51 protein-coding genes and 1 pseudogene are annotated in these 57,671 nt (G+C 62.8%); 25 read left to right on the top strand and 27 right to left on the bottom strand.

Annotated features, from left to right (window positions below; translation table 11 throughout):
- Positions 1-639: pseudogene (locus tag ACYP01_RS09790) on the bottom strand (hypothetical protein); the annotation flags it as partial.
- A gap of 181 nt (positions 640-820) precedes the next feature.
- Complete coding sequence (locus ACYP01_RS09795) at positions 821-1,717, bottom strand: GTPase domain-containing protein (protein WP_007734494.1); 897 nt, start codon at positions 1,715-1,717, stop codon at positions 821-823.
- 199 nt (positions 1,718-1,916) lie between these two features.
- Here ACYP01_RS09795 and trmB point away from each other — a divergent pair, with 199 nt between their 5' ends.
- From trmB to ACYP01_RS09810, 3 genes are read left to right on the top strand one after another with little or no spacing between them, the layout of a single operon-like run.
- Complete coding sequence (gene trmB, locus ACYP01_RS09800) at positions 1,917-2,675, top strand: tRNA (guanosine(46)-N7)-methyltransferase TrmB (RefSeq protein WP_270008403.1); 759 nt, start codon at positions 1,917-1,919, stop codon at positions 2,673-2,675.
- The gene (locus tag ACYP01_RS09805) at positions 2,672-3,379 is read left to right on the top strand and encodes an NYN domain-containing protein (RefSeq protein ID WP_003945733.1); all 708 of its coding nucleotides are present in this window, start codon (positions 2,672-2,674) and stop codon (positions 3,377-3,379) included. Before trmB ends, ACYP01_RS09805 begins: the two co-directional genes overlap by 4 nt.
- A gap of 10 nt (positions 3,380-3,389) precedes the next feature.
- Positions 3,390-6,329, top strand: a complete 2,940-nt coding sequence (locus tag ACYP01_RS09810; RefSeq protein WP_007734492.1) for an MMPL family transporter — start codon at positions 3,390-3,392, stop codon at positions 6,327-6,329.
- A 1-nt stretch (position 6,330) separates the two neighbouring features.
- Here ACYP01_RS09810 and ACYP01_RS09815 read toward each other — a convergent pair whose 3' ends face one another.
- The gene (locus ACYP01_RS09815; protein WP_459679695.1) at positions 6,331-8,190 is read right to left on the bottom strand and encodes a DUF2339 domain-containing protein; all 1,860 of its coding nucleotides are present in this window, start codon (positions 8,188-8,190) and stop codon (positions 6,331-6,333) included.
- A 137-nt stretch (positions 8,191-8,327) separates the two neighbouring features.
- Complete coding sequence (locus ACYP01_RS09820; protein WP_042920278.1) at positions 8,328-8,900, bottom strand: TetR/AcrR family transcriptional regulator; 573 nt, start codon at positions 8,898-8,900, stop codon at positions 8,328-8,330.
- A gap of 152 nt (positions 8,901-9,052) precedes the next feature.
- Between ACYP01_RS09820 and ACYP01_RS09825 the strand changes: the two genes are divergently transcribed.
- Positions 9,053-9,580 (top strand): cupin domain-containing protein, encoded by a 528-nt coding sequence (locus tag ACYP01_RS09825; protein WP_459679697.1) that lies wholly within the window; start codon positions 9,053-9,055, stop codon positions 9,578-9,580.
- A 35-nt stretch (positions 9,581-9,615) separates the two neighbouring features.
- Entirely contained in the window at positions 9,616-10,068 is a 453-nt protein-coding gene (locus tag ACYP01_RS09830; RefSeq protein WP_003945664.1) for a MaoC family dehydratase, read from the top strand.
- Between the two features lie 4 nt (positions 10,069-10,072).
- Here ACYP01_RS09830 and ACYP01_RS09835 read toward each other — a convergent pair whose 3' ends face one another.
- From ACYP01_RS09835 to ACYP01_RS09850, 4 genes are read right to left on the bottom strand one after another with little or no spacing between them, the layout of a single operon-like run.
- Entirely contained in the window at positions 10,073-10,792 is a 720-nt protein-coding gene (locus ACYP01_RS09835) for a DUF1707 SHOCT-like domain-containing protein (RefSeq protein ID WP_007734485.1), read from the bottom strand.
- A 17-nt stretch (positions 10,793-10,809) separates the two neighbouring features.
- The gene (locus ACYP01_RS09840; RefSeq protein ID WP_047269712.1) at positions 10,810-11,442 is read right to left on the bottom strand and encodes a response regulator; all 633 of its coding nucleotides are present in this window, start codon (positions 11,440-11,442) and stop codon (positions 10,810-10,812) included.
- Between the two features lie 28 nt (positions 11,443-11,470).
- Positions 11,471-12,694 carry a MacS family sensor histidine kinase gene (gene macS, locus ACYP01_RS09845; RefSeq protein WP_007734482.1) on the bottom strand — a complete coding sequence of 408 codons (1,224 nt, stop codon included), beginning with the start codon at positions 12,692-12,694 and terminating at the stop codon, positions 11,471-11,473.
- Positions 12,687-13,865, bottom strand: coding sequence for an AI-2E family transporter (locus ACYP01_RS09850; protein ID WP_007734480.1), 1,179 nt, complete (start codon positions 13,863-13,865; stop codon positions 12,687-12,689). The genes macS and ACYP01_RS09850 overlap by 8 nt, the downstream gene beginning before the upstream one ends.
- A 192-nt stretch (positions 13,866-14,057) precedes the next feature.
- On the opposite strand from ACYP01_RS09850, the gene ACYP01_RS09855 reads away from it, so the two are divergent.
- Positions 14,058-15,536 (top strand): adenylate/guanylate cyclase domain-containing protein, encoded by a 1,479-nt coding sequence (locus ACYP01_RS09855; protein WP_003945952.1) that lies wholly within the window; start codon positions 14,058-14,060, stop codon positions 15,534-15,536.
- A 9-nt stretch (positions 15,537-15,545) separates the two neighbouring features.
- Positions 15,546-16,652, top strand: coding sequence for a lysylphosphatidylglycerol synthase transmembrane domain-containing protein (locus tag ACYP01_RS09860; protein WP_459679701.1), 1,107 nt, complete (start codon positions 15,546-15,548; stop codon positions 16,650-16,652).
- Here the strand turns inward: ACYP01_RS09860 and ACYP01_RS09865 are convergent.
- A complete protein-coding gene (locus ACYP01_RS09865; RefSeq protein WP_007734477.1) occupies positions 16,649-17,329 on the bottom strand; it encodes a FadR/GntR family transcriptional regulator in 681 nt (226 codons plus the stop codon). The two genes, ACYP01_RS09860 and ACYP01_RS09865, sit on opposite strands and share 4 nt — an antisense overlap.
- A 163-nt stretch (positions 17,330-17,492) precedes the next feature.
- On the opposite strand from ACYP01_RS09865, the gene ACYP01_RS09870 reads away from it, so the two are divergent.
- The 4 genes from ACYP01_RS09870 (at position 17,493) to ACYP01_RS09885 (ending at position 21,828) form a co-directional block, all read left to right on the top strand.
- On the top strand, positions 17,493-19,229 hold the full coding sequence (locus ACYP01_RS09870) for a 2-isopropylmalate synthase (protein WP_459679705.1): 1,737 nt from the start codon (positions 17,493-17,495) through the stop codon (positions 19,227-19,229).
- Between the two features lie 78 nt (positions 19,230-19,307).
- A complete protein-coding gene (locus ACYP01_RS09875) occupies positions 19,308-19,856 on the top strand; it encodes a YceI family protein (protein WP_003945643.1) in 549 nt (182 codons plus the stop codon).
- A gap of 64 nt (positions 19,857-19,920) precedes the next feature.
- A complete protein-coding gene (locus ACYP01_RS09880) occupies positions 19,921-20,298 on the top strand; it encodes a DUF3054 domain-containing protein (protein WP_314673962.1) in 378 nt (125 codons plus the stop codon).
- 57 nt (positions 20,299-20,355) lie between these two features.
- Positions 20,356-21,828, top strand: a complete 1,473-nt coding sequence (locus tag ACYP01_RS09885; RefSeq protein ID WP_003945468.1) for a peptide MFS transporter — start codon at positions 20,356-20,358, stop codon at positions 21,826-21,828.
- Positions 21,829-21,834: 6 nt separating this feature from the next.
- Here ACYP01_RS09885 and ACYP01_RS09890 read toward each other — a convergent pair whose 3' ends face one another.
- From ACYP01_RS09890 to ACYP01_RS09900, 3 genes are all read right to left on the bottom strand, one after another.
- Positions 21,835-22,572 carry a sulfite exporter TauE/SafE family protein gene (locus ACYP01_RS09890; protein WP_459679708.1) on the bottom strand — a complete coding sequence of 246 codons (738 nt, stop codon included), beginning with the start codon at positions 22,570-22,572 and terminating at the stop codon, positions 21,835-21,837.
- Between the two features lie 30 nt (positions 22,573-22,602).
- A complete protein-coding gene (locus ACYP01_RS09895; RefSeq protein ID WP_007734469.1) occupies positions 22,603-24,282 on the bottom strand; it encodes an NTF2-like N-terminal transpeptidase domain-containing protein in 1,680 nt (559 codons plus the stop codon).
- Positions 24,283-24,389: 107 nt separating this feature from the next.
- On the bottom strand, positions 24,390-26,207 hold the full coding sequence (locus ACYP01_RS09900) for a penicillin-binding transpeptidase domain-containing protein (RefSeq protein WP_192711986.1): 1,818 nt from the start codon (positions 26,205-26,207) through the stop codon (positions 24,390-24,392).
- A gap of 96 nt (positions 26,208-26,303) precedes the next feature.
- Between ACYP01_RS09900 and ACYP01_RS09905 the strand changes: the two genes are divergently transcribed.
- The 4 genes from ACYP01_RS09905 to ACYP01_RS09920 all read left to right on the top strand — a co-directional run bounded on the left by ACYP01_RS09905 (position 26,304) and on the right by ACYP01_RS09920 (position 30,194).
- Entirely contained in the window at positions 26,304-26,858 is a 555-nt protein-coding gene (locus ACYP01_RS09905) for a hypothetical protein (protein WP_003945732.1), read from the top strand.
- Positions 26,859-27,092: 234 nt separating this feature from the next.
- Positions 27,093-28,691 carry an ABC-F family ATP-binding cassette domain-containing protein gene (locus tag ACYP01_RS09910; protein ID WP_459679711.1) on the top strand — a complete coding sequence of 533 codons (1,599 nt, stop codon included), beginning with the start codon at positions 27,093-27,095 and terminating at the stop codon, positions 28,689-28,691.
- 50 nt (positions 28,692-28,741) lie between these two features.
- Positions 28,742-29,281: a hypothetical protein gene (locus ACYP01_RS09915; protein ID WP_459679713.1), complete on the top strand. Its 540-nt coding sequence runs from the start codon at positions 28,742-28,744 to the stop codon at positions 29,279-29,281.
- 142 nt (positions 29,282-29,423) lie between these two features.
- On the top strand, positions 29,424-30,194 hold the full coding sequence (locus ACYP01_RS09920; protein ID WP_003945805.1) for an alpha/beta fold hydrolase: 771 nt from the start codon (positions 29,424-29,426) through the stop codon (positions 30,192-30,194).
- An 18-nt stretch (positions 30,195-30,212) separates the two neighbouring features.
- Here ACYP01_RS09920 and ACYP01_RS09925 read toward each other — a convergent pair whose 3' ends face one another.
- Positions 30,213-32,261 (bottom strand): heavy metal translocating P-type ATPase, encoded by a 2,049-nt coding sequence (locus ACYP01_RS09925; protein ID WP_459679715.1) that lies wholly within the window; start codon positions 32,259-32,261, stop codon positions 30,213-30,215.
- A gap of 112 nt (positions 32,262-32,373) precedes the next feature.
- On the bottom strand, positions 32,374-33,024 hold the full coding sequence (locus tag ACYP01_RS09930) for a DUF305 domain-containing protein (protein ID WP_054188009.1): 651 nt from the start codon (positions 33,022-33,024) through the stop codon (positions 32,374-32,376).
- A gap of 216 nt (positions 33,025-33,240) precedes the next feature.
- On the opposite strand from ACYP01_RS09930, the gene ACYP01_RS09935 reads away from it, so the two are divergent.
- Both ACYP01_RS09935 and ACYP01_RS09940 read left to right on the top strand, forming a co-directional pair.
- Positions 33,241-33,954: a response regulator transcription factor gene (locus ACYP01_RS09935; RefSeq protein WP_459679717.1), complete on the top strand. Its 714-nt coding sequence runs from the start codon at positions 33,241-33,243 to the stop codon at positions 33,952-33,954.
- A gap of 11 nt (positions 33,955-33,965) precedes the next feature.
- Complete coding sequence (locus ACYP01_RS09940; RefSeq protein ID WP_054781006.1) at positions 33,966-35,057, top strand: sensor histidine kinase; 1,092 nt, start codon at positions 33,966-33,968, stop codon at positions 35,055-35,057.
- On the opposite strand, the gene ACYP01_RS09945 is transcribed toward ACYP01_RS09940, so the two are convergent.
- Complete coding sequence (locus ACYP01_RS09945; RefSeq protein WP_003945505.1) at positions 35,041-35,331, bottom strand: YiaA/YiaB family inner membrane protein; 291 nt, start codon at positions 35,329-35,331, stop codon at positions 35,041-35,043. The genes ACYP01_RS09940 and ACYP01_RS09945 overlap by 17 nt on opposite strands.
- 163 nt (positions 35,332-35,494) lie before the next feature.
- Here ACYP01_RS09945 and ACYP01_RS09950 point away from each other — a divergent pair, with 163 nt between their 5' ends.
- Positions 35,495-36,703 carry a macrolide family glycosyltransferase gene (locus ACYP01_RS09950; protein WP_459679720.1) on the top strand — a complete coding sequence of 403 codons (1,209 nt, stop codon included), beginning with the start codon at positions 35,495-35,497 and terminating at the stop codon, positions 36,701-36,703.
- A 6-nt stretch (positions 36,704-36,709) separates the two neighbouring features.
- Here ACYP01_RS09950 and ACYP01_RS09955 read toward each other — a convergent pair whose 3' ends face one another.
- Both ACYP01_RS09955 and ACYP01_RS09960 read right to left on the bottom strand, forming a co-directional pair.
- Positions 36,710-37,156, bottom strand: a complete 447-nt coding sequence (locus tag ACYP01_RS09955) for a MarR family winged helix-turn-helix transcriptional regulator (RefSeq protein WP_037132303.1) — start codon at positions 37,154-37,156, stop codon at positions 36,710-36,712.
- A gap of 57 nt (positions 37,157-37,213) precedes the next feature.
- Complete coding sequence (locus ACYP01_RS09960) at positions 37,214-38,620, bottom strand: aminotransferase-like domain-containing protein (RefSeq protein ID WP_042452643.1); 1,407 nt, start codon at positions 38,618-38,620, stop codon at positions 37,214-37,216.
- Between the two features lie 138 nt (positions 38,621-38,758).
- On the opposite strand from ACYP01_RS09960, the gene ACYP01_RS09965 reads away from it, so the two are divergent.
- On the top strand, positions 38,759-39,979 hold the full coding sequence (locus ACYP01_RS09965; RefSeq protein WP_003945423.1) for a pyridoxal phosphate-dependent aminotransferase: 1,221 nt from the start codon (positions 38,759-38,761) through the stop codon (positions 39,977-39,979).
- A gap of 79 nt (positions 39,980-40,058) precedes the next feature.
- Here ACYP01_RS09965 and purQ read toward each other — a convergent pair whose 3' ends face one another.
- Both purQ and purS read right to left on the bottom strand, forming a co-directional pair.
- A complete protein-coding gene (purQ, locus tag ACYP01_RS09970; protein WP_003945887.1) occupies positions 40,059-40,736 on the bottom strand; it encodes a phosphoribosylformylglycinamidine synthase subunit PurQ in 678 nt (225 codons plus the stop codon).
- Positions 40,733-40,972 (bottom strand): phosphoribosylformylglycinamidine synthase subunit PurS, encoded by a 240-nt coding sequence (gene purS, locus ACYP01_RS09975; RefSeq protein ID WP_003945817.1) that lies wholly within the window; start codon positions 40,970-40,972, stop codon positions 40,733-40,735. The genes purQ and purS overlap by 4 nt, the downstream gene beginning before the upstream one ends.
- Before the next feature lie 165 nt (positions 40,973-41,137).
- Here purS and ACYP01_RS09980 point away from each other — a divergent pair, with 165 nt between their 5' ends.
- Positions 41,138-41,785 carry an MBL fold metallo-hydrolase gene (locus tag ACYP01_RS09980; RefSeq protein ID WP_054781003.1) on the top strand — a complete coding sequence of 216 codons (648 nt, stop codon included), beginning with the start codon at positions 41,138-41,140 and terminating at the stop codon, positions 41,783-41,785.
- Between the two features lie 8 nt (positions 41,786-41,793).
- On the opposite strand, the gene ACYP01_RS09985 is transcribed toward ACYP01_RS09980, so the two are convergent.
- The 4 genes from ACYP01_RS09985 to ACYP01_RS10000 all read right to left on the bottom strand — a co-directional run bounded on the left by ACYP01_RS09985 (position 41,794) and on the right by ACYP01_RS10000 (position 45,680).
- Positions 41,794-43,173: an Ig-like domain-containing protein gene (locus tag ACYP01_RS09985; protein ID WP_459679725.1), complete on the bottom strand. Its 1,380-nt coding sequence runs from the start codon at positions 43,171-43,173 to the stop codon at positions 41,794-41,796.
- Positions 43,174-43,400: 227 nt separating this feature from the next.
- On the bottom strand, positions 43,401-44,105 hold the full coding sequence (locus ACYP01_RS09990; protein ID WP_007734443.1) for a DUF2334 domain-containing protein: 705 nt from the start codon (positions 44,103-44,105) through the stop codon (positions 43,401-43,403).
- A gap of 94 nt (positions 44,106-44,199) precedes the next feature.
- Positions 44,200-44,697, bottom strand: a complete 498-nt coding sequence (locus tag ACYP01_RS09995; RefSeq protein ID WP_459679727.1) for a glutathione peroxidase — start codon at positions 44,695-44,697, stop codon at positions 44,200-44,202.
- A gap of 47 nt (positions 44,698-44,744) precedes the next feature.
- Complete coding sequence (locus tag ACYP01_RS10000) at positions 44,745-45,680, bottom strand: ABC transporter substrate-binding protein (RefSeq protein WP_459679729.1); 936 nt, start codon at positions 45,678-45,680, stop codon at positions 44,745-44,747.
- Positions 45,681-45,957: 277 nt separating this feature from the next.
- On the opposite strand from ACYP01_RS10000, the gene ACYP01_RS10005 reads away from it, so the two are divergent.
- The 3 genes from ACYP01_RS10005 (at position 45,958) to ACYP01_RS10015 (ending at position 49,405) form a co-directional block, all read left to right on the top strand.
- Positions 45,958-46,782 carry a sucrase ferredoxin gene (locus ACYP01_RS10005; protein WP_459679731.1) on the top strand — a complete coding sequence of 275 codons (825 nt, stop codon included), beginning with the start codon at positions 45,958-45,960 and terminating at the stop codon, positions 46,780-46,782.
- Between the two features lie 125 nt (positions 46,783-46,907).
- Positions 46,908-48,185 (top strand): acyl-CoA dehydrogenase family protein, encoded by a 1,278-nt coding sequence (locus ACYP01_RS10010; protein WP_459679733.1) that lies wholly within the window; start codon positions 46,908-46,910, stop codon positions 48,183-48,185.
- Entirely contained in the window at positions 48,182-49,405 is a 1,224-nt protein-coding gene (locus tag ACYP01_RS10015; RefSeq protein ID WP_459679735.1) for an acyl-CoA dehydrogenase family protein, read from the top strand. The genes ACYP01_RS10010 and ACYP01_RS10015 overlap by 4 nt, the downstream gene beginning before the upstream one ends.
- 131 nt (positions 49,406-49,536) lie before the next feature.
- Here ACYP01_RS10015 and ACYP01_RS10020 read toward each other — a convergent pair whose 3' ends face one another.
- A complete protein-coding gene (locus ACYP01_RS10020; RefSeq protein ID WP_007734438.1) occupies positions 49,537-50,949 on the bottom strand; it encodes a C4-dicarboxylate transporter DctA in 1,413 nt (470 codons plus the stop codon).
- Positions 50,950-51,068: 119 nt separating this feature from the next.
- Here ACYP01_RS10020 and ACYP01_RS10025 point away from each other — a divergent pair, with 119 nt between their 5' ends.
- Positions 51,069-52,655, top strand: coding sequence for a sensor histidine kinase (locus ACYP01_RS10025; protein WP_003945507.1), 1,587 nt, complete (start codon positions 51,069-51,071; stop codon positions 52,653-52,655).
- Complete coding sequence (locus ACYP01_RS10030; RefSeq protein ID WP_003945570.1) at positions 52,652-53,341, top strand: response regulator; 690 nt, start codon at positions 52,652-52,654, stop codon at positions 53,339-53,341. Before ACYP01_RS10025 ends, ACYP01_RS10030 begins: the two co-directional genes overlap by 4 nt.
- Before the next feature lie 44 nt (positions 53,342-53,385).
- On the opposite strand, the gene ACYP01_RS10035 is transcribed toward ACYP01_RS10030, so the two are convergent.
- The 3 genes from ACYP01_RS10035 to ACYP01_RS10045 form a co-directional block, all read right to left on the bottom strand.
- Positions 53,386-55,500: a S9 family peptidase gene (locus ACYP01_RS10035; RefSeq protein ID WP_065351976.1), complete on the bottom strand. Its 2,115-nt coding sequence runs from the start codon at positions 55,498-55,500 to the stop codon at positions 53,386-53,388.
- Positions 55,497-56,390: a phosphoribosylaminoimidazolesuccinocarboxamide synthase gene (locus ACYP01_RS10040; protein WP_003945463.1), complete on the bottom strand. Its 894-nt coding sequence runs from the start codon at positions 56,388-56,390 to the stop codon at positions 55,497-55,499. The genes ACYP01_RS10035 and ACYP01_RS10040 overlap by 4 nt, the downstream gene beginning before the upstream one ends.
- 155 nt (positions 56,391-56,545) lie before the next feature.
- Positions 56,546-57,580: an ABC transporter substrate-binding protein gene (locus ACYP01_RS10045; RefSeq protein ID WP_082845674.1), complete on the bottom strand. Its 1,035-nt coding sequence runs from the start codon at positions 57,578-57,580 to the stop codon at positions 56,546-56,548.
- Positions 57,581-57,671: the final 91 nt, after the last annotated feature.

Raw genomic sequence — 57,671 nt, forward strand, 5'->3', positions numbered from 1 at the left:
TGCCGCCATCGCGGCGTCGAACACCCGGGTGTGGTGGTCGACCTCGTGCTGCAGTCGCGTCGGCACGCTGCCCAATTCGGCTCGCGAGGCCGTGTCGACCCATGCACGTGCCCCGGCGACCGTCGCCCGGGTTGCCTCGGCGATTTGTTGTGACAGATCCCCGCGCGCTCGTTGCAGTCGGCTTCGCACCTGCACCAGGCGTTCGCCTCGCCGGCCGTCACGGTCTGCGAGCAGCTGCGATCGCTCTGCCCGCAGTTCGGCACCAGGAACACCGTCACGTAGATTCCGGATCTCCATCTCGATCATCCGGCGCGTCTGTGCGATGACTCCGGAATCCGAACCACCTGCTTCCCTCTCCCGTGCCGCCCGGCTCACGACCGCAACGAGCGACTGCTCCTGACCAGGCGCAATCGGGACCACGGGAGCCTGCGCAAAAGCGGTGCAGTGCGAAGCGAGAATCTCGGCATCACGCCGGCGCACCGCCTGCCAGTCTCGATAGACGTCGACGCGGGTCAGCGCCACCACCACCGGGGTTCCGCTCGCCGCAGCGTCGCCGAGGAGAAGGAGATCCTCGCGTCCGATCACACTGGCGGCATCGACGACCAGAAGTACGACGTCGGCGTCCACCTCGCGTGTCACTGACGAACAATCATCCGAAGCATCGAACATCTGCGCGACGTCTTCCCGTCCACACCTTGGTGGACCGACAACGTAAATGCGAGTGCCCCTGCATGTTTCGGCGGCGACCTGGCGACCCGGATCGGATGCCGGATTCCATCGCTGCACCACGCGCAGCACCGAATCCGGAAGTACCGAAACGCTATTCATCGGTCACCGCCGGGGCAGAGCGATCGCCTCCGAGCTGCGCCCACCGACGCACATACCCGCGTCGAATCAGTGAGACCCTTTGTTGCGGACACTGTTCCGACTCGTCCACGAGCTCGCCCCACCACCGGCTGCACGTGCCCGCGTCGTCAGCGGTACGAGGATCGGGAGGCTCGCCTTGACGCAGGGCTCGAATTTCGGGGCTCATCATCGCCGCCGCAGCGCCGAACAACACCGCGGAGTCCGAACTCAGATACAACTCGATCTCGTCCCTGCCCGCAATGCTGCGCGAGGCAGATCGCCTCAGCGCCGGGCCGATCTGCTCGACCCGGCCCCACCACTGCGCCTCCAGAACAGGTCCGAGAGCCGCGAACAACTCTTCGACGCCGCGCCCGGTCAGTGTCTCCACCGGAACCGTGGGCACGCCGACGTTCTCCGAGATTTCCGCCGCCCGTCCCAGCGCCTCGTCCCAGCGCGGACCGAACAAGTCAGCCTTGTTCGCAGCGACGACCACACGATCGGAAACTCGAGCAATGGCTCGGCCGTCGACGTCGCGGACCGCGTCGACCACCACGTAGACAACGCAACGACGACCCAGATCGGGGTTCGACGTTCCAGGGACATCGAATGCCCTCGACTCGGTCACCACAACCGGTGCGCCGACAACTCTGCGCGAGAACCGGTCGTCGCGCCCCAGGATCCGCGCCAACGACGACCGCCCCACCCCGGCTCGCCCGGCGACCACCAATTCGAGCGGCGCTGTCAGCGATCCGAGCACCGAGTGAACCGCCTCGGCGGCTCCCGAATCGATCGATGTCAGCCGATATGCCAGAGCGCGCAACTGATCGATCGGCTCCACGCAGGCGTCGTCGATCGATTCTGCGGGCAACATTCGTGACCAATTACTGCATGCAAATCCTGTGTTCATCCCCACCCCACGTCCCCATCGTGTCGGTGAGATTCTGTCAGGTTCTCGGCAAGGACGGCAGGTGACACCGCCCTTTCGCCGACAGTCCGAAGTCGACGGTTTCAGGACTTTCCGTGGAAAGTCTCAACTCAAACTTCAGACCCGTCTGCGCTAAACGGGGGTCATGCGTGACAATGGGTTCGTGAACGAAGCCGATCAGCATGCACCGCAGACCCCTGACACGGGGCAGACGGACCACACCAAGGGGTCCCGTCTCCATCCGAGAGTGACCAGCTTTCGCTCTCGCCGGGGCGCGCTGACCGACGCACAGCAGCAGGCTTGGGACCGTCAGTGGCCGCTCATCGGCGCCGACGTCTCGGACACACCGCTCGACGCGAACGCATGGTTCGGACGCGAAGCACCCCTGATCATCGAGATCGGTTCGGGTACCGGCACCGCGACGGCCGCAATGGCCAAGGCGGAACCGCACGTGAACCTGATCGCGATCGAGGTGTACCGCCCCGGGCTCGCGCAGCTTCTCCAGCAGGTCGAACGCGAAGAAATTCCCAACGTCCGCGTACTGCGCGGTGACGCGATGGACGTACTCGAGAACATGGTCGCCCCCGAGTCCCTGACGGGCGTCCGGGTGTTCTTCCCGGATCCGTGGCCCAAGGCCCGCCATCACAAGCGTCGCCTCCTGCAGGGGCCGACGTTCTCGCTGATCGCCAACCGCCTCAAGCCCGGCGGAGTCCTGCACGTGGCAACCGATCACGCCGATTACGCCGAATGGATCGAAGAAGCCGGCAATGCCGAGCCGCTGCTGACCGCACTCGACTGGGAGTCTCCGATGACCCACGAGCGTCCGGTCACCAAGTTCGAGGACAAAGCCCATAAGGTCGGAAGTGCAATCACCGAGCTTATATGGGGGAAGATCAGAGCATGAGCGTCAGCGAACAGCTATCCGACGACGTGACGTCGTCGGAATCTCCTCTCGACTTCGGTCGTGACTCCCGCCACCCCAAGCGGGTGCTTCTGGTCTGGGACGCCCCTAACCTCGACATGGGCCTCGGCGCTATCCTCGGTGGCCGGCCTACCGCCGCCTACCGGCCACGATTCGACGCTTTGGGTCGTTGGCTGCTCTCTCGCACCGCCGAACTGTCCGCACAGAACAGCGGCACGCTCGAGCCTGAAGCGACCGTCTTCACCAACATCGCGTCCGGCAGCGCCGACGTCGTTCGTCCTTGGGTCGAAGCCTTGCGTAACGTGGGTTTCGCGGTGTTCGCCAAGCCGAAGGTCGATGAAGACAGCGATGTCGATTCGGACATGCTCGAGCACATCGCGCTCCGGTACGGCGAGGGCCTCGCCGGAATCATGGTCGCGTCCGCCGACGGCCAAGCGTTCCGCGAACCTCTCGAGGACATCGCAGCAACCGGTATCCCGGTCCAGGTTCTCGGGTTCCGTGAACACGCCAGCTGGGCTGTGTCGTCCGATATCTTGGACTTCGTCGATCTCGAGGACATCCCAGGTGTCTTCCGTGAGCCTCTGCCACGGGTAAGCCTGGACACCCTGCCCGACGAGGGCGCCTGGTTGCAGCCGTTCCGACCGCTTTCTGCCCTGCTCATCGGGCGAAAAAGTGTTGCCGAGTAGGAGTTGATCAGTGTTCGCCAGCTGGGGAAGCATCGTCTATCGAGCCCGCTTCACCGTCATCGCTGTCATGGTGGCGGGGCTCCTCGGGCTCGCTGCGTACGGCCTGAGCCTGCAGGATCATCTCAGCCAGAGCGGCTGGGACGATCCGGGGTCGGAATCGGTAGAGGCTGCCAAACTCGCTGACGGCACGTTCGGACGCAGCACGACGGGTGACGTTCTGGCGCTGTACACGGCGCCGGAGGGCAAGACCGTCGACGACCCCGAGTTCCAAGCGAAGGTCATCGACAATCTGCAGCGACTCGTCGCCGACAACCCCGACCAGATCATGAAGATCAACGGCTCGTACTTCAAGGTCGACAACGGTCTCTCGGTGGCGGCCCTGGCGGACAAGACCAAGCAACACGCGGTCACCAGCATCGCGATCGCCGGAGACAACGACACCGCGGTGTCCAACAACTTCCGCGACGTCGAGTCGCAGTTCTACATCGACGGCGTCGACGTGCAACTCGCCGGCCTGCAACCTGTCGCGAATTCGCTCAACGACACGATGGCCAACGACATCAAGCGCATGGAAATGCTCGCGATTCCTGCTGTCGGTGTCCTGCTGTTCTTCGTCTTCGGTGGCGTCGTCGCTGCTGCCCTCCCGTTGATCGTCGGCGGTCTGACCGTCATCGGCGCCAACGGCATCATTCGACTGATCACCAACTTCACCGAGGTCAACGCGTTTGTTGCGCCCGTGGTCTCTCTGGTCGGCCTGGGTCTGGCGATCGACTACGGACTGTTCATCGTCAGCCGTTTCCGAGAAGAGATAGCCGAGGGGTACGACACCCCGACCGCTGTACGCCGAACGGTCATGACGGCAGGTAGAACGGTCATGTTCTCGGCGACCATGGTTGCCGTCAGCCTCGGCGGTCTGCTGTTGTTCCCGCAGGGCTTCCTCAAATCGGTGGCTTACGGCGCCATTGCTGCCGTCATGCTTGCCGCGATCTCGTCCATCACGATTCTTCCCGCGATTCTCGGCATTCTCGGCAAGCGGATCGACGCGCTGACCTTCAAGAAGCTGCGCCAGACCAAGACCAACGAGGAAATCGAGAACGGTTTCTGGGGCAAGCTCACCCGCTGGGTCATGCAGCATCCGCTCAAGGTCGCGGTCCCGATCGTCGCGGCTCTACTGCTGATGATCATTCCGCTGACGGGCATCAAGTTCGGCGGTATCAACGAGACGTACCTGCCCCCGGACAGCCCCACGCGTGTCGCGCAGGCGCAGTTCGACGAACTCTTCCCCGGCAATCGCACCGAGCCCGTTCGACTCGTCATCGAGGGAGCCGACAACACCACTCTCGGTCAGATTTCCAAGACCGCAAATGCTGCGCCAGGTCTGGTCGAGAAGTTCACCCCGGAGGTTGCGACGAAGGACGGTGTCAACGTCCTCAAGGCCGGTCTGACGGAGCGGAACGAAGCACGTCCCACCATCGACTATCTGCGGTCCGCGGACTGGCCCGAGGGCACAACTGTGCTGGTCGGCGGCACTCCGGCCATCGAGCAGGACAGCGTCGACGCATTGCTCGATCGTCTGCCGCTGATGGTCGTATCCGTCATCCTGCTGACGACCTTGCTGATGTTCTTGACGTTCGGCTCGCTCGTCCTGCCCATCAAGGCCGCATTGATGAGCGCGCTCGGACTGGGTTCGACGCTCGGAATCTTGACCTGGATCTTCATCGACGGGCACGGTTCCGGTCTGTTGAACTTCACACCGGGGCCGATCATGTCTCCCGTCCTGGTGTTGATCATCGCGATCGTCTACGGCCTGTCGACCGACTACGAAGTGTTCCTGCTCTCCCGCATGGTCGAAGCGCGAGCGCAGGGCGCGAGTACTACCGAATCCATCCGTATCGGCACGGCACATACCGGCCGGATCATCACCGCTGCCGCACTGATTCTGATCGTGGTCACCGGCGCATTCGGCTTGTCCGATCTGGTGATGATGAAATACATCTCCTACGGCATGATCTCCGCGCTGATCATCGACGCGACTCTCATCCGAATGTTCCTGGTCCCCGCGACCATGAAACTGCTCGGCGACGACTGCTGGTGGGCTCCGGCCTGGATGAAGCGGATCCAGCAGAAGATCGGGCTGGGCGAGCCGATCCTCGACAACGAGCTGGTACTCGCGAACGTCCCGCAGATCGCGCCTGTCGGTGCGATCGCCGGACCGGGTCAGCCGCGCAAGATCGAAGCGGCCTCGCGGGTCATGCCACCGCCTGCCCCGGCTGCACAGCCGGAAAGCGGACCTCGCGTTCCCGATCCTCTCACCGAGCCCATTCCGCTCAGCGAAATGGCGATCAAGGCACCCAACACGGAGGCTCCCGCCGCGGAGAAGCCGGCACCGCGACGTCGTCTCGATATCGGGAGTGCAGCCAGCGCCCCCCAGAACCTGATCGAGGCACCTGTACCCAATCCCTCGTACCGGCCGCAACCGAATGCCAGCGACAAGCGCAGAAACCCCACGCCCGCTGCGCCGGCCGAGCGTCCCATCGAGAGTTGGTTGTCGGACCTGCGGGCCCGGGAACAGACTCCCCCGGCCTCACGTCCACTGCCGGTGGTCCGGACGCCTTCGCGGACAAACGGTTCGGCGACCAACGGTGCTGCCAGCAGCAGTTCAGGCTCCAACGGCGCGAGCCGGAACGGCTCCGCAAACGGTGCTACCAACGGCTCTGCAACAAACGGTTCAGCCCCGACCTCGGTGGAGGCGACCCCCCAGTCGCCGCCTCCACCGACCGCTCCGGAGCGTCGTAACGGGGTTTTCACGGATTCGCCTTCGCCTACCAACGAGCCCCGAGTCTCGGACGCCACCCCTGACGGCGACGACAACGCCACCGGCAGGCACCGGCCTGACGACGCAGGCGCCATCAGCGTGAGCGAGCTCATCGCTCGCCAGAAGCGAAGCTGACTCATGATCCAGAAGCGAAGCTGACCTGCTCCTGCTCCTGCTTGGCGAAGGCTCGTGCATAACGTGTCCCGACCAGCAGGAGCAGCAAGCCGACCACCAGGAAGGCAACGCTGCGCACCAGCCCACTGAGTGTGGCCAGGTCGAAGAGGAACAGCTTTGCCACGGCCGCACTGGTGAGAGCAAGCCCGGCTCCGAGCAAGACGCGAGCGTGCTGGCGGTTGTTCAATCCGAGCACCAGCGCTGACGTGGCGGCAAGCATCCAGACGATGGTTGCAACACTGTGCCCGGCAACGAATCCGGTTGCACTGTCGAAAATTTCGACGCCGGATGAGACGAGCGCGCACGTCACCGCGTAGAGGACACCGAACCCTGCGCCCGCCCATAGAACCGCCGCGTTGGAATCGGCAATCAACTTCAGTCGGTGAATCGCCCAGACCAGCATCACCAGCGCGCCTATCGCCGTCAGGCTCGAGAGCGCCGTCATCGCACCGAGTTGCCTGGACGCGGCGCGAGCGGTCGTCAACGCTTCCGGCGGAACCGTCGTGAGGTATCCGATCGATCCGATTGCCGCAAAGACGGTTCCGAGGGCGAAGACGAAGCGCGAACCCGCATACAGCGAGACTCCGAGGAAGATCATTCCGACCGTGAGGATCAGCGGCACGACCAGAGATTCCGTCGCCCCGGAGAAGCAGCAGAGCAATAATGCGAGGGCGCCGGTTGCGCCCAGTCCGAATCGCAGTTGCGTCGGCAAAGGCTTGGCCGCCGCTGCAGTCGAAAGAAGTAGTGCCGCAGCAATTCCGTACAGCACTGCGGATTCGGTGCGCCCGAGCACGGCTCCGACGCTCATCAGCGGAAGGGACGAGACAACAAAGGTAGCGGTGGACCACGCCCCTGCAATGCCGTCACGCGAGGGCGAACCCGTCCACTGCATAACCATCGCGCAGCCGGCCCCCACGATTGCAACCACGCCGGCACTGATCACCAATTGCACTGCACTGTTACCGGATTCGTCGAAGATGGACTCCGACGCTATCGCTGCGAGCAGTGCGAGAACCACCGGTGCGGTGCGCGCCATGCCCAGGTATTTCCAGTCACGACCGAGCTGGGCGGAGAATGTCGCCGATTGGATCGCGAAGAGGAAACCGATGAGGGTCAACGATATTCCCGACGTCAACACGGGAGCCAGCAGCGCTGCTCCCAGAACGATCATGAGCGCCAGCGATTCGGAATCCCACTTCACGGCGAGGGCAACGCCGGCGGCGGCGATTCCGAAGGCAATCACCACCGCGAGCGGTGTCGTCACCCAACCGTAGAGAACGGAGGCTGCGACGACATCGAGATACATCCCTGCAAAACCGGTGGCAGCCAGGGCAATTGCCCCCACTTTGCCCCCTGGTCGTCCGTGGACCCGCACCCCGGCAAACACCAAGGCGCCGGAAAGGAGCGCACCGCCGAGCACCCGCAGCGGAGGTCCGAAGAATCCGGCCTGCGCTGCAAGTACCAGCAGCATCACGACGCCGATCAGTGTGACGGCAACACCGGCCGCGGCCAGGAGTCGACTGATGACACCGTCGCGTTGCCACCAGGGCTGGCGAGGTGCGGCAACCGGATACGTCGGCGGCTGCCACGCGGGCACGCTCTGCTGAGAACGCATTGGCGGCATCTGCGGCACCTGTGGCACCGGAGCTGCGGGTGCCGGGACTACCGGCATGGGCGGGGTCGCAGTAGCCGAGGCCAGCTGAGTCTGCAGGATCGACAGGTTCTGGCCCATGTGACGCAACTGCCGGCCGATGCTGTCGCACTCGGCCGAGAGGGCGGTCACCAGTCGCGGATCGACGGCGGAAGAGCTCGGTGTGGTCATGGCTTCGAGCTTGCTGCGTGGCCGAACCGATCAGATGAGTAGTACTACTCGATCAGCCTGGGGACTTCTCGTACTCAACTGAGGACACCTTCGACTGACAGCACCCTCGACTGACAGCACCCTCGACTGACAGGGCACTAACGCCGAGGTGCCGCGTTCCGCAATCGTTCGGACAGAAGCCGACCCGAAGTGTGAAGCGGAGCGGGATCCTGACGCGCCCGAGCAAGGACCAGCGCGCCCTCGAGTGCGGACAGAGCCAGAATTGCCTCGGACTCGGCGTCTTCGCGGGACCAACCGTCTGCCTCGAGGCGCTGAGCCAGCAGTGCGAGCCATGAGTTGTACCCGTCCGCGCAAGCACCGCGGATGACCTCGGATTCGGTTGCGGCATCCAGTGTTGCCGTAGCCAGGGCGCATCCACGTTCGTAGTCCGAATCCGACAAACGCGCAGCCAATGCGGCGGCGAATGCCGAGATCGCGGTGGCTGCATCGGGTGAGCTCTCCAGCAGGTGCCGGATGAAATCGGCCATTGCCTCGCCACGTCGCCTCAGAGCCTCGCCTGCGAGTTCTTCCTTGCCGCCGGGAAAGTGAAAGTACAAGGAACCTTTGGTAGTCGCACTAGCCGAGAGAACTTCCGACACCCCCGTTCCGGCGTAGCCCTTCCGCTGCAACAGATCGGCAGCGGCATCGACCAACAAATCCCTCGTAGACATACGTTCAATATACCGATCAGTACACATATCGACAAGACTTGAAGTGCATAAATTGTCAAAACCTTGCATCACTAGACCGATTGGTACATGATTCGGGAATCAACGAACCGGAGCGCGGCCAACGACGCTCACGACGACGAAGGACTGAATCGATGTCACCGAATTCCCCGAACAACACCACCACGACCGTCCTCGAACCGGACGAAGACCTCGCCGGGACCCTCGCGGCCACCGGCGTCCGGATGATGGTTCGTAGTAAACAAACCGAGGGAGGTTTCTCTCTTGTACAACACCGCATCGCTCCGCATTCGATGACCTCACCGGTCCATCGCCACAGCCGGGAAGACGAGTACACGGTGGTTCAAAGTGGCCGCGTCGCAGCGATGGTCGGAGACGAGGTCGTCTACGCGGAGACCGGCGCCATGATCTTCAAACCGCGTGGCCAGTGGCACGCCGTGTGGAATCCCGACGACGCTCCAGCACGGATTCTCGAAATCATCACGCCCGGAGGGATGGAAGACCTGTTCGAACTGATGCCGAAACTACTGGCCGAAGCAGGTTCCGCCGCGGAATCGGTTGCAGCGCGGGTAGAAGCAGACTTCGGGATCGAATTCGATCTCGTTGCCACCGCCGAGATCGCACAGACACACGGTGTGGGATTCGGCATCGAAAGTCACTGACCGACTGTCAGCACCTACCGATCGAAGGAAAATTCATGCTTGTACTCACCGGAGCAGAAGACCTCAGCGCCAACCTGAACCAAGAGCTGGGCGTCAGCGACTGGCACGATGTCACCCAGGAGTCCATCGACGAGTTCGCCCGGGTCACCGGCGACGATCAGTGGATTCACGTCGATGTGGATCGCGCGAAGGAGTCGCCGTTCGGCGGAACCATCGCGCACGGCAACTACACGCTCTCACTCGGCCCCAAGTTCTCGTACGCAATGTTCTCGCTCGAAGGTTTTGCGTTTGCTCTCAACTGCGGATTCGACAAGGTCAGGTTGCCTGCTCCGCTTCCGGTCGGCTCTCGTGTCCGCATGCGCGCGACGTTGAGCAAAGTCGAACCGATCAACGGCGGTGTCCAGATCACGGTGACGCAGACGTTCGAACGAGAACACGGTGACAAGCCCGTGTGCGTCGCCGAAATGTTGACCCGCGCGTATCACTGAAAGGTCAGGAGCCGAACATCTTTCGAATCGTGGTACCGAAGGGATGCTTCGCGGTGACACTGCCGAATCGCACCTTGCCGTGCACCACCAGATGCAGCGGGCCCATCTGTGGGCCGGACCGAACCTTGTTCGACGCGCTTCCCCCGACTGCCTCGACACCGTTCATGTCCACCGTCGCCTCTTCGGGAACGATCAGTGAAATCGAGCTGGCGTAGTCGTCGATCGAGATGTTCACGACCTGCGTCTGCATCACCGCGCGCGTGAAATCGATAGTCACACTGGACATTCTGGTGTCGACCACGACAGCTGGTGGAACGATCCAGGCACCGTTCCGCGTCACCGTCGCCATTCGTCCACGGATCACGGCAGCATTTGCCGCTCCGTAAGTACCTACAACCGGAGCCCCGACGGGAGCGCGGTAAGGCGGGCTCGGGTGAACCGGCGGCGGTTGGGGTTGGTACGTCGGCGCCGGGTAGGGCTGGCCTTGGTACATCGGCTGACCCGCATTGGGATACGCGGGTGGGTCGTAGTCGGAGATCAGTGTGATGCCCGGAAGATCGGCGAGAACCGAGTTGAGCTCACCTCGTGTCTTTGCAGCCAAGGCAGTGTCCATGCGCTCGGTGAACTCACCGAGCGAGAGCATCCCTTGACCGACAGCTTTCTGCAGCAGCTCGCCGACATGCTCTCGTTCGGCATCGGATACGCGTAGATTCCTGGCCTCCATGATTTCCAGGATAAACGTTATTCGAGACCTTGTTCTATCGCGTATCGCGTGAGCTCGACGCGATTGGCCAACTGAAGCTTCCGAAGCGTTGCCTGCACATGGTTTTCGACGGTCCGGTGGCTGAGCGAGAGCCTCGTGGCGATCTGTTTTGCGCTCAGCCCCTTGGCGACAAGACGGAGCACTTCGGTCTCACGGTCGGTGAGCCGAGGCAGCTCGGGTGCGCGATCGTCGGCCGGTGCCGTCGACATCCGGCGGTACTCACCGAGCACCAATCCGGCGAGGCCGGGGGTGAAGACGGCTTGTCCGTCGAAAGTCGCTCGCACGGCCTCGAGCAGTTCCGCCACCGAAGCACTCTTGACCAGGTAACCCGACGCTCCGGCTTTGACCGCGTCGAGGACGTCGTCACGTTCGGCAGAGGCCGAAAGCACCAGTACCTTGCTCTTCGGCGAAACCTCGAGAACTGCGGTGGTGGCGTCGGCACCGTTTCCGTCCGGCAGGTTCATGTCCATCAGAACCACCGCCGGTTGCACGGCGGCGGCCCGGCGGCGCGCACTCTCGACACCCTCCGCCGTGGCGCTCACGGTGAAGCCGGCAGCTTCGAGGTCCCGGGAGACACCGTCGCGCCACATCGGGTGATCGTCGACGACCATCACCGTCACCGGATTCTCGCCATGTTCGTCAGCCACGCTCACTTTTCCCCTTCGGAACGTTGATCTCCCATTCGGTGCCCTCCCCCGGCCCGGTTTGCAGGACTGCAGTGCCGCCGAGCACCTGCACTCGACCGAGAATGGACTTCGATACTCCCATGCGGCCTTCGGCTTCGGCCTGCGCCAAGCGACCCTCGGGGATTCCGACGCCGTCGTCGCGGATGCTGACGATCACCTCGTCCGGCAAATCTTCGAGCAATACGTATGCCTTCGCCGCGGGCCCGGCGTGCAGCCCGACATTGGACAGAGCATTGTCGACGATGGCTGCCAGTTCGATGGCTCGATCACGCTCGATCACGACGGGGTGCGCGGGCGTCGACACCGACACCGACGTGCTTGCCTGCGTGGTCAGCAGCGGACACAGATCCACTGTCTGTCCGCCGACGTCTGCCGCGGCGCCCGAAACCTGCTCGGAGATCAGCATTCTCAAGGCGACCTCCTGCTCACCGGCCAGAGCAGCCAGTTCAGCTGCTTCGCCGCCGAGTGCCGCACCTCGCCTGCGCACCATCGCCAGCACCTGCAGAACGCCGTCGTGTACTTCGCGTGCCAAACGCTCGCGCTCTTCGGTGGCCGCCGCCAGACGGACGGCTTGCTCGAGTTGTCGATGCGAGCGCCGAGCGGTGGTGGTGGCCAAGCCCAACGCCAGGCCGACCGATACGAGCACGGGAGCCGTCGCATCGCGCCAGAGGTCCAGGTTGACCTGGTCGCGGATGATCGCGCTGGCCGCCGAGATGACAACTCCGGACGCCATACCGAGCCACGGCCCGCCGAGAATTGCCGCGGAGATGACCGCGTTGGTGGCCCACAGTGTGGTGGGCAGCGTCTGGTGATTCTGATACCACTCGTGGTCGGAGACCAGCCTCGTCGACGCCATCAGCAAGATGACGACCACCTGATCGGCGATCACCACCTGATACCGCGGCAGCTTCTTCCCGAACAAAGCACCGGATGTCCCGAGCAACAGTGCCGACACCCCGGTCCACACGGCCATCAGAGCGACGAAGAACCAGCTGAGCCGAGAGTTGGTGTAGTCGGAGGCCGAGGCGAACTGGTAGCTGATCGCGTACACCAGCGTGACGAGCCGAAATGCCTGCGCCGCCCGCCACAGCGGGGCATCAGGGTCGGTGTCGACACCCGACGCCTCGCGAACGGTCGGCTGATAGTGCAGCCGACGACGGCGGGTGGGCTCAGTCATCGGGAGGAGTGGGGTTCACGATGCGAGGCTCGGCACGCGGCTCGTCGGGTTCGGCGGGGAACAGTGGGGTCTCCGGATCTTCGACGTGCAGTTCGGCGTACGCGATGTCCGGGTCGTCGGCGAGGAGGGAACGAATAGCGGTATTCAGGACCGCGACGATCGGGACAGCCAAGAGCCCGCCGACGATTCCAGCGAGAACGATGCCCGTTGTAATGGCGAGAACGACTGCCAGCGGATGCAGGCGAACAGCGCGACCCAACAACAGCGGTTGCATCACGTGCGCTTCGAGCTGCATGACGCCGATGATGATGCCGAGGACGATCAGCGCCGTCAGGAAACCCTTCGTGACCAGAGCGACAAGCACCGCGAGAAAACCGGTCAGAAATGCACCGACGATCGGAATGAACGCGCCGATGAACACCAACGACGCCAGCGGCAGGGCGAGCGGCACCCCGAGGATCGCCAGGCCGGCACCGATACCGATCGCGTCGGCGGCGGCAACCGCGACCGTGGCGCGCACGTAGCCGATCAGCGACCCGAAACCTGCAGAACCGGCGATCCGTACGCGACGACGCGCGTCGGTGGGAACGATCCGGGTGACGAACTGCCAGATCTGATCGCCGCCGTAGAGGAAGAAGATGAGAGTGAACAGCGTCAGCAATGCCCCGGTGAAGATCTCGCCGATGACTGTCGCCGTGGTCAAGGCGCCGCTGGTCAGGGACTCACGATTGGATTGCACCGACTTGACGACCGAATCACCTGCCTGGCGGATCTGATCCTCGCTGAAGTGCAGCGGACCGCTGGTGAGCCAGTTCTGAATTTGCGTGACGCTGGCCGTGAACTGGTCGGTGAGCTGGGGCAACCCGTCGATGAACTGCTCGACGACAAACGTCATGATTCCCGCGACCAGTCCGATCGAGGCAAGCAGAACGACGATGACGGCTGCCGAGCGGGGAACACCCCACACCTGTAGCCGATCGACAATCGGGATCAGCAGAGCTGATGCCAGCAGAGCCAGCCCCACCGGGATGAGCACGGTTTCGAGGCGGAGTACGACGTACCCGAGAACCAACAGTCCGGCGAAGATCACAATGAGGCGCCACGACCATTCCGCAGCGATGCGCACGCCGGGATGCACCGCCCGAGCGTCGGCGGAGATGGGTTTGTTCATCCTCGATGCTCGCTCCGCACGCCCCCTGTTTGCGTTCACATCGCGAGCCTAACCGGCCCGGCCGACACAGGTGAGCGGACGAATAATCGGACGCGCGTACCAACACTTCGACCTCTGCCAGCTAAATTGAACCCTGTGCGGGCCTCATACAGAGCAATAGCGGTGACCATCCGCAGCCGGTGGCCCCTCTATATGCTCTCCATGCTCGCAGCCAATCTGATCGGCGCGGTACTGGTCTTTGCCTTCGTCCGGTACGGCGTGCCGATCCAGGAGTCCGACGCGATAGTTGCCGACCGGGTCCGCAATTTTGCGATCTTCGGCGTGTACCTGGCATTCGCCGGCGCCGTCAGCCTTACGGCGGCGGCAATGATGTTGAAGTCGGTCATCCGTTGGCGGCTGCGCGGGGGTCCACCCACGAGGTCCGAGCAGATGGCGGCACTGCACGCGCCGCTTCGCCAGGCCATCGTCCACCTGGTGCTGTGGATTCTGGGCGGCATCATCTTCGTGTTCCTGACCATCACCGAGATGCCCGGACTCGCGATCGCCGTGATCGTGACGGTGTGCATGGCCGCGACCACGACCTTCGGGTTCACTTACATGCTCGGTGAGCGCATTTTGCGTCCGGTCGCCGCCCAGGCTTTGAGCGAGGGCGAATTCGATCGGACCATGGCGCCTGGCGTCGGAACCCGGCTGGCGATGACCTGGGGACTCGGCACGCTGATGCCCGTCGCAGGCATCATCTTGCTGTGCTCGACGCAGCTCACGACCGATCTCGAGTTCTCCCCCGACTCGCTCGCGTGGGCGATCCTGCTCATCTCGATCATGGCGATCGTGCAGGCCTTTGCGCTGTCGATGCTGACGGCTACCCAGATCTCCGATCCGATCCGCCAACTGCGACGCGCCATCGAGCGGGTGCAGCGCGGCGCCACCGACGTACGCGTCGAGGTGTTCGACGGCAGTGAGATCGGCCGGCTGCAGGTCGGCTTCAACCGCATGATGAAAGAGTCCGACGAACGTCGTCTGCTGCGTGAGCTGTTCGGTCAGCACGTCGGCGAGGACGTGGCCCGGCGCGCGTTGAAGTTCGGTACCGAGCTGGGCGGCGAAACTCGATTCGTGGCAGTTCTGTTCGTCGACATGGTCGGATCAACCGGTGCCGCGGCCGAGCGCCCGCCGGGTGAAGTGGTCGAACTGCTCAACGAGTTCTTCCGTGTGGTCGTCGACGTCATCGATCGTCACCATGGTTTTGTCAACAAGTTCATGGGTGATGCGGCACTCGCCATCTTCGGTGCACCACTAGATCGGCCCGACGCTCCGACTGCGGCCTTGGCGGCGGCTCGCGAGCTGCGGTTCAAGCTCAACGACATCACCGGCCTCGACGTCGGAATCGGTGTGAGCGCGGGGCTCGCGGTCGCCGGCAACATCGGTGCTGCCGAACGTTTCGAGTACACCGTGATCGGTGATCCGGTCAACGAGGCGTCACGGCTCACCGAGCTCGCGAAACTTCGGCCGAGCCGGGTGCTGGCGTCGACGAGCGCGTTGTACTTCGCCGACGAAGAGGAACAGGCCGAGTGGGAACTCGGAGAGCAAGTCCAACTGCGTGGGCGCCGACGACTGACGCATCTGGCGTGGCCGGAAAAGTATCCAGAGGTCGATCCGGATCAAATTGGTTAGGGTGAGTCGATGGCTCAGCCTGGAAACACCCCACGGCGACTGAGACGACCACGCTCGCCCGTGGCCGAGACCAGTCGGTCCACAGGGCGCTTCTGGTGGCTGAAGTGGCTGCTCGGGGTGGCTCTGATCGCTCTTCTGATCGTCGAAGGTGCAATTCTGTGGTCCAAGCTCAGTGAGTCCTGGCAAGCCTTGACCGAAATCCATTGGGGTTGGGTGGCCGCGTGCGTCGCGGCGCAACTCATTTCGCTCAGCGGATACGCGTCCGTTCAGCAACGTCTTCTCAATGCCGCCGGTGTGATTGCCGGTCACCTCAAGAACCTCTCGGTCATCTACGCCAGCACCGCGATGGCGCTGACGTTGCCAGCCGGCCAGGTCTTCTCGACCGCATTCACCTACAAGCAGACTCGGAAGTGGGGGGCGACGCCGGTAGTCGCGTCTTGGCAGTTGGCGGTGTGTGGAGTGATCGCTGCGGCGACTTTGGCGCTGTTGGGTGCCGCGGGCGCGTTTGCCTTCGGCACCAAGGTCAGCCCCATAACGCTCACGATCTCGATCATCGGCATGGCGGCACTGTTCCTGGCGTTGCGATACATAGCCCAGAATCCCGGCAGTATCGAGCGAATCGGGCATCGAGTCCTAGCCCGCTACAACCGAATTCGCAAGAATCCGCTCGGCCACGGGATGCGACGCTGGTCCGAGATCCTGAAGCAACTGGATACGGTCGAGCTCAGCCGCACCGACTCGGTCATCGCATTCGGGTGGTCGGCCATCCATCGTGTCGCCGATGTCGCTTGTTTGGGTTTCGCATGTTGGGCTGTTGGCGCGGAGCCCTCTTTTGCTGGGCTCCTGATCGCGTTCGCCGCCGCAAAAGCAGTCGGCAGCATTCCGCTGGTTCCCGGCGGGCTGGGTTACGTCGACGCTGCTCTGGTCACCGCGCTGACGATCGCAGGGGCCGGCGGAGCGCAGGCAATCGCGTCGGTGTTCGTGTATCGGATGGTCAGCCTCGTCATGGTCGCTGTCGTCGGTTGGATCGTCTTCTTGATCACTTTCCGTGCAACCCACCACGAAGACCTCGAGATGGACCTCGAGTTCGAACGCCGAGAACAACCCGGCGTCTAGCGTCGCAACGCTGCTGCCATGTCGTCGAGGTGTGCCCGACTGATCCGTACGGCTGCCTCCGCGTCGCCGGCTTCGATGGCGTCCACCAACATTCGATGCTCGTCCGCATCGGGCTGGCTGTGGGGATGCAGGTCCAGAACCGCGATCAACTCGATCAACGCAGCCCGCAGACGCGGTACAAAGGTCTCGAAGAGTTCCGACAGCACGGGATTGTGTGCCGCGTCCACCACTGCTCGGTGGACGGCGATGTCGGCGTCGACGAACGCTGCGTCACCAGAGTGGGCTGCGGCAGTTCTACCGTCGAGCGCTTGCCGCAGAGCCGCGACGTCAACGGCATCGCGCCGCTGCGCAGCGAGGCGAGCTGCTTCGATCTCGACCGCGTTTCGCACCTCGACGACGTGAAGGATCGCCTCGGCTTCGAGCACTCGGGGCCACTGATCCGGAGGCGTCGTACTCCGTAGGAAGACCCCGGCGCCCTGCCGCGATTCGAGCATGCCGAGGCCCGCGAGAGTCCGCACTGCTTCCCTGATAGTGGACCGCCCGATACCCAACTGCGCAGCAAGAGTGGTTTCACCTGGAAGTTTGGCGCCGACTTCCCATTCACCGCTCACGATCCGCGCGCGTAGCAACTCCGCGGCCTGGTCGGTGAGCAGCCGACGCTCGACGATCGGGGACACGCGAACTCCTCAGGTTGTCTGATAAGTGATTTCGTTCTAGTGTAGCCCGCATGGCTACAGGAGCACTCCTTCTCGACTGCCGCGGCGGGGCCTGAAAGACCGGCACCCCTCCGCGGGGTTTCGCCATGCCGGTCTCTCGACTCGACCGCAGGAGAAACCGAAGATGAGTACTACCCGCGCCAACCGCTGGAACAACCAGAAGCCGTCACCCATGCCGTCCGAGCGCTATAGCGCCGCGTGGGATCGCGTCGACATTCCAACTTTCGAGCGGACGTGGCCGTCCAATCGCACCACCGCGGCGCCCCTGTGGGTGCCCGTCGATCTGCGTGACGGCAACCAAGCCCTCGCAGAACCGATGGACCCCGAACGCAAGCGCCGAATGTTCGAACTGATGGCGGCAATCGGCTACAAGGAAATCGAGGTCGGCTACCCCTCCGCGAGTCAGACCGATTTCGATTTCGTTCGCGACCTGGTGCGCTTCGATCTCGTTCCCGACGACGTCACTATCGTCGTATTCACTGCCGCGCGTACGGATTTGATCGAACGAACGTATCAATCGATCGAGGGGCTGCCTGACGCGGTCGTCCACATGTACACGGCGACTGCGCCGACGTGGAGAAACGTCGTTCTCGGCAAGGAGCGAGAAGAGCTGCACGACATGATTTTCCGCGCCGCGCAAGACGTTGCTCGTGGCGGCGAAGGCCACGACGGCTGGCGATTCGAGTTCTCACCCGAGGTCTTCAACCTCACCGAACCCGACTACATCCTGCAGGTCTGCAACAGTCTCACCGAACTCTGGGACGCCAGTCCCGATCGCCCGGTCATCCACAACCTGCCTGCCACAGTCGAAATCGCCACCCCCAACATCTATGCCGATCAGATCGAATACATGCACCAGAATCTGGCCCGACGCGATTCGGTGATCCTCTCGGTCCACCCGCACAACGACCGCGGCACCGGCGTTGCGTGCGCCGAACTGGCAGTGCTGGCCGGCGCGCAGCGCGTCGAGGGATGCCTGTTCGGCAACGGCGAGCGGACGGGCAACGTCGACCTGGTCACACTGGGGCTGAATCTGCATGCACAGGGCGTCGATCCGGAAATCGACTTCTCCGACATCGACAAGATCCGTCGAACGGTGGAGTACTGCAACAGAATTCCCGTCCACGAACGCCACCCGTACGGCGGCGATCTCGTGTACACGGCATTTTCCGGAACCCACCAGGACGCGATCAAGAAGGGCTTCGCGCATCACTACGAGAGCGCGGAGGCTGCCGGCGTCGATCCGGGATCGGCGCCGTGGGCGGTCCCCTACCTGCCGATCGACCCCGCCGACGTCGGCCGCGACTACCAGGCGGTCATTCGTGTGAACAGCCAGTCGGGCAAGGGCGGAATCGCATATCTGCTGCAGACCGAGTACGGGGTCGAACTCCCCCGGCGCCTGCAGATCGACTTCGCCTCGCGGGTGCAGCTCGAAACCGACGACTCGGGCACCGAAATGACTGCCGACCAACTGTGGAAACTGCTGTTGCGCGAGTACGGGTACAACGGAGGAGTGCGTCGGTACTCACTGGAACACACCGCCGACGGTGATCAGTTGTTCGTTGCCATCGATCGCGACGGGCGCGAGGTCACCGCCGCGGCCAGTGCGTCCGGGCCAGTCGAGGCATTGAGCAAAATCCTGACCGAACAGGGCTCAGCCGTCGAGGTCGTCTCGCTCACCCAGCATTCACTGCCCCGCAACCCGAATTCTTCCGGGAGTGCGAATTCGGCAGTCACCATTGCAGAGTGCGTGGTGAACGCCGAAGGGCGCTGGGGCATTGCGGTGCATCAGTCGGTGACAGCGTCGGCGCTTCACGCGGTCTACGCCGCAAGCGCAAACACTGTGATGCAGCTCACATGATCTTGCGGAAGGATTTCCTGGGGTCCATAGTTGAAGCTACAAGAACTTGAACATTCAACTACTTATTCAGGAGCTTCCATGACCACCGCAACCTTGCCCGCTTTGACCGCCGGAACCTGGGTCATCGACACCGTCCACTCCACTGTCGGATTCTCGGTTCGCCACCTCATGGTTTCCAAGGTTCGTGGAACGTTCGACGAGTTCTCCGGAACGATCACCGTTGCCGAAGACGGAACCCCCGCCGTCGAGGCCGAGATTTCCGTGGACTCCATCAACACCAAGAACGAGCAGCGCGACGGCCACATCAAGTCCGCTGACTTCTTCGACGTCGAGAAGTTCCCGAAAGCCACCTTCAAGTCCACCGCAGTGCGATCCAAGGGCAGCGACTTCGTCCTCGCCGGCGACTTCACGCTCCACGGCGTCACCCGCGAGGTCGAGCTGAACCTCGAGTTCAACGGCGTCAACCCGGGCATGGGCCAGGGCCCCGTCGCCGGATTCGAAGCCACCACCGTCATCAACCGCAAGGACTTCGACATCTCCATCGAGATGCCCCTCGAAGGCGGCGGAGCAGTTGTCGGCGACAAGATCACGATCACCCTCGAGATCGAAGCCGGCCTCCAGGCCTAACAGCACTGTGCGCCTTTATTAACCGCCCGCGGTTAATAAAGGCGCACAGTCGTATGGTGTGAGCGTGAAGAAGTACGCACCATTCCTGCTGATCGACGCCATTCTTGTCATAATCTTCTGCGCGATAGGGCGCCGTACCCACGAAGAAGCCAATGCGCTCGCCGGTCTGGCGAAGACATCCTGGCCCTTCCTGACCGGCCTGGTGATCGGATGGGCTGCCACGTTCGCGCTCTACCGCGACAAGTTCAACGCCGTTCTCCTTGTTCCCACCGGCGTTGTCGTTTGGCTCGGCGCCGTCGCCATCGGGATGATCCTGCGAGTGTTGAGTGGCCAGGGCACCCAGTTCAGCTTCATCGTCGTCGCGACGCTGGTCCTCGGCGCGTTCCTTCTCGGTTGGCGCGCACTCGCTCCGCTGGTAGTGAAAATCCGCACCAAGTCGTAACCAAACTCCACGGCTCGGAACCACCCGAAATGCCCGAGCACGTAGGACACTTTTCGGATGAGCAACACTACGGAGCCCGTCGAACGTAGCGAGAAGGAAGACCGGGGGTTCTTCGGCCAACCCTTTGCGCTGGCGAACCTGTTCGGCGTCGAAATGTGGGAGAGGTTCTCCTTCTACGGGATGCAAGGCATCCTCATCTATTACCTGTACTACAGCGTCAGCGACGGCGGCCTCGGCATCAGCCAGGCGGCAGCGACCAGCATCGTCGGCGCGTACGGCGGCACCGTCTACCTGTCGACGATTCTCGGGGCGTGGGTGGCCGACCGACTGCTCGGCTCCGAGCGCACGCTCTTCTACAGTGCTTCGCTGGTGATGGCCGGCCACATCGCACTGTCGGTTCTTCCCGGCATGTGGGGTGTCGGCGTCGGCCTCGTCATGGTCGCCTTCGGCAGCGGCGGCTTGAAGGCCAATGCGACCTCTCTGGTCGGAGATCTCTATTCCGAACAGGATGTTCGCCGCGACGCCGGATTCTCCATCTTCTACATGGGCATCAACATCGGCGGTCTTGTCGGTCCGCTGCTCACCGGAGCCGTCCAGGACGCCTGGGGATTCCACGCCGGTTTTGCTCTCGCTGCCGTCGGCATGGCGCTCGGCCTGATCCAGTACACGCTGGGCCGCAAGCATCTTCACGGAATCGGTGCCGAACCTGGCAACCCGTTGCCCGCGGACAAGCGCGCACTCTACATCGGGATCGGCATTGCCGCGATCGTCGTCGTCGCGGTCGCCTCCGTCACCGGCTTGATCACGGCGGACAACATGTCCGACGTCGTTGTCGGACTCACGATCGTCGCGTCGGTCGGTTACTTCCTCCTCATGCTCACCAGCAAGAAGGTCACCAAGGTCGAACGCAGTCGAGTCTTTGCGTTCATCCCGATGTTCATCGCGAGCGCGGCCTTCTGGTCGCTGTTTCAGCAGCAGTTCACCACCGTGCCGGTGATCTCAGACAAGCTCCTGGACCGCAATCTCTTCGGTTGGGACTTCCCGCCGACGTGGGTGCAGTCGATCAATCCGGTGTTCATCATCATCTTTGCCGGTGTGTTCGCAGCGATGTGGACCAAACTCGGTGACCGTCAGCCGTCGTCGCCGATCAAGTTCGCGCTCGGTACCGGCACGATGGGTCTGGCGTTCCTGGCGTTCATCCCGATCACCGGGGGCGGACCGAACAGTGCACCGCTCCTCGGCCTTGCCGGTGTGCTTCTGCTCTTCACCTTCGCCGAACTCTTCCTGTCCCCCGTCGGCCTTTCCCTTGCAACCAAACTCGCGCCCGAGCATTTCCACACTCAGATGGTGGCGTTGTTCTTCTTGTCCGTTGCATTGGGTTCTTCGATGGCGGGAACCTTGGCCGGTTACTTCGACATCGACGACAGTCGCCCGTTCTTCCTGATCATCGGTTTCTCGTCGATCGGAATCGGAGTGATTCTTGCTCTTGCCTCGCCGTGGATCAAGAAGCTGATGCAGGGCGTGAAGTAGACGGGCTCACTTCACCCACAACCACAGAGCCAACACGAATCCCGCTATCGCTACTGCCACACGCAGTACCGATGGCGGGATTTTCTTGACGACGGGCGGGCCACACCAACCTCCGGCCAACGCGCCGAGCGCCATCGCCAACGCGGCCACCCAATGCACCTGTCCGGAGAAGGCGAAGATGAGTGCAGCCACAAGATTGGCAATGCCGAGAAAGAAACTCTTCAGGATCGTTGCACGCCACACCGTTTCGGAAGTGAGGATGAGCGTCGCAGCCAGGAAGATGACGCCGGCACCGGCACCGAAATAGCCGCCGTATACCGCGACGGCGAACAGTGCTGCGGAGTAGATTCCGGGGCGGTCACCGCCGCCGGACAACTCACGAATCTTCGGTTGCAGCAGCAGCGCGAGCGAGGCGAACACGACCATCGCCGGCACAACGGATTCGAACGAACCTTCCGGTGCCAGCCACAGTATGAGGGCACCGATGATGCCACCGGCCGCCGAATAGAGAGACCAGCGAACAAGTTTCGGACCGGTATCGGCAACTTCACGGGACAAGTTCGCCAACGCTCCGACACCGACGGCCACCAACGCGACGGTATTGGTCATGTTCGCGCTGACCGGTGAGAGCCCGACGCTCAGCAGCGCCGGATACGAAACGATCGATGCAAGACCGGTGACAAAACCGACTAGACCGCTGAAGAATCCCGCTACGACGAGGAAAAGGAAATCGAGCAGGTTCACGAACCAGGAATCTACTCGCGGTGCCCGGTACTACTTGTCGGCAGGCTTGCCGAGTTCCTGGAAGAGCTTGTCCGTCATCTGCATTGCTCGATCGCCGCCGTCGGCGTCTGCGACGAACACCGCGAACGCGAAGTCTCCGCGTGATCCGTAGAACCAGCGATCGTCACCGCTCGCTGCACCGGCCGCCATCATGTCCGGGTACCCAGCCAGTCCGCCGGCGCCTCGCATGGCGTCACGCAGACGATTGTTGACGTCGCCGGGCAACGCCGTCGGCGTGACGTCGGCGGTAGCCGGTTGTCCGAAGACCATCATCGGCATCGGGGCACTGCCGCGGGCAATCGATGCCGCGAGCATCGCCATTCCGAACGGAGTTACCGTCGGTGCGCTCGCGTCGTTGGACGTCTTGTTGGCCATGACGTTGTTCATCGCCTGGTCCACGCCGGGGCGGTTCGCGGCAAGCACTGCTGTCTGCTGTTCGAGTCCCTGAATGTGGAAGCCGTTGCCGAGTCCGAGTTGCTGCCCGGTGTCGGCCAACTGCTCGGGTGACACGGCGCCGGGGTCGACGCCGTTCTGCATCGACGATGCGAGACGGACCAGATCGAGGGCGCCGCCGGCCGGGCGCAACCCGGTGAAGGCGATCGGGCCCTGTTCGATGGCCTGATTGTTCTGTGCGGCAGCCAGAATGGCGCCGTCCGACGGGCGGATCGCGACGATGGCCGCAGGAGTACCTGCACTGACGACAGCTTCGATCGCGGCGAGTTGAGCGTGCGAGTCGAGGGTCGCGGCGACGTCGGGGCCGGGAGGTCCTTGGAAGCCGGCTTGCTTGATCGGGAATCCGTTGGGCTCGACCAGATTGACCGCCCAGCCGGCGGTGGCGTCGCGATTGGCCTGCCACACGGTCCGCAGTGGGTCCAGCAACGGCGAGTTGATGCGACGGTCGGAGGCGATCAGCTTGGGTGTCTTGACCACGACGACACCGGGGATCGCAAAATCGCTTTCCAGGTAGGCGTAGTCGGGATCGCGGAGCAGTACGGCGGTGACGGGCTTGCCGGGGTTTGCGGCGAGGTCGGCCAACATCGACTCCGAAGTTACCAACGGTGCGACAGGTTCGAGCACCGTGGCGAGGCGACGAGTGGTGTCGACGGGGTCCGGCATGGTGGCCGGGTCGAGAGTGATCGCGTTGATGGTCTGCTCGTTCATGAGCAGGGTGCCGGTGCTGTCGACTACCTTCGGCGGCGCTGCGTCCGTGCGGGTGTACGAAACGGTGCGACCGTTGCCGAGGTCGGGGACGAGGACCGACGGGTCCCAGGACACACGCCAGCCGACCGACAGATCACGAACCTCACCCTGCGACTGGTAGCTCCAGTCCTTGCCTTCGCCGAAGTTCCAGGACGCGTCGAGTGTGAAGAGTCCGGAGTCGCTACCCAGATCCATGACCTGAGCGACGTCGAAGTCGGTGGACTTGGCGGCCAGTCCGTCGAACATCTGCTGGATCGACGGCCGCGCCGCGTTGGGGTACGACGTGAGCGCCGCGGCAGCTTCGGCGTCGTGGTTGTTGAGGGCGGTGACGAAGTCCTCCACCACCGAGGCGGCGTCGGATTTCTTCTCCCCACCGATGACACACGACGCGAGCGCCACTGTCAGAACGACAGCAGTTATCGACGCAACGACATATTTTCCACGACGGTTGTGCTGTCCTCCGGGCCCCATGCATGTAACTCTTTACTTCTGTCACACGAGTAACAAGCACGGGATGCCTACGAACGTGTCACGGTTGAGCTACGACGGTGTGATCCAACTGCAACGGAAAACAGGTTTCAGCGCAGAAAAGTGCCCGCTACCTGCACTGCAGGCGAAGAGCTGTCCGCACCCGCGATGAATACCGCAAATGCGAGGTCTCCCTTGATTCCGACAAACCATCCATGTGCCGGGCCACCCTCGGTCTCGGCCGTGCCGGTCTTGCCGAGAAGCCCCGGAATGTCCTGCAACGACGTCGCCGTACCGCCCGTGACGGTCTCGCGCATCATCACCCGCAACTGTTCGGTCACCTCCGCGGGAGCGGGTGCAACGGTCTGATCTGCCACGCCGGGCTGTCCCTTGACCAACATCGGCGCGGGTGTCGTTCCGTTGGCGATCGAGGCCGCCACGAGAGCCATCCCGAAGGGCGTGGCGGTCACCGTGCCCTGTCCGATCGCGGACTCGACGCGTTCGGCGGGGGTGTTCGCGTCAGGGACGTTGCCCGTCACCGTCGTGAGCCCGGGGGTGACGTAGTCGACGCCGAGCCCGAACTGCAGCGCCGCTTTGTGCAGAGCATCGGCGGGCAGACCGACGGCCATCCTCGCCATTGTGGTGTTGCACGACTTCGCGAACGCGGTGTGCAGCGGAACCGATCCGAGGTCGAACTCGTCGTCGTTGGGAATCTGACGGCCCTCGATGTTCTCGGTACCCGGGCACGGCAGAACGGTGTCCGGTGTAGCGACGCCGGCTTGCAGGGCCGCGGACGTCGTCACGGTCTTGAACGTCGAACCCGGTGGGTACAGGCCGGTCAGAGCGATCGGGCCCTGTGCGTCGGCGGGGGCGTTCTGTGCCACCGCCAACACCGCTCCGGTCGACGGCTGCAGCGCAACGATCGCCGCCTGTTGTGTCACCCCGGCGAGCGCATTCTCGGCCGCGAGTTGCATCGGTCGGTCGATCGTTGTCGCGATGTTCGGAGCAACCGGCCCGTCTTGGCCGGCGACGGTGGTGACGGTTCCGTTCTGCTTCACCTGCTGTACCGCCCAGCCCGCGGACTTGTCCTGCCCCTCCTGCCACAGATCGGACAACCCACTGAAAGTCGGCGACGCCAGAGTTTTGTCCACCGAGAGCAACCGAGCCTGCGGCGCCAAGCTCACTCCGGGAATCGCCGCCAACCTCTCCTCGATCGGTGCAAGATCCTCGGCCCGCAAAGTGATTGCGGTGACCGGCTTCCCACTTGCCGACGCAAGATCGCCGCTCAGCGATGCCGCCGTGATCGTCGGTGCGACGGGCGAGAGAAGGGCCGCCACGGCTGCCGTGTCCACCGGGGGCACCGCGGCGGAATCGAGATTGACCAGCGTCACCACCTGCTGCTCCATGATCGGCTGGCCCGCCGCGTCCAGCACCGACGGCGGAGCACCGGTGGTGGGTGTGTAGCGCAAGGTCGTCGAGGAGGTCAGGTCCGGAGCCAACAGCGCCGGGTCCCACTGAATCAGCCAGTTGTCCCCGCTTTTCGACGCGTTTCCCTGCGTCGAGTAGTTCCAGTCCTGACCTTCACCGAACTTCCACGCCGCATCGAGGGTGAACGTCCCCGCAGAATCACCGGACTCGGTGGCGTCGGAGACGGTGAATGTTCCCTCGTCCTTGCCCAGCCCGTCGATCAGAGCCGAAATCGCAGTCGACGCCGCCGCCGGATCGGTGGTCAGGGCTGCCGCCGCTTGCACGTCATCGGACGTGAGCGCGGAGGCGAACTCCTCTGCCACTGATTTCGGCTGGTCAGGGCCAGAACTGCAGGCAACTACCGATCCTGCGGCCAATACCCCCAGAGCCACGGCAGCCACGGGACGACGGAAAGTTCGGAAGCTCTGACGAGCGTGTGAAAGGCGCACGACTCCGATCATGCCCGAATTTGTGGCGCCAGTTCGATTATCGGTGTAATCATGTAATCAGTGCAATAAACGCACGCTACACTCCACCAGCTCTCCGAGGAGAACGCCATGAAGAACTCACAAAACTCCGGCGACCGCAGGTTCGGCCGTCCCGGAGGTTGGCAACAGGCGTCGGTTCCCGACGCGAGTGACGCGTCCGACTGGTTTGCCGGTCGACTTCCAGATGACTGGTTCACCGGAACGGCCGACGTCCAGGTCGACCGCGAAGAAATCGTCGTGATCGGTGAACTCCCCGCAGTCGACGGTGGCGAGGCCGCCGCGGACGGAAGGATCTCACGCTTTCGCGAAACCACGCGCGCCGACCGGATGCGCATCGCCGACGAGGCCGAGGCTCGCTACGGGCGCAAGGTCGCCTGGGGTGTACGTCTGGACGAAAAGACCGTCCTGTTCACACATCTCGCAGTTCCGGTGATGACACGACTACGTCAGCCCGAACGCAAGGTTCTCGACACTCTGGTGGACGCGGGTGTTGCTCGCTCCCGAGCGGACGCTCTCATGTGGACAGTCCGGTTGGCGGGCAAGCACAGCGAACAATGGCTCACCGAACTCCGCGAAGCGATGTCGAAGGTCGACGATCTTCGGTCCGAAGGCCCGAAAATCTGACGGCCCGAAAATCTGAAGGCCCGAAAATCTGAGCACCGAACACCGACGAGACCGACAGCACAGAATAATTCGATTGCACGGGACCGTTCGAGTGCTCTAACCTGGAACACGAATCATTCCCGACAGAACAGGAAACGGGCCGTTGCTCCTCTAGAGGTTCATCACGCGAAGGCACTCGCACCCATCAGCACTTGCTGAGCCGGGCGCACAGTCCAAGCACCCTCTGGAGTACTCATGACCCAATCCCATCTTTCTCTGTCGCTCTCGGATCTCACCTTCATCTGGCCGGACGGCGAATCAGTCTTTTCCCACACCAATTTTGTATTCCCCAGTGGCCGTGTCGGTCTCGTGGGACTCAACGGATCGGGAAAGTCGACTCTGCTGCGATTGATCGCAGGAGAGCTCTCACCGGAATCCGGATCCGTGACCGCTTCCGGCGAGGTCGGCTACCTCCGTCAGGACATCACACTCGATCCGAGCGTTCGGGTGGATGACATCCTCGGTATCCACGAACTCCGAAACGCATTGCACCGCATCGAAACCGGCGACGGCTCCGAATCCGACTTCGCGCTCGTGGACAACAACTGGGATATCGAGGAGAGCGCTCTCTCCACCTTGCATCGACTCGGCCTCGAGAAGGTGGCTCCGGATACCGCAGCATTGAGCCGAACTGTCGGCACCCTCTCCGGCGGAGAGACCGTCTTACTCGGCTTGACCGCAACGCTGCTGAAGAATCCACAGGTACTGCTCCTGGACGAGCCGACCAACAACCTGGACCGCGACGCTCGATCACGAGTTCATGCTGCAGTCCAACAGTTTCCGGGAACCGTACTGGTCGTCAGCCACGACCGGGAACTGCTCGACACCGCGGAGTACACGATCGAACTACGTCGGGGGGATCTACGCGTGTTCGGCGGCAACTACTCGCACTACCAGGAGGTCGTGACCGCTGAGCAGGAAAACGCACTCGCCACCGTTCGCGATGCCAAGGCCGATCTGGCAAAGCAGAGCCGCGAGCTGATCGACGCTCGAACGAAACTGGACCGGCGTAAGCGCTATGGACAGAAGATGTTCGAGAACAAGCGGATGCCGCCGATCATCGCGCAGACACGAAAACGTCAGGCCCAAGTTTCGGCGGGAAAGCTGGCCCTCAACCATATCGGGAAGGTGGACGAGGCCAAATCTGTCCTGTCGGAGGCAGAGGAACTCCTTCGAGACGATCGCGAGATTCGTCTGGATCTGCCTGCTACAGAGGTTCATCCGGGGCAGGTTGCGCGGCTCGACGAGGTGACGTTGCAGAGCGGCCAAGTGGTATCGCTCCAGATCACCGGGCCGGAGCGGATTGCGATAGTGGGACGCAACGGAATCGGCAAGACGACGTTGCTCGATGCACTCGCCGCGTCGACTCCGTTCGTAGCCTCTCGTGCGCTCCCCCAACGTCTCGACGTGTTCGACGAGGACCTCTCGGTGGCGGACAACGTCGCGTTGGCCGCGCCACACGCGACAGCCGAGGAAATTCGCGGGCAGTTGGCACGGTTCCTTTTCCGGGGAACGGATTCCGACGTATCGGCATCCGCGCTCTCCGGCGGTGAACGATTGCGTGCGGCGTTAGCCACGATCCTGCTGGCCGAGCCCGCGCCCCAGCTGCTTCTTCTCGACGAGCCGACCAACAACCTGGACCTACCGAGTCTCGCCCACCTCACGCAGGCACTTTCCGATTTTCGCGGCGCCATGGTGGTGGTGAGTCACGATCTGCCGTTCCTTCGCGGCATCGGCATAACGCGATGGATCAGCATGGACGAGACTGGTATTCGAGACATCGATCCCGAGTAGGCCGACGGTTGACGCTATCGGTGCTCGACGGTCTGGCCTACCGTGGGGCGATGTACCTTCACCTCGACGCAACCGCCGCGCTGTCGCTCGCAGGTTGGGTTCGCGAAGAACCTACTCGATCGGCCTCTGCCCCAGTTCCGCAACCACTGGTCGGCGGTTGTGACCAACTCGTAGTGTGGGCGAGTTTGTTCTCCGTACTTGCCAGTTCCGACGACCAGGTGTGGTTTCTCTCGACGGAGAACTATGCCGGTGGCGTTGGCGTCAGCGATGAGGCGTTTCCCTGGAATGCGTTCCGGCACGAGAGCCTGGCGGTCGCTTCCGGGCCGGCGGAGCGCGCGGCGATCAACGCCTTCTGGTCCACTCACCTCCCGGTCCTGATGTCGGTGCGCAATGGGTACGAGTACTTGGCGCTCGCACCCGACGGTCAGGTTGTCCGTGGAGGAGAGCCGGAGTTCGAGGAGGTCACCATCGTCGCCGCTGATTTCGAGGCTCTGATTCGGGGCATAGCCGCAGGCGTCAGCACTGCAGACCCCTCCACCGATGCATTGCTTGGAACAGTGGGTACTGCCCCGCCGGGCAGTGACCGGTAGCTCTGAGGGAGGCCGAGTTGACGGCCCGACTGTTCGTGAGAGTCCACGCCATCCGTCGAATGGGTCCGGACGACTACTCGAGTTCACGTGCGTAGCAACTGGCACCCATACTGGACGGGTGTTGCACGACGTGAGAAATCCGGTGGACGGTGCGCGGATCACCTATCAGATCGTGGGCGATGGCCCACCCCTGTTGATGGTGCACGGCACAGCGTTGTCGCGCTCCATCTGGCGTGGCTTCGGGTACGTCAAGGCACTTCAGGAGCAATATCGTCTGATCCTCGTCGACATGCGGGGTCACGGACGCAGTGACAAACCACACGACTCCGATTCGTATGCAATGGATCTGGTGGTCGGCGATCTCCTGGAGATCCTCGACACGGAGTCTCCGTTCGAACCGGCACACGTCCTCGGATACTCGTTCGGCGGACGCTCGGTGATGTCGCTGACAGTCGAGCACTCCGAACGGGTGCGATCGCTGACCGTCGGGGGCGGTAGCAGCCGACCGATGACGGGCGCGTTCGACGCATTGTTCTTCCCGGGTTGCATCGACGTACTCGAAAGCGGCGGTATCGAGGGATTCCTGACCGGTTGGGGCGTGAGGCGCGGCAAACCGGTGGATCCTCAGACTGCGACTGCCTTCCGAATCAATGATGCCCTCGCGCTCGCTGCCTACATGCGCCGCGCAGAGAAGGAGCACGGCATCGACGACGCCGTGCTGCAACGGATCACCACACCGGCGTTGTTGTTCGTCGGATCGAGAGATCGCGAGCGCCTGCCGGATACCGAGCATCTCGCGTCGCTGATCCCGGACAGTGCCTTGACTGTGATCGAAGGGGCTGACCACGCAAGCGCAGTCGCAGACTCCGATGCTGTACTGCGTGCGCTCATTCCGTTCCTGAGCCGACAGTAGTCCGCCTTCAACCTCTCGCTACTGCGATGTGAGCACTCTCGACTCCAACGCGGTCACCGGTGGTTGCCGCAAGTCCAAGCGCCTCAACAACTGGGCATTCGCGGCAACGACCACAGTGGATACCGACATCAGGATTGCTCCGACCTCCATCGGCAGCACGAACCCGACGGGCGCCAGCACTCCCGCAGCGAGGGGAACCGAGATCGCGTTGTATCCCGCTGCCCACCAAAGGTTCTGAACCATCTTCCGGTAGGTGGCGCGGGACAGCTCGATGACCGAGCTCACCGAACGCGGATCATCGCTGGCCAGAACAACTCCCGCCGACGCGATCGCCACGTCGGTTCCGGCACCGATCGCGATGCCCACATCCGCCTGGGCGAGTGCCGGCGCATCGTTGACCCCGTCACCGACCATCGCCACGCGGTGGCCCGCAGCCTGAAGCCGAGATACCTGCGCTCCCTTGTCCTGCGGAAGCACTTCGGCGAAAACTTCGTCGATCCCGAGCCTGCGAGCCACCGAATGGGCCACGGCCTCAGCGTCTCCGGTGACCATGGCCACCCGCACACCGCGAGCATGGAGGGCGTCGACGGCCAATGCTGATTCCGGGCGAATCTCGTCGGCCAATGCCAATGCGCCGATTACCTTCTCGTCACGCACTACATGCAGGACGGTCGACCCGTCACTGAGCCACTCTTCGGTCCCCGGGATCGCGGTGGCCCCGACCGATCGCAGCATCCCCGGTCCGCCGACACCGACGCGTGCACCGGCGACGTCCGCAGCAACCCCGATCCCGTTGTGCGCCTGAAAGTCGGAACCCGAAGTGAATTCGAGCGACAACTCCCGCGCCGCCGCGACGACGGCGCGCCCGAGTGGATGTTCGCTGTCGAACTCGACGGCAGCCGCTGCGCTGAGAACGTCGTCATCGGAATACCCGTCGACACCGCGTACACCGACCACTGCGGGCTCCCCCTTGGTGAGAGTGCCGGTCTTGTCGAAGAGAACGGTGTCTACGTTACGCATCGCCTCGAGGGCCATGCGGTCGGTGATCAAGATCCCAGCCCGAGCCGCCCGTTCCGTCGCGATCGAGACGACCAGTGGAATCGCCAACCCGAGCGCGTGCGGGCAGGCGATCACCAGAACGGTGATCGTCCGGGTGACTGCGCTCTCCGGGGTGCCCCAGATACTCCAGGCGATCGCGGTCAGCACTGCCGCGCCGAGTGCGTACCAGAACAGCAGAGCAGCGGCCTTGTCCGCCAACACCTGCGCGCGACTCGACGAGTTCTGGGCTTGCTCGACCAGGCGCCGGATACCGGCGAGCGCGGTGTCTTCTCCCACGGCGGTGACTCGAAGCCGAAGTGCCGAGTCGGTGGCTACCGTGCCGGCCACCACCTGATCTCCGACAGTCCGGCGGACGGTCTTCGACTCGCCCGTGATCATGGATTCGTCCATGTCGGCGCTTCCCTCGACCACCGTTCCGTCCGAGGGAACACGGGCGCCGGGACGAACTATCACCAGGTCGCCGGTCGCCAGAGCTGCGGTGGGCACGGTTTCCACCGATTCCCCCACCACCCGTTCTGCCTCGTCGGGCAGCAAAGCGGCAAGTGAATCCAAGGCGCTCGATGTCTGACTGAGCGAACGCATCTCGATCCAGTGGCCCAACAACATGATCACGATCAGAAGCGCGAGCTCCCACCAGAAATCGAGAGTGTGATCCACCCAGTGCAGACTCGCAGCCCATGACGCGAAGAAGGCCACGGTGATCGCGAGCGCGATCAACAGCATCATTCCCGGCTGCCGAGAACGGATTTCGGCAACAGCGCCGGTGAGGAACGGCTTGCCACCCCAGAAGTACATCACCGTGCCGAGTACCGGTGAGATCCATTCCACCAGAGAGTTTTCCGGCAGTGTGTACCCGACCAGATCAGCGAACATCGCGTCTGCCGCAACGACCGGAACCGCGATGACCAGCATGACTGCAAACAACGTCCGGAACTGTGCGACGTGATCCCCGTGACCACCGTGTGCCCCATGCTCCATCTGGCCATGGTCCATCTGACTGTGATCCATGTGGCGGTCATCCCCTCGCGTGTGATTGCAGCACAGCACCGGTCAAGCCATCAGCCTCGAACGTATGCCCAGGTAGCCACCCGAGCAAGGTCACGCGGCCAAGGCCTCCTGTTCAACTCCCCTTCAACATCGCTTCCATCTGAGTGATTTCCGCCTGCTGACCGGCAATGATCGCTTCTGCCATCTTCTCCGCCGACGGGTCGAGCCCGTTGTCGAGTTCGGTCTGGGACATGGTGATGGCACCCTTGTGGTGCTCGATCATCATCGTCAGCCACAACTTGTCGAACTCCGCGCCACTGGCATCGGTGAGGGCGGTCATGTCGTCGGCCGACATCATTCCCGGCATCTCGGCCATCCCGACGCCGTGTCCCGCGTGCGCCGACTCATCCATGCCCTCCATCGAACTCGACGAAGGCTCGGGGCGTCCCCACTCCGTCAACAATTCGGTCATCTGAGCCATCTCCGGGCCTTGCGCTGCCTCTATCTGCGCTGCAAGAGAGAGAAGTTCGGCATTGTCGGTTCGACCGTCGACCATCCTGGCCATGTCCAATGCCTGCGCGTGATGCGGGTACATCCCTTCGAGAAACTCGATGTCGGCGGCATTGACACCCGCAGGAATCTCCGACTGCGCTGCAACACTGGTTGTTTCGGAAGAATGGTTGATGCTCTCCCCGGAGTTGTCCGAGCATCCGGCAATCAACAGTGCTGCCGCTGCCACAACCGGAACGAACCGCGCGGCGCTCTTCCTGACCGTCAAAGACATGTTTTCACTCCCGAGAATTGATTGTGTTCGATATGCACTGCACCACAATTGATTTGACAAGAGTGCTGCACATGCACAGTTGCCACGTTACCGGCGAAAATCCACCGCGAAGCCCGATAACCGGCTCGAACAGGCTTCCTTCATCGAATCTTCACAGTCGAGTGGAAACCACCACGCGACAGCAATGCAGACACGCAGTCGACTAACCTCGGTCTGATGAGCGCCGAACTACGACCTGGCGAGGAACCGGGGCGCGTTCTTGTCGTCGACGACGAGACTGCCCTCGCCAAGGTTGTCGCCAACTATCTGACACGCGAAGGATTCACCGTGCGCCTCGCCCACGACGGGCCGAGCGCAGTACGTTCGGTGCGCGAATTCGAGCCCGCGCTGATAGTGCTCGATCTGATGCTCCCGGGCTTCGACGGTCTGGAAGTCTGCCGACGAATCCGTACCTTCTCCGATGCGTACATCCTGATGCTGTCCGCCCGCGGTGAAGAGTCGGACAAGGTGACGGGTCTGGCGGCCGGCGCTGACGACTACGTGGTCAAACCCTTCGGCCCCCGCGAGTTGGTTGCGCGAGTGAAAGCACTGCTCAGACGGCCACGTGCGTCGAGCATGCTGCCGGAAGCGCTGCCGACGCCTCCCGGTCTCGACATCGACGTCCTCGCCCGCACCGTGCATGTCGACAACCGCCCGGTCGATCTCACACCCACCGAGTTCGCGTTGCTCTCCGCCCTCGCTACCCGACCTGACGCCGCCTGGAGTCGAGCAGACATCATCGCCTCGGTGTGGGGGTCGCCCTGGTTCGGGGACCAACACATCGTCGACGTCCATGTCCGTGCATTACGCCGCAAACTCGGCGACGACGCGACCGATCCTCGGTTCATCAGAACCGTCAGGGGCGTCGGATACTCCCTGAGGTCGTCATGAACGAGGTCGTCATGAAGAAACTCGGGCTACGCGGGAAACTGCTGCTGGCGCAGCTTGTCGTCCTGTTCGTCTCCTGCCTCGCCATCGCCGCAGTCGCCATTGCCGTCGCTGCCCCGCTCTTTCACAACCACCTCATGATGGCCGGCATCGAAGACTCGAATGTCCGTACCCACACCGAAGAGGCATTCGCTCAGACCATGACCATTGCACTGTTGTGCGGGATCGCGGTCGCACTGGTGGGCGCAAGCATCGCCGCGGTCTACATCGTCCGACGCATCACGGCCCCGATCTCAACGCTGGCGGAGGCGGCTCAAAGCGTCGCAGACGGGAACTTCGACGTGACTATCGGCAGGTCCGACGTAGATGCCGATTTCACGCGTCTCGAAACTGCCTTTGCCGACATGGCGGCACGCCTTGATCATTCGGATCGGGTCCGCAAACGCCTGCTTGCCGATCTTGCCCACGAATTACGCACTCCGCTATCGACTTTGGCTGCGTACGTGGACGGCATCGAGGATGGCGTCCTCCCCACGGACAACTCTTCATGGTCGGTCATGCGCGATCAACTCGAAAGACTGCGTCGGCTCTCTTGCGATCTGGCGGACGTCTCCGCGGCCGACGAACACGCTCTCGAACTCGATCGCCGAGACGAGAAGATCGACGACATCGTTTGCAGCGCAACGGCAGCAGCGGCGCCACGTTTCGCCGATCGTGGAGTCGAATTGACGACCGCGCTACCTCCGCAACCGATCACGGCCGAGGTCGATCGCCAACGAATCGAACAGATCCTCGCCAATCTGCTCGAAAACGCGTTGCGGCACACTCCGAGCGGAGGTTCGGTGAGGGTGACACTCGCACGGGAAGGTGACCACCTCTCGGTGTCCGTCACCGACACCGGTGACGGAATTCCCGCAGACCAACTCGAATCAGTCTTCGACCGTTTCCATCGCGGTGATCGATCCGACGGTTCCGGTTTGGGGCTCACGATTGCGCGCAGCCTCGCGCTCGCACACGGCGGCGATCTGTCGGCGCTCCGAAACGAGCAACCTCTCGGCAGCACGCTGATCCTCACCTTGCCGACAGGTTTCAGGCTGCCGCTTTGAACGGATCGTGCTCGGCGATCAGCTTCTCGAGTCGAGCCTCGTCCACTCGAACCCTGACTGTGGATGCCTCCTGCTGATCACGAATCACCTTGGCCAACGTGAACGTACTGGTGACCAAGAACAGCAAGGACATTCCGAGAAATCCGCGTTGCCACGCATCGATCGGAAGATACGCAATTCCGAGGAGGGTGCCGACAAAACTGACGGCAAAGGCTATTCCGGCCTGAAGATAGAAGGCTGCAGTGGTCTTCGAGGGTGTTGTCGGTGTGCTCATGCTTCGAAGTCTGCTCGCCCATCCCGGCACTCGGATGCGTAGTCCTACTCGAGTGCGCACGGTACTTCCCCGGCAAAAATCAGATGCCGTTACCCATCCTGGTGGATAGTCTCGGTCCGGTATCCGGAGTTGTTCCAGAATAGTCAGACGGCAGGAGTGATCGATGACCCGCAGACATATCGCCATGGTGAGCATTCCGGCACCGGGCCACGTCAATCCGAGCCTGGCGATCATCGCGCGTCTCGTCGCCGCCGGTCACCGCGTCACCTATGCCAACGACGAGTCGATGCGTGAGATCATCGAGGCGACCGGGGCCGAATTCGCACCGTACGTCTCCACGCTGCCCAGCCTCGTCCCTTCTCCCGACGGCGCCGAACCGGAGAAGAGCTGGGACGGGGATCTGATCGATCAGTTGACGATTTTCCAGGACGATTACGAGTCGATGCTGCCGCAGCTACGCCGAATCTACGAAGACGATCGCCCTGACCTCTTTCTCTACGACATCGCCGGCATTCCGGCACGAATACTGGCTCAGCAGTGGGGCGTTCCCATCATCCAGTTGTCGCCGACGTACGTTGCCTGGGACGGTTACGAAGCCGACGCCGCACCGATGTACGACGAAATTCGTTCCGATCCGAGAGGCGTCGACCTGCTCGATCGGGAGACCCGGTTCTTCCGCGCCGAAGGCGTCGAGGTCGATCCACGTGAGTTCACCGGACGCCCACCCCGTGCAATCGTGCTGATCGCAGAATCGATGCAGCCCAACGCCGATCGCGTGAACCGCGACGTCTACACGTTCGTCGGCCCCGCACTCGAACCGAGCAGTCAACCTTGGGTGAGCCCGGATCCCGAACGCAAGCTCTTGTTGATCTCGCTGGGTTCAGCATTCACCGATCATCCGGATTTCTACCGCACCTGCGTCGAGGCTTTCGGCCAGATGGACGGCTGGCACGTCGTCCTCCAGATCGGAAAGCAGGTGCAGATCTCAGATCTCGGACCATTGCCCGACAACGTCGAAATACACCGTTGGGTACCGCAGTTCGCGATTCTGCAGCAGGCCGACGCGTTCGTGACCCACGCGGGTATGGGCGGATCCAGCGAGGGACTGGTGACCGGGACACCCATGATCGCAGTGCCGCAAGCCGTCGATCAGTTCGGCAACGCCGACTCGCTCGTCGACGCCGGTGTCGCAGTACGCGTCGACAGCGCTACCGCCACGGCAGTAGAGCTTCGTGAGGCGCTGACTCTGGTGAGCGCCGACGAGTTCCGCCGACGCAGCGCGGAGTTGGCAGAAGAACTCGCAGCGGCGGGCGGTGTGTCCCGTGCCGTCGAATTGATCGAAGCCGCTCTACCCGGCAGCGGGCCCAGATAATGTCTGCTACCAGTGCCAGGCGTCGCCGCCCACGTTCTTGATGGTTCGCTGCAGCACAGTGATGGTGGTGACAAACTCCTCTTCGGTGATTCCCTGCATCCGCTCTTCCTGCAGCATCTGCTGTACCCGCGCGGCGCGATCGAACTGCTCGGAGCCCGCATCAGTCGGGCGAAGGACAGACCCGTCTTCGCGCGCCCACCCCAGTTCGAGGGCAGAGTCGACGGCGTCATCGATCACGTCGGTGGATTCGTTCGGACCGATCGTCCGCAAGAGGACAGCGCGCTCCACCCCTTCAGGGTGCAGCGAAAGTTGGTGCAGGACCCACCACCCCGGCTGGGTGACGCCGATCGCTTCGAGTGCTCCGCGCGTGCGCGCGCGAATCGCTTCACCGGCTCGCGCGGTCCAGAATCCGATCGGCTGGTTGGCCGGTGGCTGCATCGCTTGTTTGTTCATGCACACGACGATAAAACCTCAACGGAAGTTAAGGTCAACCACCAGCGAGGTGAAGTTCTACATATGTTGCGTGATTGCTCGGCCGATAATGCGGGCGGCGTCGGGGAACTCACCCGGGTTCGGTCCGGCGTAGTTGAGCCGCAAGAACTTTCCAGTCGGTTCTGCCGGGAACCAATCGTCACCGGCCCCGACGATGACGCCGGCCGACCGGCAGTCCTGCACCACGCGTTCGACGTTCGTGGTGTCCGGGAGCCGAAGCCAGAGGTTGAGTCCGCCTTTCGGTACGGCGTCGAGGTGAGCGTCCGGCGCGTGCTCGCGCAGACTCGAGACGAGGAGGTCGCGTCTGGCCTCGAGTTGGTGACGAAGCCTGCGCAAGTGCGTTCGCCAGGCCGGTTGGGTCACGACGTCGAGCGCTACCGCTTGCAGCATGCCGCTGACGTACATCGAATCTGCCTGTGTATCAGCCAGAATCCGCTCGTACGCCGGACCCCGAGCGATCAATCCGGCAACTCGCACCGATGGGGACACGCTCTTGGTCAGCGCACGAAGGTAGACGACGTGACCGCTGTCGTCTCGTGCAGCGATGGGGCTGGGATCTGCGGTGATTCCGAAGTCGAGCGCCGAACTGTCCTCGATGAGGAATGCGCCGTGCCGACGGACGGTGTCGAGAACCTTGTCAGCCAACGACGGCGACCACAGCGCTCCGGTCGGACTCGCGAAGCTCGGTTGTGCGTAGAACGCACGGGCACCGGTCTGTTCGAATGCACGCGAAAGCTCTTCAGGATCAGGCCCGTTGGCGCCGCTGGAAATCGGAATGACCGTGACTCCAGCCTGTGCGGCGGCCAGGATCGCTCCCCAGTAGGTCGGCGATTCCATGAGCAACGGACGCCCCTCCCCCACCAACGCGCGAAAGGACGTTGCAAGCCCACCCTGACTGCCGGGAAGTACAACCACGTCGTTCGGCCCCGGCGGAGTGATCCCGGCAGGAGTGGCGGAACCCAATTCGGAGGCAAACCAGGACTGCAGTTCCGGAAGCCCGGCAGCGAGGGGCCGATTGAACACGGCGTCGGTTCGCGTCGCCCTGGTGAAGGCTGCACGAACCAGACCTTCCGGCAACAGCTCTCGGGCCGGATAGCCGGAATGCAGCGCGATCACGTCGTTGGAGGTGGACTGCAGCGCCATGGGCAACTGCAGACGATAGTTCGGCGATCCGAGCGCCGCTGTCTGCCACCCGTAGTCGTTGGGTCGCACGACGCGCGCCGCGCGCACGAAGGTCCCCACACCGGGACGAGCCTCCACAACCCCCTGAGATACCAGTGTTCGCAGCGCCTTCTGCACGGTGACCGGACTCGCCCCGTGCAGGCTGACGAGCGACCGAGTGGACGGAAGCTTCGCGCCTGGAGGAGCCGTCGCGATCCACTCACGCAAGGCTGCGACAATCCTCGAACTGCTATCATTGGACATGTCGAATCATAGTAGCGCTACTCCTCTTTCGCCGCTAGCGCTATCGCGAATCAATGTCCGTTTCCAGACCGAACCCTGAGGCGCCCTTCTCATCTGAAACACAACTCGCCCACCCGAACCGGAGAGGTACGTAACCGCGTGAACACACCCATCGATCAGGCCCGCAAGCTCGAGAATGTCAGGTACGACATCAGAGGGCGAATTCTCGACAAGACCGAAGAACTCGAGGATCAGGGACACACGATCCTGCGACTCAACGTCGGCAATCCGGCCCCCTTCGGGTTCGAAGCTCCGGACGAAATCATGATGGCCATGATCCGCAATCTCCCTACCGCGCAGGGATATTGCGATTCTCGCGGACTGTATTCGGCGCGCACTGCGGTGGTCCAGTACTACCAGACGCGGGGTATCACCGACGTCACCGTCGACGAGATCTATCTCGGAAACGGTGTGTCCGAACTGATCACCCTGACGATGCAGGCCCTCTGCAATCCAGAGGACGAGATCCTGATTCCCGCTCCCGACTATCCCTTGTGGACGGCTTCGGTTTCACTTGCCGGCGGCACGCCCGTCCACTACCTCACCGATGAAAGCCAAGGCTGGGCACCGGACTTCGACGATCTGGAAGCTCGGATCACGCCGCGCACCCGAGGGATTGTCGTCATCAATCCCAACAATCCGACGGGCGCCGTCTACTCGACGGAGGTGCTGCAACGCTTCGTGGATCTAGCGCGCAAACACGATCTGATGCTCTTCGCCGACGAGATCTACGAAAAGATCGTCTACGACGGCCGATCCATGACAAACCTTGCGACGATGACCGGGCGAGACGTTCTGTGTCTGACGTATTCGGGACTGTCCAAGGCCTACCGCGTGTGCGGATTCCGAGCCGGATGGCTGGCCATCACCGGACCACTCGAGCGGGCGTCGAGCTTCATCGAAGGCATCAAATTGCTGGCCAACATGCGAATGTGTGCCAACGTGCCGGCGCAGCACGCTATCCAGACTGCACTCGGCGGACGTCAGTCCATCGAGGACCTGTTGCTTCCACAAGGTCGGCTGACGGCCCAGCGCGATCTCGCACACACCACGCTCAACAGCATCGACGGGATCAGTTGCCAACAGGCCGACGGGGCGCTGTACCTGTTCCCCAAGCTCGACGTCGACAAGTTCGGCATCGTCGACGACGAGAGGTTCGTTCTCGATCTACTGGAATCGGAGAAGATTCTTGTCAGCCACGGTCGCGCGTTCAATTGGATCGAACCCGATCACTTCCGGTTGGTGACTCTCCCCAACACCGACGATCTCTCGACGGCACTCGAGCGACTCGGCAACTTCCTCAGTTCCTACAGCCAGTAGCCCTGGGTACCGGGCCCACATACGACTGAACGCCGACCGGATTTCCGGTCGGCGTTCAGTGGTGAAAATCAGCAGGCGATCAGGCAGTGACGATCGCGTCGAGGGCCGAGTAGAACAAGCCCAATCCGTCGTCACTGGGACCGGTGAGAGCCTCGGTGGCGTGCTCGGGGTGCGGCATCAAACCGACGACCCGGCCGTTGGCCGAGGAGATGCCGGCGATACGACGCTGCGAGCCGTTGGGGTTCTCCTCCGAGTAACGGAAGACGACGCGGCCTTCGCCCTCGAGTTCGTCGAGAACCTTCTCGGACGCCTGGAAGCGACCTTCACCCGACTTGAGGGGGATGAGGATCTGCGCGCCGGCCTCGTATCGCGAGGACCACGCCGTGTTGTTGGCTTCGACCGTCAACCACTCGTCGCGGCAGATGAAGTGCAGACCCTGGTTACGGGTCAGGGCACCGGGCAGCAATCCTGCTTCGCAGAGGATCTGGAAACCGTTGCAGATGCCCAGGACCGGCATGCCGCCCTTGGCTGCTTCCACAACCTTGCCCATCGCGGGAGCAAAACGTGCGATCGCGCCGCAACGAAGGTAATCGCCGTACGAGAATCCGCCGGGCACGATGACCGCGTCGACACCCTTGAGGTCTGCATCGCCGTGCCAGAGTTCGACAGCTTCACCGCCGGCCAGGTTCACTGCCCGAGCCGCGTCGATGTCGTCGAGCGTGCCGGGGAAAGTGATTACTCCGATACGTGCGCTCATGCCTCGACTCGCCTGACGGTCCAATCCTCGATCACCGTGTTGGCCAGCAGGCCTTCGGCGATCTTCTCGAGTTCGGCGTCTTCGACACTGCCGTCGATCTCCAACTCGAACCGCTTGCCCTGACGGACATCGGATACTCCTGCAAAGCCCAGGCGAGACAGTGCCCCGACAATTGCCTGTCCCTGGGGGTCGAGAATCTCGGCCTTGGGCATGACTTCGACGACGACACGGGCCACGTGCTGCTCCTCGGTACTAGTGCGCGAACCCGGAGTGAAACGCTCGGGTGATGGCCAGTTTACCGGGCGGACCCGAGATGGTTCGCATCGAGTGATCGAGGCGTGACGGCCACCACCTGTGAAACCCGCCTGCGAGTCCCTTCGGGGCGGCGCATACTCGAAATCATGCGACTGACACATTTTGGCCATTCCTGTGTGCTCGTGGAGTTGAACGGCTCGAAGATCCTCTTCGATCCCGGCAACTTCTCGCACGGATTCGAAGGCATCACCGGCCTCGACGCCATCCTCGTGACACATCAACACCCCGATCACGCCGACCCTGCGCGGCTGCCCGAACTGGCCGAAGCGAATCCCGACGCCGTGCTCTACAGCGATCCGCAGACGGCTGAAAAGCTCGGTGGGCGCTGGACCGGCGTCCGGCCGGGCGACCGGTTCAGCATCGGCGACGTCGAGGTGACCGGAACGGGGGGAGAGCACGCAATCATCCATCCGGACCTACCGATGATCGACAACACCGCGTTCCTCCTCGGTGACGCCACCAACCCGGCACGGTTCATGCATCCCGGCGATTCCCTCTACGTCCCCGAACAAAAGATCGACGTTCTCGCCCTCCCCGCCGCCGCACCGTGGCTCAAGATCTCGGAGGCCATCGACTACCTCCGCGCGGTGGCGCCGCGCGTTGCGGTTCCCATTCATCAAGCGATCATCCGCGACGAGGCCGCGGGCATCTTCTACGGTCGCTACTCGGAAATGGCTGCCGACGGCACCGAGTTCCGAGTTCTCGACGAGGAGTCGAGCGTCGAAGTCGCCTGATTCGGTTCTCACGCACTCACATCGACGATGATCCAGCCGGTGCTCGTGCCACCGGCTGCGTCGGTGAGTGTGTAGAGAATCCTGTCGGTGCCTGCCTTCGTTCCGGCTTCGAACACCACTTCGCCGTTTTCGAGCTTCACGGTGCCACCGAGAAGTGACGTCGCCCCGGCGCCGGTCACTGTGATCGAATCTCCGTTGCTGTCATGATCATTCGCGACGGCGTCGACGGTGACTGTGCCGCCTGAGCGGACCCGCGCGGTGTCGAGTGCGGCGTACGGTGGGATCGGGCTTGCCGTGTACCGACCGACGTCGTCGAGTCGAGCCGAGGCAACCTCCGCCGCATCGACGATGGCAGCGAATTCGGTGCCGTCGAAGCGCGAGAGGTCGTTACCGTTCATGATGGTCGATCCCTCGGCGCCGCCGCCGTGGTAGTCGTCGGCATAGAAGTTGTGGCCCAACTCGTGGCGGAGAACGCGGCTGAAGTTGCCGTCGGACTCGGCACCGACATGCGCGTAGCTGTGGTCGAGTTCGAACTTCGAGTAGTAGGCATTTCCGCCACCGGATGCGCACACGACGGTCGCCTGATCGACACTCGACCCGACCTGATCGGACCACAGATCTTCCAACTGCTCGAGATTTTCACAACTGCTCGAGTACGGATCGCCGGCGGAATCTGCCCGCAGGACAACTCGACCGAGGACCGGCCGAATCCCGACGTCTCTGATCCAGATGGCAGCGGTGCGGGCCATTGATTCCTCGGCCCGATCCAGAGCGACGGCGGCACTGCCTGCGCCGTGCGCGGAGTACCACTCGCCACTGAGGTCCAGTCCGACCACGAACTGCTTGACCGTCTTGCCGACCCTTGCGGCCGAGGCCGGCGCAATGGCCGCGGTGGGCCACTTGGGTTTTGCGTCGATCGGCGCCGTGCTGCGACCGACCACCTCGGATCCGACGAACTCTATCGAAACACCACGATCGAAAATCACCTGCCCGCGCAGTGTTCCGGCGGAGTCGACGATGGCCGAGACGATTGCGTCCGGACGCCCTTCTACGCTGCCGATGTACGAACGGGGCGCCGGGATCACCGCGTCGGTCAGCTCTCCGTCGCTGTCTTGCACAGCCATCGAGAACTCGGATCCCCGCAGGTTCATCTTGTGAAGGCGCAGTGTGAGTTGCTCACCTTCATCGTCGACGGTTGCGGTGCGGACGCCATTGCTCGATCCGCTCGATCCGCTCGACCCGCCGTCGACACTGCCCGTCGGCAGCGTGTGAACCGCGCCGGTCGGAGCGGCAGACGCGAGCGCCGGAACGAACGCAGCACAGACGACTGCGCCCACAGCCACGGCGACAAGACCCTCGGCCGACTTGGAGAACACTCTCGTGCGCATGGCGAGATCCCAATCCCATCTACTAGCGGCAGATTAACTGCACGCACTCTAGCAGTGGGAGAGCTGGCTGACCCAGCGCTCTAATTAATCGTCCGTTTTATGCGATTTTGACCCACTCTGCACTACTACCAGCAAGGAAGTGGAGAAACGCGAAGAGTCTGCCCGCTCGGACAACCCGGACAGACGACATAGTCTCGTAGCTATCAAATAGTTGCCAACTGCCGAATTCAGGCAGCGCCGAGCTCCTGAGACGGGGAGTTCCACCGATACACCTGCGAGTCGGCTTCGTGGAAGAGGGCAAGGTCGACGGCGTCGAGGACGGCCTGACGTGGGCCCTCGTTTCCCAACTGCTTGGCCGTGATCGACAATCTGACCAGCCCCCCACGTTTGGCGGCACGCCCGGCTCCGAGAACCAATGCGCGACACCACCACGGCTCGGCCTTGAAGCCTTCGCCGATCCCGAAAACCCTTCCCCGTTGCAAGGTTCCGCGGGTCAGATCATGTACTGCCCCGAGGCCTGCCATCGTGCGAAAGCCCGTCTCCGGCAACACCGACATGGCACCGGGCGATGCCACCCAGCGCGGCGGTGCGAACACCCGGGTCCGAAGGCCTGCATGCTCGAGAACGCGGTCCGCAGCGAGTAGTCGCAGTTTCGCTTCGTGCTTCGACAGAGTGGCGAACTCGGCTCGGCGACGCTTGGTCGCGGCCTGGTCGTAGCCGTGCAGAACGATGGCATCGCCGTGCTCGCGACGCTCACGCAGCCAAGCCGTCGTCACCGCGTCGTCGGCCAGTCGGTATTTGTCCTTCAGTCGCGGCGCCACCAGGAGCGACAAGCGGACACCTCGAGTGTCCATCTCGTCTGCGAATCCGGCAGCGAGATAACATGTCTCGTCTCTGATTCCGGATACCGACACGATCAGTTCTGCGGACATACTCCGATAGTGGCAGCTGTGGGTGAACAGCACACTGCCGCCGGATGATCATCCGGCGGCAGTTTTCAGCGCACCTACTGGTTCTTGGAAACCTCTAGTTCTTGGGAAGCGCAGCTTCGATCGCGGCGACAACCTCGGGTGCGTCAGGCTCGGTCCGCGGACGGAAGCGGTTGACGACGGTGCCGTCCGGTCCGATCAGGAACTTCTCGAAGTTCCACTGAATGTCTCCCGCAGCGCCTTCGGCGTCGACCGCCTTGGTGAGCTCGGCGTACAGCGGATGCTGGTTTTCGCCGTTCACCTCGATCTTCTCGAGAAGCGGGAACGTGACGCCGTAGGTAGTGGAGCAGAACGTCTCGATCTCTTCGGCGGTACCCGGTTCCTGCCCCATGAACTGGTTGCACGGGATACCGATCACGGTCAGACCGCGATCGGCGTACTCGCTGGCCAGCTTCTCGAGCGCCGAGTACTGCGGGGTCAGTCCACACTTGGACGCGACGTTGACCACGAGGACGGCGCGGCCGTCGTATTCACCCAAAGAGGTGGGCACGCCACCGAGGGTGTTGATCGCGATGTTCTGTACTGGAGTTGTCATAGGCTCCAACTTAGCGACTCTCTCACGCACTGCTCCTTCGCGCACTGCTAATTCGACGCTCCGAGAATGCGATCGAGGTCGTCCAGAACGGTGAGGCCGCCGAGCGGTCCGACGCCGGTGATCCAGTAGGACATGTCCACCAGATGCGGGTTCGGGAAGAATCCGGCGTTGTCGGCCACGGCCTTCGGCATCGTGCCGGCATCGGCCGGTTTCGCGGAGGTGACCAGGATGAGGTCGGCGTTGGCTCCGGAGACGAATTCCGGGGAAAGGTCGACGGAGATCGAGTTCTCCCAGTCGCGTGCGGGAATCGTGAGTCCAGCACATTCGAGAGTGCTTCCGGCAAACGACGTGGGTCCGTACAGCGTCAGAACGTCGTCGCGTGGGCGGATCAGCTGAGCGGTCTTGCCCTCGGTGCTGTGCTTGCTCGCCACTTCCTCGCAGCGTGCCGTGTAGTCACCGAGCAGTTCACCTGCCTGATCGGTCTTGTTCAACGCCTCTGCGACGAACTGGACGTTGTCCTGCCACGGATCGGTCTGAGTTGCCATGTAGACGGTCGGCGCGATGGCAGCGAGCTGCTCGTACAGATCACCGTGCCGCGATTCCGTTCCGATGATCAGGTCCGGGCTCAGTGCGACGATCTTCTCGAGGTTCGGTGCCGCGACGGTTCCGACCATCTCGATCTCCGCCGCCTTCTCACCGAAGTACGCCGGAACGCCGGTCGTCTCGCTGAGTACCGCGGTGCCCACGGGAATCACGCCCAGCGCTACCGACGTGTCGAGCTGAACCGGCTCGAGCACGACAACTCGCTGCGGATCCGTCGGTACGTCGGTGGTTCCGCGTGCGTGGGTGACCGCATGCACGGCGTCGGGCTGCATCCCCGGGTCATAAAGATCGTCACCGCCACAAGCAGTCGTCGTTGCCACGATGGCGGCGAGGACAAACCCACCCAGCACGTACCTCGTACGCGAGTTACTGCGCTTCATTCACAAACTCCTGTTACCGACTGCTTCCGACCGTCACAGCCACGTGCATTCACCACGGCTGAGCAAAGGATTCACCATCCAATAGTCTGGTGAGCCTAACCTACGAGACTGGAGCCTCATCATGTCTTCCCTCCCCTGTCACAGCGACGGTGTCCTGGGGAAAGGATCTATGCAGTGCCTTTCGGAATTTGTCGCCAATCCGCAAACCAGTCGACGCCCTCACGCCTGCACACGGCAGTCGTCGACCGCCGGCGAACCTATGGTCGGTCGCGCCGGAATGACACATCTGTGGGTATTGATCGAGCATCCCGGCCCCTGGCCGGCGTCCGCCCCTGACGACGTTCTCCCCGTCGCGCTCACCGAAAAGATCTACGCAGCGCAGGGCCGTATCCGCGTCGTGGTGATCCGGCGGCACCGCAACCGCCGGGTGCTCACCCCGACGTGTGTACTCGCCTGGACGGACGGCACACGCCAATGGATGCGGGAAGGGTCGGTCGACCGATACGAGGACCTGTCGGTACTGCCGTTCGAATCGATCGCCACCGGAGCGGAACCCGACTTCGGCCGCTCCCGCACGGAACCGCTCTTCGCAGTCTGCACACATGGAAAGAAGGATGCGTGCTGCGCGGAACTCGGCCGCCCGGTCGTTTCGGCACTGAACGCGGCACAGATCGCAGATGTGTGGGAATGCAGTCACATCGGCGGAGATCGTTTCGCGGCCAACATGATTGCGTGGCCTGCCGCAGTCTATTTCAGCCGACTGGACGGCAACTCCGCAATCGATGCTGCCGAGAAATACCTAGCCGGAGAATTGGAGCTGCTGCACCTGCGCGGCCGGGCGGCACTGTCACAGGCCGCTCAGGCAGCCGAACATGCTGTCCGACGCGCCACCGACATCGTCGCCACGGACGCACTCGAGAGCATCAGCGAGAGTGTCGACGGAGAACACACGACTGTCGATCTTCGGTTGGAGGGGAGAGACTTTCGCGTCGTCGTTCGCTCCGGTCCTCCAGGGCTGCCGTTCCGACATGATTGTGGTGCCGGAGGGACCGTCGAATGGAGCGGATGGACCGTCGAGCACGTTCGCGAGCAACCCCACTGACCACTCGATTTCGACAAGAGTGCCCGGCAGGCCATCGAACCGAGATTTGCGCTGACTGACAACACTTCGAATCAGGTCGCGATGAAGGATCGACGCCCCTGGTGTTTACAGCTTGCATTCTTCCCATGACCACCGCACTGACGCCGAATGCCGTACCCCGGTCTGCTGATCCGATCAAAAGTGAGGTCGACTACGAAACACTGGCAGAGAAATTCCGTCCGATCTTCGCGGACATCGCACAAGGCGTCGTCGAACGCGAACGCGATCACGTGCTTCCCTTCCAACAGATCGACGCACTCAAGAATGCAGGCTTCGGCGCCGTTCGGGTGCCGACAACACACGGTGGATCGGGTGCGAGCATCCCGCAATTGATCCGCTTACTAGTCGAGCTGTCGAGCGCCGATTCCAATATCACCCAGGCCCTGCGCGGACATTTCGCGTTTGTCGAAGACCGACTGGTCGCCGACCCCGGCCCGGAGCGTGACATCTGGCTCCGACGCTTCGCGGAGGGACAGTTGGTTGGCAACGCGTGGACCGAAATCGGCGACGTTGCATTGGGCGAAGCCAACACCAAGGTCTCGCCCGCACCCGATGCCGAACATTTCCTGGCGAACGGGGCAAAGTTCTACAGCACGGGTTCCATCTTCGCCGACTGGATCGACCTGTACTCGCAGCGCACCGACACCGCCGCATTCGTGATCGCGGCGGTCGAGGCGAGACAACCCGGTGTCACACACAGTGACGATTGGAACGGGTTCGGTCAGCAGACGACTGGCTCCGGTTCGTCCGTCTACGAGGACGCAATTGTACAGCCGGAGAACATCTTCGACTTCTTGACGCGATTCAAATACCAGACCGCGTTCTACCAATTGTTCCACCTCGCCACTCTCGCCGGCATCGCCAAGGCTGCTACGATCGAGATCTCTCGTCGAGTTGCCTCTCGCACTCGAACCTTCAGTCACGGCAACGCTCCGAGATACGCGCAGGATTCGCAGATCCAGCAAGTTGTCGGCGAGGTGTCCTCTGCAGCCTTTGCAGCCGAGGCCGTAGCGCTGCACGCAGCACAGTCGTCCCAATGGGCTTACGAAGCCGCATTCTCCGGCTCGCCGGAGGAGGAGAAGGCCGCCAACATCGCAGCCGAAATCGATTCGGGGCGAGGGCAAGTCGCCTCGATCGGACTCGTCGTGCCGGCTACGGCCAAGATCTTCGACGCACTCGGTGCCTCCGGAGTCAGCCGCGACCTCGATCTCGATCGATTCTGGCGTAACGCCCGCACCGTCGCCAGCCACAATCCGGTCGTCTTCAAATCCAAAGTTGTCGGCGACTACGAAATCAACGGAACCGAACCGATTTACGTGTGGGCCATCGGGACCGCACCGACCGAAAAGGATGAGCAGGCATGACCGTGACCAGTGAAACCGAAGTCTTCGTCGGCGTTCCCGACACATCCGAGGGCTGGATCGACCGGGCTCGCGAGGTGAGCAACATCCTTGCCGCCGACGCACTCGCCCGCGACCGAGCCGGCGAACCACCGTTCCGAGAAGTTCAGCTACTCAAGGACAGTGGTCTTGTAACGCTCCTGGGCCCGGTCGAGTTCGGCGGCGGCGGGCAGCGATGGGAGACCGCCTACAAGGTGGTTCGGGAGATCGCCCGCGCCGACGGCTCCATCGGACAACTGCTCGGATACCACTACCTGTGGGCATGGGCAGCCAGATTGGTCGGAACCGATCCGCAGATCTCCGCTGTCGAGGAGCTGTACACGAGCAACCGATTCTTCTTCGGCGGCGCGGTCAACCCTCGAGACACCGACCTCACCGTCGCGGACCGCGGAGACACCCTGGTGTTCAACGGTGTGAAGTCGTTTTCCACCGGCGGCCGAGTCACCGACCTCACGGTGCTCGAAGGAATCATCGACGGAACTGCGACGCATGTGTTCGCAATCGTGCCGACTGCTCAGGACGGCATAGTCTTCCGCGGTGATTGGGACAATCTCGGGCAGCGCCTCACCGATTCCGGCAGTGTCGAGATCAACGACGTCGAGGTCGACTGGGCAAGTGCGGCAGGCTTTGTCGACAAGGAATTCCAACCTCTGGTCTACAACACCCTGAACTTCCCGGCGATCGAGATCGTGTTCGCCAACTTCTACCTCGGGATCGCTCGTGGCGCACTGGACACTGCCGCCGAGTACACCCGAACCCGTACGCGTCCATGGCCGTACGGCGGTGACAACCGCGAAATCGCAACCGACGAGTGGTACCTCCGTGAGGGCTACGGCGACTTGCAATCCAAGCTGTGGGCAGCGGAGGCCTTCGTGGACCAGGTCAGCCGTGAGGTCGACGCCGTGCTCCACGACGCTCGCGAAAACCTCACCGAGCAGGCTCGCGGCGACCTCGCCGTACGCATTGCGGCCGCAAAGCTTCGCGCCGCCGACGTCTCCTTGGAGATCAGCAACAAGATCTTCGAGCTGACCGGTGCCCGAGCCACGTCCAACGACGTCGGCCTGGACATCTACTGGCGCAACATTCGGACGCATACCCTTCACGATCCGCTCGCGTACAAACGCCGTGAAGTCGGTAGTCGTTTTCTGACCGGCGAGATTCCCGAACCGACCTGGTACACATAGCAGCCACGAACAGAAAGAGACCGTCGCACGGTTGGTGCGGCGGTCTCTTTCATCGTTACGACCAGGATCACTGATCGTAGATCGGGTTCCGCGCCTGCAGCGCAGTCAAACGTTCAGCAGAGCGGACGGATCTAGTGATGGCTCACGAACGACTGTTTGGTGCCGGTCGGAGCCGTTTCGAGTTTGTGCTGCTCTTCTTCGTCCTCGTCGTCGAGCATCGTGGCTTCGTTGAACGGAATCTTCCCGTCGAGTACCTCGACGACGCGTTCCTTGTCGATCGTCTTGGTCCAGGCGCCGACCAGGAGAGTCGCAACCGCATTGCCCGAGAAGTTGGTGATCGCTCGCGCTTCCGACATGAAGCGGTCGATTCCGACGATGAGTCCGACGCCGTCGAGAAGCTCGGGGCGATGGCTCTGCAGTCCGCCTGCCAGCGTGGCCAGACCGGCGCCGCTGACTCCGGCAGCGCCCTTGGAGGCGATGATCATGAACACCAGCAGCGAGAGCTGTTCACCGAAACCGAGTGGCTGTCCCATGGCGTCGGCGATGAAGATCGAGGCCATCGTCAGGTAGATCGCGGTGCCGTCGAGATTGAACGAGTAGCCCGTGGGAACGACGATGCCCACCGTGGTGCGCTCGACGCCTACGTGCTCCATCTTGGCGATCAGACGCGGCAGTGCCGATTCGGAGGACGACGTGGCGAAGATGAGCAGGTACTCACGGGCCAAGTACTTGACCAGCTTGAAGATGTTGAATCCGGTGACCGCGCGCAGCAGCGTTCCGAGAACACCGAAGACGAAGATCAGGCAGGTCAGGTAGAAGCCGATCATCAGGGTTCCGAGCTGGACGACGGCGTTCAAACCGGTCTGGCCGACGACGCTGGCGATGGCGCCGAAAGCACCGATCGGGGCGAGCCAGAGAATCATCGTCAGGATCTTGAACACGAGCTTCTGGATGTATCCGACGGCCTTGAGGATCGGTTCACCCGACTTGCCGAGCGACTGGATCGCGAAGCCGACCAGAAGGGCGACGAACAGAGTCTGCAGCACGCTGCCGGCTGTGAGGGAGGACAGCATCGACGTCGGAATGATGGACGCGATGAAGTCCCAGGTACCGCCCGCGCTGTGGGCCTGATCTGCAAGCTTGGCCACGGAGGCCGCATTGGGCGTGATGTTCAGGCCACTGCCCGGGTTGAGCAGGTTGCCGACGCCCAGGCCGATCGCGAGTGCGATGGTGGACATCCCGATGAAGTAGGCGAGTGCGAGGCCGCCGACCTTGCCGACCTTGGCCGCCGCTCGAACCGAGCCGATGCCGAGCACGATGGTGCAGAAGATGACCGGGCTGATCATCATCTTGATCAGGCTGACGAACAACGTGCCGAGTACACCGACGGACTTACCGAACTCGGGTGCGAGCCAACCGACGAGGATGCCGCCGATGACCGCGACGATGACGCTCATGTAGAGCCAATGCGTCTTGTCGCGCTTTGCCTTGGTGCCCTCGGGCTGTGGGGAACCGTCTACTGTCCCTGTTGCCGTGCTGCTCATGGGGTGTCCTTTGGATCGGATATCTGTGAAGTGATCGGGATCACTTCGAGTCGTGGAGAATTCTTGTTGCAAACAGGTGGGCCCGGAAGTTTGTGTTCATTACGTTCAGGAGGCGCTCGATGGTCGAACGAAAGACCGGCCGACGTATGAGCGTCGCCAGGCAGATCCTGCTCCTGCAATTGGCGTTGTTGGCGCTGGTCATCGGTGTGGGAGCCGCGCTCGCAGTTGTCGACGAACGCCGAGACAGCGACGACGCGATCCGCAGGCAGGTGAGCTCGATAGCGCAGACTCTCGCCCTGTCGGATTCGACGGCGGCAGCCCTGACGAGTCCGGACCCGACCGCGATTCTGCAACCACAGACCGAGAAGATCCGACAGGCCACCGGCGTCGATTTCATCGTGGTGATGGCGCCTGATCGCACTCGGTTCACCCACACGAGCCCGGAGCTGATCGGTCAACTCTTCACCGGGAACATCGACCGCGCACTTGCCGGCGCGACCTTCACGGAGACGTACGCCGGGTCGCTGGGGCCGTCGATCCGCGCAGTCACTCCTGTCTACGATTCCGGCGGAACCCTGGTCGGTCTGGTTTCTGCCGGTGTCACCCGCGAGCAGATCAGCAAGCAGTTCGCCCAAAGTGTTCCGGTCATCCTGTTCGTTGCCGGCGGGGGTCTTCTTGCCGCCCTCCTGAGTTCACTTCTGGTGAGTCGGCGTATCAGGCGACAGACCTTGGGGATGGCGCCGGATGAACTGCGCACCATGTACGAACACCACGACGCCGTCCTGCACAGCATCGGTGAGGGTCTGGTGGTGATCGGGCGAGGCCGAAGCAGAGATGCGCGAGTGGATATCGTCAACGACGAAGCGCGTCGCCTCCTCGATCTACCGGACGGGCCCGTGCCACTTTCGTCCATCCCCGAGACCATGCGAGTCGACGACGCCTCTCCCGCGAAGGATCAAGTGCACCTCACCGACAAGCGTGTGCTGGTGGTCAACCAACACCCGGTTGAGTGGGAGGGCAACAGAATTGGCACCGTGCTGACAATTCGCGATCACACCGAATTGCAGAACGTACTCGGGGAATTGGATTCGGTACGCAGTTTTGCCGAGTCGCTTCGATCGCAAGCCCACGAGAGTGCAAATCGTCTGCACACGATCATCACGATGGTCGAGTTGGGCCGGAACGACGACGCAGTGGCCTTCGCCACCAATGAATTGCGAGTGTCCCAACAGTTGATAGATCGTCTGATGAATGCGGTCCACGAGCCGGCGCTCGCCGCACTGCTGCTCGGGAAAATGAGTGAAGCGACCGAACGCGGGGTCGACCTGACCATCACCGAAGACACCGCGCTCGGTCCGGTTCCTTCGCTCAATGCACGCGAGTTGGTCACGCTGGTCGGCAATCTCGTGGACAATGCTATTGACGCATCGCGCGCGAGCGAGTCTCCGTGGGTGGAAGTGACGGTAATGGAAGAGGATTCGATGATGGTTGTTGCCGTCGCCGACAGCGGCCCGGGAATGACACCCGAAGCACTCGAAAAGGCCAAGGGCCGTGGCTACTCCACAAAATCCGGCTCTCGTGGACTCGGTCTCGCACTCGTCTCTCAAGTGGTGAAACGGCACGGCGGCACGCTCACCAGCGAACCGGCGATGGGCTCCATGCTGGTGGTCCGCATCCCGCTGCGCGAGGCGGAAGCGCCGCGATGATCCGTGTACTGATAGTCGACGACGAACCGTTGATCGCGCAGGCGCACCGTTCCTACGTCGAGCGAGTGCCGGAGTTCGTGGTCCACGGCGTGGTTCATTCCGGGAACGCCGCCGTGCGTGCAGTTACGGCGGCCAACGCCACCGACCAGCCCATCGACCTGGTCCTGCTCGACATCGGGTTGCCCGACGCCAGCGGTCTCGACGTGGCTTCCGCCCTGGGCGGTTTGCGGCCCAGTCCGGACATCATCGCGGTTACCTCGGCGCGCGATCTGGAGGTGGTCCGAAGCGCCGTGGCTCGCGGGATCGTCCTCTATCTTCTCAAGCCGTTCACTTTCGCAGCATTCCGCGACAAGCTCGAGCGCTACCTCGAATATCGTGCAGCGCTTCCCGCTGGAGAGTCTGCGGTCAGTCAACACGACATCGACCGCGCGATGTCCGCGCTACGAACGTCCGACGATCGAGCAGCGGCACCGAAAGGCTTTGCGTCTCAAACACTCGGACTCGTCGCAGCGTCTGTCCGGGATTCTGAGGGACCCGTGACCGCTGCAGAGGTGGCAGCATCGGTCGGCGTGTCCCGGGTGACAGCCTGGCGCTACCTGGAAAAGCTGGCAGACGACGGCATGCTCACCCGGGAGACCGAGTACGGGCGCGCTGGGCGCCCTCAGGTTCGTTACCGCAGAACCTGATTGACACAGAACCTGACAGTCACCGAACCTGATTGACACAGAAGCTAGTTTGCGCCAACCGTGTCGAGAACCCAGGCGAACTCGAACGCGACCTCTTTCCACTTCTCGTACCGACCGCTGACACCGCCGTGTCCGGCGCTCATCTCGGTCTTGAGAAGTAGCGGAGCATCACCGGTCTTGGTGGCGCGCAGTTTTGCGACCCACTTGGCCGGCTCTACGTACAGAACACGGGTGTCGTTGATGCTCGTGATCGCAAGAATGGCGGGGTAGTCCTTGGCTTCCACGTTCTCGTACGGGCTGTACGAGCGCATGTAGTCGTAGACGTCCTTGTTGTGCAGCGGATCTCCCCATTCGTCCCACTCGATGACCGTCAACGGCAGTGACGGATCGAGAATCGACGTCAACGGGTCGACAAACGGAACATTGGCGAGAATGCCGGCAAACAGTTCCGGAGCGAGGTTGGCGACAGCGCCCATCAGCAGTCCACCCGCACTACCGCCGTCGGCAACCATCCGGTCGGCCGACGTTACACCGGTGTCGATCAAATGCTTTGCGCAAGAGACAAAATCGGTGAAGGTGTTCTTCTTGGTGAGCGTCTTGCCGTTTTCGTACCAGTGACGACCCATCTCGCCGCCGCCGCGCACGTGTGCGACGACGAAGACGACACCGCGATCGAGCAACGACAAGCGGGCAACCGAGAACGACGGGTCGATGCTCGCCTCGTAGGAACCGTAGCCGTACAACAGCAGCGGCGCGGGACCTTCCGGCGCACCTACGCGCCTCACGATCGAGAGCGGAATGCGGGTTCCGTCGTCGGCTACTGCCCAGTCGCGACGCTGCTCGTAGTTACTCGCATCGAAGTCTCCGAGAACGGGCTGCGACTTACGCAGTGCCAGTTCACCACTGGCGACGTAGTAGTCGTACACCTGCCCGGGAGTGATGAATGAGGTGAATCCGAGCCGGATGGTGGGCTGCGCCCATTCCGGGTTGGACCCCATGCCGATGCTGAAGAGTTCTTCGTCGAAGTCGATTTCGTGACGTTCGCCGTAGCCGTCATCCGTCAACGGCCACACGGCAACCCGAGTGAGCGCCTCGCGGCGGTAGCTCAGGACGAGGTGTCCGGCAAAGGCTTCGGCTTCTTCCAGACGAACGTCTGCGCTGTGCTCGATCAGCGTCGTCATGTTCGTCGGATCCGACACGGGAGCTTCCACCAACACGAAGTTCTCTGCCTTGATGCCGTCGACGACGTCGTTGTGGAGGATCAGGAAGCGGTCCTCTCCCCCGATCACGGCGTGCTCGGCCCCGTACTCGACGCCCTCGCGACGCGGGATGATGACGCGGAAGTCGCCTTCCGGGTTCGCCGATTCCAGCATCCAGCCTTCGCTGGTCACCTTGGAACCGACCCAGATCATCAGGTACTTCTCGCTGCGGGTGGACCCCACCGAAACCCAGTACCGTTCGTCGGGCTCGTGGAACACCGAAACATCTTGACTCTGCGGCGTTCCCAGCTTGTGACGCCACACCGTGTCCGGACGCCAGGAGTCGTCGACCGTCATGTAGAAGACGTGACTGTGGTCGATCGCCCAGGTGGCGCCAGGCGCGGTATCGGGAATCTCGTCGGCGAGCATCTCACCGGTCTCGAGGTTCTTGAACCGCAAGGTGTACCGCTCGTCGCCGACGATGTCCACCGAGTACGCGAGCAACGTGCCGTCCTCGCTGATGGAGAACGCGCCGAGCGAAAAGAACTCGTGCCCTTCGGCTTCGACGTTGCCGTCCATGAGGATCTGCTCGTCGGCCAGCTCGACGCCGGGCGTCAGGTCGGGCGGAGTCCAGTCGTCTTCACCGGCGATGGGGCACCGGCACTGGACGGTGTACGACTTGCCTTCCACGCTGCGCGAGTAGTACCACCACTTACCCATGCGAGTGGGCACCGACATGTCGGTTTCCTGCGTCCGCGACTTGATCTCCTGGAAGATCTTCTCGCGCAACGGCTCGAGCGCGGCCGTCTGCTCGTCGGTGTACGCGTTTTCGGCTTCGAGGTATGCGACTACCTCGGCGTTGTCCTTGTCCCGCAGCCACTCGTAGTCATCGACGAACGTGTGTCCGTGATGGGTACGTTCGGTGGGGACCTTCTTTGCGACCGGCGGGATCAGGCTCATGCGCTGGGACCGACCCAATCGTCGAAGGACAGACCGGAAATGCGCTCGTACGCCTCGATGTAGCGTGCACGGGTCGCGTCGACGATCTCCTGCGGCAACGGCGGCGGCGTCGTGTCCGAGCTACGGTCCCAGCCGGATTCAGGGCTCGTGAGCCAGTCGCGCACGAACTGCTTGTCGAAACTGGGCTGCACCTTGCCCGCTTCGTAGCCTTCGAGAGGCCAGTAGCGCGACGAGTCGGGGGTGAGCACCTCGTCGGCGAGCACGAGGTTTCCAGCGGAGTCGAGACCGAATTCGAGCTTGGTGTCGGCAAGGATGATTCCGCGATCGGCTGCGAAGTTGGAGGCGCGGGCATAGACGTCGAGAGTGTCCTCGCGAAGCTGCACTGCCAGCTTCTGGCCGACCTTCTCCACTACCTGATCGAAGCTGATGTTCTCGTCGTGATCCCCGAGAGCCGCCTTGGACGCCGGGGTGAAGATCGGGTCGGGCAGACGCGAGGCCTCGACGAGGCCCTCGGGCAACGCGACGCCGCACACTGCGCCGGTGTTGTTGTAGTCGACCAGGCCGGAGCCGGTGAGGAAGCCACGAACTACGCATTCGACGGGAACCATGTCGAGGGAGCGCACCACGAGAGCGCGGCCGAGAACCTCTTCCGGGATACGATCGTCGTCGGGCTCGCCGGCCAGGTGGTTGGTGCCACCGAGGACGTTGAAGAAGAACACGCTCATCGCGGTGAGCACGCGACCCTTGTCCGGGATCGGCGTGCTGAGCACGTGGTCGTAGGCCGAGATCCGATCACTCGCGACAAGCAGCAGATGCTCGTCGTCGATCGTGTAAAGGTCACGGACCTTGCCACCGGCCAGATGAGTGTAGGAATCAAGTGTAGGACGCACCCGGTCACCCTATCGGGCGTTCGCAGTTCGTACAGAACCCCGGTAGCCGGGACAGGTAAGCGTCCTCGCCGTTCGGAGAGCTGTCCGCCCTGCTCATCCGGATATGCAGGTGGCCCCTCGCCAGCAGGCGAGAGGCCACCGTCACAGTCGATGAACTACTGGTTTGCGGGCAGCTTCGACAGGCCCTCGTCGATCGAATCCAGCGTCAGAAGAGCCGTCTGATAGGTCGCGGCCAACGAATGCTGGACCTGGACGACGTTGCCGGCCTTCACTGCGGGCAATTCCTTCCACAGCTCGGAATTGACCAGCTCCTGCAACTGCGGAGACATCGAGCCGTCGGCGTTGAGGCCGTAGACGATCACGTCGACATTTCCGAGATTTTCGCCGATCTTCTCGATGGATACCTGTTCGACGTGGATGTCGGCAGGGTCTGCGGGGGTGCCGGGGAACTGCAGTCCGAGTCCGTCGAAGAGATTGGTCGTGTACGAGGACGCGTACTCGCGTGAGAAGGTGCCGGCTTCTGGCTTGCAGACGTTGCACACGCCGCCGAAGGTCAGCGAGCCGAGCTTGTCCTTGTACTTCGCGGCCAGTTCGGCGGTTTTGGCGTCGTAGTCGTCCTTGAACTCGCCGTAGTTGTCGGAGACATTCGCGGCATCGGCGAACTGCTCGCCCAGCACTCGCCAATCAGCAGGAACCGTCGGTCCCAGGAAGACGACGGGAGCGGCCGCCTCGAGCTGCGCCATGTCCAGCTGGCTTTCGACTCGAGCGGGAACGCCCATGATGATCAGATCGGGCTCGGCAGCGACGATTCCCTCGTAGTTGAGCTGGGAGACGTTGCCGTCGGGCGCGACCTTCGGCAGAGCTTCGTAAGCGGCCTTGGTCTTGTCGTCCATGTTGCCGAGTTCACGGGTCCACTCGCATACTGCTGCCAGGTTCGCTCCCGCCTGAATCAGCGGCAGAACTGCGTATCCGCAGGCCACGATCCGCTGCGGGTCGCTCGGGATCTCGATGGATCCGTTCTGCGCCTCGAAGACACGGGTCTGCGAGCTCGCGGCTGTCGTCGACGATTCGGACGACGCCTCCTCGGAGTTGCTGCAGCCGGCGACGCCGACCGCCAGCGCAGCTGCTGCGCCGATCACCACTGCGCGGCGAAACCGCGACAGACCTTGAACCCGCATGTTGAACTCCATCTGAACGCACCGGACTGCTCCGGAATTGATTTGGTGAGGCTAACCAATATCAGGGCACTGGACCTTTGCACAAACACAGGTCCCGAGGAAT

The organism is Rhodococcus sp. no. 34 (genome assembly GCF_054589475.1).

Bases quoted from the DNA above. Each gene is read 5' to 3' on its own strand.
- ACYP01_RS09795 (WP_007734494.1), bottom strand. From the start codon at position 1,717: ATGTTGCCCGCAGAATCGATCGACGACGCCTGCGTGGAGCCGATCGAT.
- trmB (WP_270008403.1), top strand. From the start codon at position 1,917: ATGCGTGACAATGGGTTCGTGAACGAAGCCGATCAGCATGCACCGCAG.
- ACYP01_RS09805 (WP_003945733.1), top strand. From the start codon at position 2,672: ATGAGCGTCAGCGAACAGCTATCCGACGACGTGACGTCGTCGGAATCT.
- ACYP01_RS09815 (WP_459679695.1), bottom strand. From the start codon at position 8,190: ATGACCACACCGAGCTCTTCCGCCGTCGATCCGCGACTGGTGACCGCC.
- ACYP01_RS09820 (WP_042920278.1), bottom strand. From the start codon at position 8,900: ATGTCTACGAGGGATTTGTTGGTCGATGCCGCTGCCGATCTGTTGCAG.
- ACYP01_RS09825 (WP_459679697.1), top strand. From the start codon at position 9,053: ATGTCACCGAATTCCCCGAACAACACCACCACGACCGTCCTCGAACCG.
- ACYP01_RS09830 (WP_003945664.1), top strand. From the start codon at position 9,616: ATGCTTGTACTCACCGGAGCAGAAGACCTCAGCGCCAACCTGAACCAA.
- ACYP01_RS09835 (WP_007734485.1), bottom strand. From the start codon at position 10,792: ATGGAGGCCAGGAATCTACGCGTATCCGATGCCGAACGAGAGCATGTC.
- ACYP01_RS09840 (WP_047269712.1), bottom strand. From the start codon at position 11,442: ATGGTCGTCGACGATCACCCGATGTGGCGCGACGGTGTCTCCCGGGAC.
- macS (WP_007734482.1), bottom strand. From the start codon at position 12,694: ATGACTGAGCCCACCCGCCGTCGTCGGCTGCACTATCAGCCGACCGTT.
- ACYP01_RS09850 (WP_007734480.1), bottom strand. From the start codon at position 13,865: ATGAACAAACCCATCTCCGCCGACGCTCGGGCGGTGCATCCCGGCGTG.
- ACYP01_RS09855 (WP_003945952.1), top strand. From the start codon at position 14,058: ATGCTCTCCATGCTCGCAGCCAATCTGATCGGCGCGGTACTGGTCTTT.
- ACYP01_RS09860 (WP_459679701.1), top strand. From the start codon at position 15,546: ATGGCTCAGCCTGGAAACACCCCACGGCGACTGAGACGACCACGCTCG.
- ACYP01_RS09870 (WP_459679705.1), top strand. From the start codon at position 17,493: ATGAGTACTACCCGCGCCAACCGCTGGAACAACCAGAAGCCGTCACCC.
- ACYP01_RS09875 (WP_003945643.1), top strand. From the start codon at position 19,308: ATGACCACCGCAACCTTGCCCGCTTTGACCGCCGGAACCTGGGTCATC.
- ACYP01_RS09885 (WP_003945468.1), top strand. From the start codon at position 20,356: ATGAGCAACACTACGGAGCCCGTCGAACGTAGCGAGAAGGAAGACCGG.
- ACYP01_RS09895 (WP_007734469.1), bottom strand. From the start codon at position 24,282: ATGGGGCCCGGAGGACAGCACAACCGTCGTGGAAAATATGTCGTTGCG.
- ACYP01_RS09900 (WP_192711986.1), bottom strand. From the start codon at position 26,207: ATGATCGGAGTCGTGCGCCTTTCACACGCTCGTCAGAGCTTCCGAACT.
- ACYP01_RS09905 (WP_003945732.1), top strand. From the start codon at position 26,304: ATGAAGAACTCACAAAACTCCGGCGACCGCAGGTTCGGCCGTCCCGGA.
- ACYP01_RS09910 (WP_459679711.1), top strand. From the start codon at position 27,093: ATGACCCAATCCCATCTTTCTCTGTCGCTCTCGGATCTCACCTTCATC.
- ACYP01_RS09915 (WP_459679713.1), top strand. From the start codon at position 28,742: ATGTACCTTCACCTCGACGCAACCGCCGCGCTGTCGCTCGCAGGTTGG.
- ACYP01_RS09925 (WP_459679715.1), bottom strand. From the start codon at position 32,261: ATGGATCACAGTCAGATGGACCATGGCCAGATGGAGCATGGGGCACAC.
- ACYP01_RS09930 (WP_054188009.1), bottom strand. From the start codon at position 33,024: ATGTCTTTGACGGTCAGGAAGAGCGCCGCGCGGTTCGTTCCGGTTGTG.
- ACYP01_RS09935 (WP_459679717.1), top strand. From the start codon at position 33,241: ATGAGCGCCGAACTACGACCTGGCGAGGAACCGGGGCGCGTTCTTGTC.
- ACYP01_RS09940 (WP_054781006.1), top strand. From the start codon at position 33,966: ATGAAGAAACTCGGGCTACGCGGGAAACTGCTGCTGGCGCAGCTTGTC.
- ACYP01_RS09945 (WP_003945505.1), bottom strand. From the start codon at position 35,331: ATGAGCACACCGACAACACCCTCGAAGACCACTGCAGCCTTCTATCTT.
- ACYP01_RS09950 (WP_459679720.1), top strand. From the start codon at position 35,495: ATGACCCGCAGACATATCGCCATGGTGAGCATTCCGGCACCGGGCCAC.
- ACYP01_RS09955 (WP_037132303.1), bottom strand. From the start codon at position 37,156: ATGAACAAACAAGCGATGCAGCCACCGGCCAACCAGCCGATCGGATTC.
- ACYP01_RS09960 (WP_042452643.1), bottom strand. From the start codon at position 38,620: ATGTCCAATGATAGCAGTTCGAGGATTGTCGCAGCCTTGCGTGAGTGG.
- purQ (WP_003945887.1), bottom strand. From the start codon at position 40,736: ATGAGCGCACGTATCGGAGTAATCACTTTCCCCGGCACGCTCGACGAC.
- ACYP01_RS09980 (WP_054781003.1), top strand. From the start codon at position 41,138: ATGCGACTGACACATTTTGGCCATTCCTGTGTGCTCGTGGAGTTGAAC.
- ACYP01_RS09985 (WP_459679725.1), bottom strand. From the start codon at position 43,173: ATGCGCACGAGAGTGTTCTCCAAGTCGGCCGAGGGTCTTGTCGCCGTG.
- ACYP01_RS09990 (WP_007734443.1), bottom strand. From the start codon at position 44,105: ATGTCCGCAGAACTGATCGTGTCGGTATCCGGAATCAGAGACGAGACA.
- ACYP01_RS09995 (WP_459679727.1), bottom strand. From the start codon at position 44,697: ATGACAACTCCAGTACAGAACATCGCGATCAACACCCTCGGTGGCGTG.
- ACYP01_RS10000 (WP_459679729.1), bottom strand. From the start codon at position 45,680: ATGAAGCGCAGTAACTCGCGTACGAGGTACGTGCTGGGTGGGTTTGTC.
- ACYP01_RS10005 (WP_459679731.1), top strand. From the start codon at position 45,958: ATGACACATCTGTGGGTATTGATCGAGCATCCCGGCCCCTGGCCGGCG.
- ACYP01_RS10010 (WP_459679733.1), top strand. From the start codon at position 46,908: ATGACCACCGCACTGACGCCGAATGCCGTACCCCGGTCTGCTGATCCG.
- ACYP01_RS10015 (WP_459679735.1), top strand. From the start codon at position 48,182: ATGACCGTGACCAGTGAAACCGAAGTCTTCGTCGGCGTTCCCGACACA.
- ACYP01_RS10020 (WP_007734438.1), bottom strand. From the start codon at position 50,949: ATGAGCAGCACGGCAACAGGGACAGTAGACGGTTCCCCACAGCCCGAG.
- ACYP01_RS10025 (WP_003945507.1), top strand. From the start codon at position 51,069: ATGGTCGAACGAAAGACCGGCCGACGTATGAGCGTCGCCAGGCAGATC.
- ACYP01_RS10030 (WP_003945570.1), top strand. From the start codon at position 52,652: ATGATCCGTGTACTGATAGTCGACGACGAACCGTTGATCGCGCAGGCG.
- ACYP01_RS10035 (WP_065351976.1), bottom strand. From the start codon at position 55,500: ATGAGCCTGATCCCGCCGGTCGCAAAGAAGGTCCCCACCGAACGTACC.
- ACYP01_RS10045 (WP_082845674.1), bottom strand. From the start codon at position 57,580: ATGGAGTTCAACATGCGGGTTCAAGGTCTGTCGCGGTTTCGCCGCGCA.